We start from the raw sequence: 56,188 nt of genomic DNA on the forward strand, positions 1-56,188 counted from the left end.
TGCGGTTTCCGCCGGCGAGCAGCTCGGCGCCGGCCGCGGTGAAGGTGTCCACCAGCGACTGCACACGCTCCAGCTGCAGCGGCGTGATGATCGGACCGACGTCCACGCCGTCCTCGAACCCGTCACCGACGCGCAGCGCCCGCGTGGCCGCGACGAACTTCTCCGTGAACTCGTCGGCGATCGCTCGGTGCAGGATGATCCGGTTGGCCGCGACGCACGCCTGCCCCGCGTTGCGGAATTTGCACGCGATCGCCTCGCGCACGGCCAGGTCCACGTCGGCGTCGTCGAGGACCACGAACGGCCCGTCGCCGCCGAGCTCCATCGAGGAGTTCACGATGTGCTGGGCGGCCTTCGCCAGCAGCAGGCTGCCGACGCCGGTCGACCCGGTGAAACTGATCTTGCGCAGCCGCGGGTCGGCGAGCACGACGTCGGACACCGCGGCGGAGTCGCTGGTGTGCACGAGGTTCACCACACCGGGCGGGAACCCGGCGTCGTGCAGAGTCCGGATGAACAGCGCCGCGGTCAGCGGCGTCTCCTTGGCCGACTTGACCATGACCGTGCAACCGGCCGCGAGCGCCGCGCCGCCCTTGCGCGCCACCATCAGCAGCGGGAAGTTCCACGGCGTGACGAGGAAGCTCGGACCCACCGGCTGGTGGGTGGTGACCACGCGGTACCCGCCGGGCGAGCCGGGCGCGTACGTGCCGTGCAGGTGCGCGATCTGCTCGGCGTACCAGAGGAAGAACCCGGCCGACAGGGCGAACTCCCCCGCCGCCTCGGCGCGGGGCTTGCCGCTCTCCAGCACCATCACGTCGGCGAACGCGTCCGCCCGCTCGACGAGCAGCGCGTGGGCGCGGTGGAACAGCGTGGCGCGCTCGCGCGGCGACCAGTGCCACCACGCGTCCTGCGCCGCCACGGCGTGGCCGAGCGCGGCCAGCGCGTGGTCCGGGCCTCCGTCGGCGACCTCGGCTAGCGGTTTCCCGGTGCTCGGGTTGAGCACCTCGAAGGTCTTGCCCGGGTGCGTCCACTCGCCGTTGAGGTAGAGCCCGAGCGGTACTTCGTGCCCGGCGAAGAGCCCGGCCGGGGATTCGGCCAGTGCGGTCATGGTTGTCGTCCTTTCTCGGCGCGCTCAGCGCGCGGTGTAGCCGCCGTCGACGGGGAGGTTCACGCCGGTGACCCAGGCGGCCTCGTCGGAGGCGAGGTAGAGCACGGCGTAGGCGACGTCGATCGGGCGCCCGAGCCGGCGCAGGGACTGGTTCGCGGTCATCATGCGTTCGTAGGCGGGCAGGCCGCCCTCGTACGCCTCGGCGATCCCCTCGACCAGCGGGGTGAGCACGGTGCTCGGGTGTACGGAGTTCACGCGGATGTCGTACTTGCCGTACATCGCCGCGTCCTGGCGCGTCTGCATCGTCACCGCGCCCTTGGCCACGTGGTAGGGCGTGAACTCGTCGTTGCCGACCAGGCCGTAGATCGAGGAGTAGTTGACGATGCTGCCGCCGCCGTTCGCGATCAGGTGCGGCACGGCGTGCTTGGTCGAGAAGAACACGCCCTTCACGTCCACCGCGAACAGCGCGTCCCACTCGGCCTCGGTGACCTCGTGCGTGGGCTTGTCCACCCCGATCACGCCGGCGCAGTTGACCAGGATGTCGAGCTTGCCGAACTCCGCCACGATCTCGGTGTACGCGCGCTCGATCGACTTCTCGTCGCGCACGTCCACCGCGTGGAACCGCGCGGCGGCGCCGATTTCGCGCGCCGCCGCCGCGCCCTGATTCGCGTCCACGTCGGTGAGCGCGACCCGAGCGCCCTCCGCGGCGAACAGCTCCGCGGTCGCCCGGCCCATCCCGGACGACGCGCCGGTCACGATCGCCGTCTTGCCCGCCAAGCGGGGCATGGCCGTCTCCTGTCTCACGCGTCGGCGGTCTGGGGCACGAACCCGGGGTAGCCGGCGTCGGCGATCTCGGCGCAGCGGCGGAAGTAGGCGTCCGCGCCTCCCATGTAGACGTTGAACTCCAGCGGTTTGCCCGGGATGTTCGCGCCGATGAACCACGCGTTGGCCTTGGCGCCGCTGGCCATGATCGTCGCCGAGCCGGCGCGGTTGACCTCCTCGGCCCACTCGCGCTCGGCCTCCGCCGTGGACTCCAGCCGCTCGATTCCGTGCTCACGGGCGTACTCGACGGCGTCGGCGATCCAGCCCACGCCGGCCTGGATGGCCACCGGCAGGTTCGCGTACGGCGTCTGCGGCCCCAGGATCATGAAGAAGTTGGGGAAGCCGTGGGCCGAGAGGCCGAGGTTGGTCTTGATGCCGTCGGCCCAGTGATCACGCAGCACCTCGCCGTCGCGCCCGACGATGTCGATGCGGGTGAGCGTGCCGGTCATGGCGTCGAAGCCGGTCGCGAAGATCAGCACGTCGAGCTCGTACAGCTCGCCGCCGACCACGATGCCGTCCGGCGTGATCTCGTCGATACCGCGGGTCTTCACGTCGATCAGGTGCACGTTCTTGCGGTTGTAGGCCTCGTAGTAGCCGTGGCCGCCCGGCGGGCGCTTGCCGTTGAACGGGTAGTCCTTGGGACACAGCAGTTCCGCGGTCACCGGGTCCGTCACGGTCTCGCGGATCTTGCGCCGGATGAAGTCCGACGCGTGGTCGTTGGACTCCTGGTCCACGGCCAGGTCGTTGAACGTCTCCAGCATGAAGTGGAAGCCGCCCTCGGCCCAGCCCTGCTCGAACACGCGCTCGCGTTCCTCGGCGTTCGCGTCCTTCGCACCGAGCTCCGGCTTGACGAACGGCACGGCGAAGCCGTGGTCGAACGCCTTCTCGAAGCTCTCGTCGTAGTTCTCGCGGACCTCGTTCATCCACTGCTCGTCGACCGCCCGGTTGGAGCTCGCGACGACGTAGTTCGGCGTGCGCTGGAAGACGAACAGCTCGCCGGCGGTCTCGGCGACCACCGGGACCAGCTGCACGCCCGACGCGCCGAGGCCGAGCACGCCGACGCGCTTGCCCCGCAGGTCGACCTCACGATCACGCGGCCAGCGCGAGGTGTGGTAGCTCTCGCCCGCGAACGTGCTCGCGCCCGGGATGTCGGGCAGGTTCGGCGCGGACAGCACACCCATGCCGCTGACCAGGTACTTCGCGGTGAGGACCTGGCCGTCGGCGGTCGTCACCGACCACAGGTTCGCGTCCTCGTCGTAGGCGGCCGTCTCGACCTTCGTCCCGAAGCGGATGTCCTTGTACAGGTCGAGCCGGCGCGCGACGAACTCCAGGTACGCCTTCACCTCCGGCTGCGACGGGTAGCGCTCCTGCCACGTCCACTCCTCGCGGACCTCTTTCGAGAAGGAGAACGAGTAGTAGTAGAACTCGCTGTCGGTGCGGGCGCCCGGGTAGGTGTTCCAGTACCACGTGCCGCCGACGCCCTCCGCGGAGTCGAGCACGACCGAGCGCAGGCCGAGCTGGTTGAAGTGGTGCAGCATCGCCAGCCCCGAGAAGCCGGCGCCGATCACGATGGCGTCGAAGCTGGTGTCCTGAGTGGACGGCATGGTGATCCCTTCGGTGATGGTGGGAAAAGTCTCAGCGGCCCGCGCGGTAGAAGTCGGCGATGGTCCGGATCTCCTGGTCCGCGCGCGGATGGCGGCCCGCCAGGAACGGGTAGACGTGCTGCATCCCCTCGCCGACGACGAAGGTGACGTCGACGCCGTGCTTGGTGGCGAGCGCGTGGAACCGCACGCTGTCCTCGTAGAGCGACTCGGTGTCCGCGGCGCTGATGTAGAGCCGAGGGAAACCGGTGAGGTCGGCGTAGAGCGGGTTCACGAGCGGGTCGCGCGGGTCGGCGCCGCCGCTGAGGTAGCGGTCGATGTTGGCCTGCAGACCTTCGCGCGCGATGAGGAAATCGGTGTCGTTGTTGGTCTCGATCGTGGTGCCGCTGTTCTCCATGTCGAGCCACGGCGACAGCGTGATGACCTGGGCGGGCAGCTCGCGGCCTTCGTCGCGCAGCTTCAGCACGGTGGCGACGGCGAGGTTCGCGCCGGCGCTGTCGCCGACCGGCGTGATGTCGCGGACGCGGTGACCGCGCGCGAGCAGCGCGTCGAACGCCTTGACGCCGTCTTCCAGCGCCGCGGGGTACGGGTGCTCGGGCGCGAGGCGGAAGTCGGCGACGAAAGCCGTGGTGCCACAGGCTTTCGCGAGGTGGCCGGCGAGCTTGCGGTGGCTCGCGGAGGACCCGAGGGCGAAGCCGCCGCCGTGGAAGAACAGCAGCACCTGGTCGGCGTCGGCGCCCTCGGGCGTGACGAAGATGCCGGGCACGCCACCGAGTTCGGTGTGGGCGTAGGACACGCCTTCGGGTTCGGCGGTCGCGCGCTGCCAGTCGTCGAAGACGATCCGCAGCAGCTCCACCGACATGTCCGGGTGGCGGTTCATCTCGACCGCCCACCCGGCGTAGATCTGGCCGAGCAGGTCCGTCGGCTCGGGCAACGTCATGGGCTCTCCTGGAGGGGAATCCCGCTTCGACAGCGAGGTCACAGGGGTGTCCGGTGCCCGTCCGGGCGCCGGTCCACCCAGCATCACCACGCGAGAGCCGCCCGCCACGCGCTGTCGCAAAATGACACATCCGCGTCTCACACTGAGCGACCACGACGTCCCCGCGACGGGCGAAGCTGAGCCGGACAGCCTCCCCTCTTCCGTGCTTCGAGCGAGGAACCATGAACCGTCTGCAGGGCAAGGTCGCCCTCGTCACCGGCGCCGGCCGCGGCATCGGCCGCACCATCGCCGACACCTTCGCCCGCGAAGGCGCCACCGTGATCGCCACCGGCCGCTCCGAGGCGAACGGGTTCGCCGACGGCGTCGAGTACCACCGCCTCGACGTCGCCAGCGACACCGACTGGGCCCGCGTCGTCGGCGAGGTCGCCGACCGCCACGGCCGCGTCGACGTACTGGCCAACAACGCCGGGGTGATCGCGTACGAGTCCCTGCACGAGCTCTCGCTCGAGTCGTGGCAGCAGGTCGTGGCGATCAACCAGACCGGCGTGTGGCTCGGCATGCGCGAGGTCGTCCCGCTGATGCAGCGCAACGGCGGTGGCTCGATCATCAACGTCTCGTCGATCTGGGGCACCGTCGCCGTCGCGGGCGCCCACGCCTACCACGCGACCAAGGGCGCGGTGCGGAACATGTCGAAGAGCGCGGCGATCACCTACGCGCGCGAGAACATCCGCGTGAACTCCCTGCACCCCGGCTTCATCCGCACGCCGCTCACCGAGGCGCAGGACCCGGAGATCAACGAGTTCGTGATCGGCCAGACCCCGATGGGCCGCGCCGGTGACCCCCAGGAGGTCGCCAACGGCGCGTTGTTCCTGGCCAGCGACGAGTCGAGCTTCGTGACCGGTTCCGAGCTGGTCGTGGACGGCGGTTATCTGGCTCAGTGAGGCGGCGGCGCGGCCTGGAGACTTCCCGCCGGCAGCCGGTCGGCACCCCAGCTGCGCTCGAGGTACCCCACGATCCGCTCGACGTCCTCGGCCGGCACCTTCTCCGGCTCACCGTGTTCGAGCGGGTCCACGTGGAAGAGGTAGAGCCGCGAGGCGAACTGGTCGAACGGCAGTGACGCCTCGCCGAAGCGTTCGCCGTTGCCGGCGGTGGAGACGACCACGCCGTCGCCCCAGTCCTGACCGCTGTCGTTGTTGGGGTTGAAGAAGTACACGCGCATCACGTCGTGCGGGTCGGGCGCGACGCGCAGGATCGTGATCGCGTGCCAGCCGACGTAGCGGGCCGCGCTGTCGGTGACGGCGACGCCGGCCGGCTGCGGGTGGATCAGCGGCTGGTCGCCGTTGTAGGCCGGGTGGTAGCTGGCGTGGAAGGCGCGCAGGAACTCGTCGAGGTCGATGAGGTTCCCGGTGGCGACGTCGACGTTGATGCGGAAGCCGCGGAACGCCCACCAGCCGTGGAACTCGGGGTTGACCCAGCGGTGCGGATCGCCGGGCCGGTCGACGCAGCGCCGGCCCATCTCGGCGTAGATGCGGTCGAGGTGGGGCACCACAAGCAGCGACACCGGGTCCAGATCCACGGGCAGTTTGCGCGCGATGCCGCCCTCGCTCTCGCGCGAGGAAATCGGCTGGCCCTCGAAGTGCATGGTGACCTCGTCGTCGCGGGCGGCCCACACGACCATCTGCAGGAGGTAGTCCGGGTCGTTGCCCGCCCACATCGACAGCGCGCGGGCCGACTGGCAGGTCGGGTTGTCGCCCTGGCCGACGCCGAGCGGCAGACCGAGCATCGACAGCACGCCGGCGGTCAGGCGCGCCTTCGCGTCGGGCGCGGGGCCGAACACGGCCGTGAGCCGTTCACGCGCTGCCGGGCCGAGGGTGAGCGCCAGCTGGCGCCACAACGCGGGTACCACCGGGGGCTCGTGCAGGATGCCGCGGTCGAGCAGCAGCGCGAGGCCGTAGACGCACTGCGCGGTCTCCGGGTGCACGGCCTCCTCGATGAGCTGGTGCACGAGATCGCGGTAGCGCAGCAGGCAGTTGCGGCCGGTGTCGGACAGCCCGAGCGCCTCCGCGACGAGGTAGTCGCCCTCGTGGCGCACGAACCGCAGCAGCTCGGCGTGGTACGGCGAAACCAGCCCGGTGTCGTGCATCGCCCGGGCGAAGCCGGACGCCTCGTACTGCAGGCCACCAGCGTCCATCGCCTCGAGCCGCGAGCGGAAGATCTCGAAGCCCGGGTCCTCCCTGCACGCCTCGGTGGTGCCGAACAGGCTCGTGATGAGCCGGTCGAGCCCCTGCCCGGAGTTCGGGCCCAGGTCGACCTCGGGGTCGCCGCGGTACACGGAGATCCGAGTGATCAGCGACTGCACCTGCTCGACCTGGATCGGGCGCTGGCGCAGGATCCGCCAGATCTCCCCGACCAGCTTGTCGAGCACGCTGGCGTAGCCGATCCCGTCGGCCACGTGGCGGAACAGCGCGCGGATGAGCTGCGCGGTGCGGCCCTCGTGCGCCCGCTCGGCCTCGGTGGGCGGGGTGAACAGCAGCTCCAGGTTCATCGCGAGCACCTGGGAGAGGAACCCGCAAGCGTCCTCGGCGGACAGCGTCGGGTGGGTGTACTCCCCCAGCGCGACGGCGAGCATGCGCAGCTCGCTCGCCGCCTCGATCACGACGGTGTCCGCTTCCCCGCTGTGCAGCCCGGGGCCGACCAGCGCCGGCAGGAGGATCTCCGGCGAGGCCCAGTCGGTGCCCTGGTAGAGACCGGCTTCGTCCAGCGCCTGCGCGCGGGCCTGCACGGCGGCGGCCCCGCCGGGCTGCAGCAGCACGCGCCGCAGGGCCTCCAGCACGCGCCGCAGCTTCGTGTGCTTGCCGAAGTCGCGCGTCTCGGCCATGGCCTGGACGGCGTCGTCGAGCGAAGCCACCCGTTTGGCGAGGGCGGTGCTACCCGGCGCGTCGGCGTTCGGATTCACTGGTGTTACCCCGGTCGGCTCTCCCGCCTGATTCTCAGACGTAGAAGTCGAGCTCTTCCTGCTTCTTCAGCGTTTCGCGCATCCGGTAGGCGTCGTCACCGAAGAAGTACAGCAGTCCCCAGTGGGTGCCGAACGCGGTCCGCTTGGTCACCGTCTCCTCCTGCGGCGCCGACAGGTCGTGGGACTCGTAGTAGTCGTCGTCTTCGGTCTCTTCCGGGATCCTCAGTTCGCTGACGACCCGCCGCCGAGGGTAGACCCCGAAGCAGCCGGCGACACCGGCCGCGTCGACGACCTCGCGCGGGAAGAACGCGTCGATCTCCTCCTCGGTCGTCTTCGGGTCGAACGCGAGCGCCAATGCCTGGTAGGCGTTGAAGCCGTAGGCGCGTTCGAGCAGCTCGAAAACCTTGAAGCCAGGCGGGCGGTAGGCCACCTCGCCGAAGTACATCTCGCCGTCGCTGGTCACGAAGTACTCGGGGTGCACGAACCCGAACTCGATGTCGAAGGTCTTCACGAGCTTCTCGATCTGCGCGGTGATCTGCGGCCGGTAGCGCTCCAGCTCCGGCGTCGCGGGCACGAACACCGAGTACCCGAGCGTGACGTACTCGGAGATGTTGAGGAACTTGATCTTCCCGCCGTGGATCCACGCCTCGACGGCGAACTCCCAGCCGTCGAGGTGGGATTCCATGAGGACGGGGAACTCCTCCTCCGGAATCATGTCGATCTCGTCGGGCGTGCGGATCACGCGGTGGCCCAGGCAGCCGGCCTTGTCGAACGCCTTGAGGTGGATGGGGTCGTTGGGGTCGCCGTCGAGCTTGAGCAGCGTCTGGTTGACGCGCTTGAGGAACCGCACCACGTCGTCACGCGCGTGGGCCTCCTCGAAGATGCCGACACGGATGCCGCCCAGCTGCGCGCGGCGCTTCATCAAAGCCTTGTCCCGCAACAACATCGCCTGGCCGAACAGGCGCGGGTTGTCCATCAGCACGGAGTTGATCGCGCCGGCCCACTCCACCGTCTCCTCGAACAGCGGGATGGCGACGTCGACCCCTTCCTGCTTCAGGGTCTCGGCGATCTCCATCGACCGGTCGTTGAGTCTCTCGAAGTTCCACGGCAGGTAAGGGATGTCGTGTTCCGCGCAGTACTGCTCCGCCCAGTCGGGCGCGACCACGACGTAGCGGCGGTCGAAGCGGTCGAGCGCCTCGACCGCGTTGAGACTCCAGCCGAGCACGGCCAGATATCCTTTGTCGGGATTCTTCGTGACCGGTGCGGGCTGGGCCATGGACCGCTCCTCTGTTCGGCGCGTGCGGGGGGTCGGACGGGGTCTGTACCTCCACGGTCCCAGATGTCCGCACCCCGCGCCGATCGAGCGGGCCGCGTGTCCACTGTGGATACTCTCGATCCGGCCGCCCGCGAGCCTCCGGGTGAGATCCAGGTCACGTCCGGTCCACTCGCCGCGCCACCCGTTCGGGTGCCTGCCATCCTGTGCGCTCAAGAACGCGCGGTTCGCGCCGGAGTTCGACGCCGCACCGCGGCCGGGAGGACAGTCATGGGAATCATCAGCTGGATCGTGCTGGGCTTGATCGCGGGGCTGATCGCGAAGGCACTCATGCCGGGCAAGGACCCCGGCGGCTGCATCATCACGATCCTGCTCGGCATCGGCGGCGCGTTCGTGGGCGGCTGGGTCGGCAAGACGCTGTTCCACGTGCAGCTGGGCACGTTCTTCGACCTGCGCACGTGGGGCCTGGCCATCCTCGGTGCGCTGATCATCCTCGTCGCCTACCGGATGATCTTCCACCGCAGCCGGGACTGACCCAGTGGGCGGGGCGGCTCTTCGCGAGCCGCCCCGCCGGTGGTTCACTTCACGCGTTCCAGCAGCGCGAACAGGTTCTCCCAGTGCCGCTTCTCGCCGGCCTCGTCATACGCCGCCGTGTCGGTCATGGTGTACCCGTGGGTCGCGCCCTCGTAGACCTCCGAGCGGTAGGTGACCCCGGCCTCGTCGAGCGCGGCCTCCAGCGTCTTGATCTGCTCGGCCGACATCGAGTGGTCCTGGTCGGCGTGCCCGAAGTACACCTCGCCGGTGATCGAGCCGACGCCCAGGTGCGCGCTGTCGGGCCCGTCCGTGACCACCCCGCCCGCGTGGAACGCCGCGATCGCCTTGACGCGCTCGGGGAACGCCTCGATCACGCGCAGGGCGTTGGTGCCGCCCATGCAGTAGCCCGTGATCACGACCGGTCCGTTCGCGACACCTTCCTGCGCCGCGAAGAAGTCGAGGTACATCTGGGCGTCACGCTGGATCGTGTTGTCCGTACCCAGGGCCTGGATCAGCGGCATGATCTTGCCGAAGATCTCGCCCCGCTTGTCCGGATCGCCCAGCTCCGACACGTCGATCTGCGGCGCCGGGCCCCCGCGGTAGAGCAGGTTCGGGACGAGCACGGCGTAGCCGGCCTCCGCGATGCGCTCCGCCATCTCCTCGATCCGCGGCCGCAGCCCGAACGCGTCGATGAACAGCAGCACCCCGGGGTGCGGCCCGCCATCGGGAACGACCAGGTACGAGTCGGCGACCCCGTCGGCGGCCGGGACGTCCACCTTCTCCTTGCGCATGTCACTCCTGTCGATCAGCTTGCTGGCTCTCGATCGTCAACCTAGTACCCCGTGCAGGACCGCTGTGACGACGGCGTCCGCGTAGGTGTGGTCGAGCGGGCGGCGGCCGGTGAGCAAGCGGTAGTGCAGCGGCGCGAAGACCAAGTCCAGCAGCAGGTCCACGTCGGCGTCCGGACCGACGACCTCGCGGACCGCGGCGCGGACGGGGGCGCGGCGGGGCTCGAACCAGTGCTCGTCGAGGCGGGCGGCGAGGTCGGGGTCTTGCTGCGCGGCGCCGAGCAGGCCGGTGAAGACGCGGCCCAGCACCGTGTCCACGTAGAGGTCGGCGAAGTGGCGGGCGTGGGCGCGCAACAGGCCTTCGGCGGTGGTGGCGCGCGTGGTGACCGGATTGGCGCGGGCGTGGTCGAGGAAGGCTTCGAGCACCACGGCGGCTTTGCTGGGCCACCAGCGGTACACGGTGCGCTTGCCGACGCCGGCGCGCGCGGCGATGGCGTCGACGCTCACCGCGGCCCAGCCGCCGGCGGCGGTGAGGTCCCAGGCGGCGTCGAGGATCGCGCGGTGGGTCTGGGGGTTGCGGCGGGTGGCGTCAGGCACCGCGCACCGCCCACGCGGCGGCCAGGCGGCGGTTGACCTCGGTGATCGGGCCGACGAGGTCGTCGTAGGGCTCGTCCCACGGATCCTTCAGGCCCCAGCCACGCTGCGGGTTTTCGACGTAGGCGCACCAGTGCCAGCCCAGGCACCAGTCCAGCGCGGCGAACGCCTCGGCGGTGCGGACGTACCCGGCGGCGCGGTCGGCCTGGTCGCGCATGCTGCCGGTGCGGTGCGGGCTCAGCCGCGTGGGGCACCAGTTGCCGGTGTCGGCGACGAGCACCGGCAGGCCGGTCCTCGTGTGCCAGCGTTCGAGCGTCTCCAGCGCCGTGTCCAGCGCGCCCGGGCCCGGGAACGTCTGCACCGACAGCACGTCGACGTGCTTCGCGGCGGCATCGAGGACTTCGTCCGGTGCGCCCGCTTTCGTGCCGAAGCGGTCACCGAGGATCAGGTGGTTCGGGTCGTGGCGGCGGATCGCCGCGGTGGCCGTGGCGTAGTAGGCCTCGGCCGTCTCGGCGAGCGGGCCGGGCCAGCCGGCGCCCGTCGGGTGGCGCGCCCAGGCCGGCCCGTCGACGAGGAAGTACCCGAGCAGCAACGGATCCTCCGGGCGGCACAGCGTGCGGGCCAGGTGGTCGCAGTACTCGGCGAACGCGGGCGAGCGCGGGTCGCGGTAGGCCGGGTGCCCGTTCCACGACTCGATCTCCGCGACCCGCAACGCCTGCACATACGGCAACCCGGCCTCGGCGACGTCCGCCCCCGGCAGGTCCTCCGCGTGCCCCAGGTCCACGACGGTGCCCGTGACGCCGAGCCCGGTGCCGCTGATGTACTCCGCGGTCGAGCCGACCGCGGTGAACCCCCAGGCGCGCAGATCCACGCCCAGGCCGTCGCGAAGCCACTTCTCGCGCGAGCCGCCGTAGCGCGTGCGCCAGATGTCCTGATTGTGCGGGTATCGGAGGTTCGTGTCATGCGCGTGCGCGACCCCGATCGACGGGAACGGCTCGCCGTCCGGCCCCGTGAACGTCCATCGGCCGTGGCGGATGACTGTGAAGAACGCCATGGGTTGAGGATACGAACCGGTTCGTCTCCCCTGCTGTCCGGGGTCACCCGCCTGCGTGAGCGGAGGGGCGCGCCGGGACCGCCGGTGTCACCATCACCGCCATGAGGTGGGAAGGCGTGGCCTGGGCCGCGGGCGTACTGGTGGGCATCGGGCTCGCGGCGGGGGCCGGGGTGTGGGTGCACTCCGCCGAGCGCACGGCCGGGGACACGTGGCACTCCATCGGCACGGAGGAACCCGACCGGATCGACGTGAACGCCACCGTGCAGAAGGTCGACGCCGTCGCGCGGGAGGTGACGTTGCGGGTGCTCGTGGTGCCGCGCGGGCGGCTCGGCGAGGACGACGGGGTCGCGCCGGCGAGTGACCTCACGTTGCTGAACTCCTCGAGCCTGCGCGGTGACCAGACGTTCCCCGCCCACGAGCGGATCGCGAGCGCCGATCTGCCGATCGCGCTGACGGGCGGCGCGATCACCGACTACCCGTTCGACGGCTACGAGAGCCACATCCAGTTCGCCGCCGTGCAGGACGGCAAGCCGGTGCCGGTGCTGCTCACCGTGGACAAGGTCGACAGCCTGTTCGGCCTCGCGGTGACCGGCTCCGACAGCTCGGGCGGCCTCGACATCCGCCTCACCCGCGCGACGAGCGTGCTCGTGTTCGCGCTGTTCATGATGTTCGCGATGTGGGCGATCGCCGTCGCGGTGGCGCTCGGTGCGCGCCACCTCGTGGCGCGGCGCGGCGGGCTGGTGTGGCCGGCGTTCGGGTTCATGGCCGCGTCGCTGTTCGCGCTGGCCTCCTTCCGCAACGCCGCTCCGGGGTCGCCGCCGATCGGCACGCTGCTGGACTACACGGCGTTCCTGTGGGCCGAGCTGATCGTGGCGCTGAGCGTGTTCGCGTCGGTGGTCGCCGGCGCCGTCGTGGAGCGGGCGAATCGCGCCGGATAGCGAAGAGCTGTCTGTTTCGCGCTCGCCCGTGAGTCGCCCCTGCGACACCCGACGACGAGGGAGCGCACCGTGATCACTCCGAACCTGGCCTGGCAACTCGACCACCAGACGCGCCGCGACCACCGCGACGCCGACGAACGTCTCGGCCGCCTGGCGGCATTTCTCACTCGGCGGCGCCGGCGGACGAGTGTCCGTGCGACGATCCGGGGCGAGCACCGACCCCAGGGAGCGCGCACATGGCCCGGCACCACCTCGACCCGACCCGTGAAACCACGATCGACGTCTTCAACCGGGACACCGAGCCCGTCCTGACCGTCGACCCCGGGGACACGGTCGTGGTGGGTTCGCTGGACTGCCACGGGTTCCTGGAACGCCAGCGCACACCCGGCGAGCAGCGGCCACGGATGATCGACCCGAGCCGGGGCCACTGCCTCACCGGCCCGATCGCCGTGCGTGGCGCGGAGCCGGGCACGGTGCTCGCCGTGCACCTGGACGACCTGCGGCCCGGCGACTGGGGCTGGACCGTCTCGGCGTCGAAGGACAACTGGCTCACGCGCAAGCTCGGCGTCGCCGGCGGCCCGCCCGGACGGCTGCTGTGGGAGCTCGACGCCGGCGAGCGCACCGGCACCAACGACCGCGGCCAGACCGTGGCGCTGGCGCCGTTCCTCGGGGTGATCGGCCTGCCGCCGGCCGAGCCGGGCGACCACTCCACGGTGCCGCCGCGCCCGGAAGGCGGCGGCAACATCGACTGCCGCGGGCTCGTGGCGGGCTCGACGCTGTACCTGCCCGTGACGGTCCCCGGCGCGCGGCTGCTCGCCGGCGACGGGCACGCGGCCCAGGGCGACGGCGAGGTCGGCGGCACGGCCATCGAATGCCCGATGACCACCGAGCTCACGCTGGACCTCACCACCGACCGGCCCGTGCCCGGCATCCATGCCGAGACGCCCGCCGGGCGCATCACGTTCGGCTTCCACACCGATCTCAACGAGGCCACCGCCGAGGCGCTCGGCGCGATGCTCACGTGGCTGCAGAAGCTCTACGACCTCGACCGCCCCACCGCGCTGGCGCTCGCGAGCCCGGTGGTCGACCTGCGCGTCACCCAGGTCGCCAACCAAACCTGGGGTGTGCACGCCGTACTCCCCGCCGACGCGATCCGCTGATCGATCCGGCGAAGTGTGCCTACGCGGCCACTCGGGTCTGCCCGGGGCGCGCACTGGTCTGGTCCATCCGTGACCCAGGTGCGATCACGCCTTAATTCGAGTCGAGAAATAACGGACTTCCGTAGGGTCCGGACCTCTTGACGCCATCCTCTTTGTCCGGTCAGGATCGCCAAGGCCCGCTTTGGGCCCGTCCCCGCCGCCCTCTGCAGAACGGACTGTCGATGGCCAGAAGATCCCCCGGGTGGTCCCGGGCCCGAAGGACCACGTTCGCCGCGCTCGCGAGCCTCACCCTCCTCGGCGGCGTCGCGAACGCGGCGCCCGCCCCCGCCGCACCGGCCACGCCCGCCGCGGCGCAGCCCGAGATCGGGCAGCCCGCGCTGGACAAGAACGGCTGCGCGCGCATCGAGAAGACCCTGCCGACCCTTTCGGACTGGCCGAAGGTCGACAGCAGGATGCAGAAGAACCCGCAAGACGAGGCGCGCATCGCGAAGATCCTCTCCGGCATGACGCTGGAGGAGAAGGTCGGGCAGATGACGCAGCCCGAGATCAACGCGATCACCCCCGACGAGGTCAAGCAGTACGCGATCGGCTCGGTGCTCAACGGCGGCGGCTCGTGGCCCGGCGGCAACAAGCACGCCACACAGCAGGACTGGCTCAACCTCGCCGACGCCTACTGGAGCGCGTCGAAGACCAGCCGCACGAAGATCCCCGTGATCTGGGGCATCGACGCCGTGCACGGCAACAACAACGTCTACGGCGCCACCGTCTTCCCGCAGAACATCGCGCTCGGCGCCGCCCACGACCCGTGCCTGGTCCGCGACGTCGAGAACGCCACCGCGCGCCAGATCCGCGCCACCGGCCAGGACTGGGCCTTCGCCCCCACGCTCGCCGTGGTGCAGGACGACCGCTGGGGCCGCACGTACGAGGGCTTCTCCGAGGACCCGCGCATCGCCCGCGCCTACGGCTACGAGGCCATCAACGGCCTGCAGGACGGCGCCACCAAGCGCATCACCTACAACGGCGTGATCGCCACCGCCAAGCACTTCATCGGCGACGGCGGCACGATCAAGGGTCAGGACCAGGGCGTGAACCCCTCGTCCGACGCCGACATGATCAACATCCACGGCCAGGGCTACTACGGCGCGCTCGCCGCGGGCACCCAGACCGTGATGGTGTCGTTCAACAGCTGGACCAACGCCGAGGACGGGATCAACGAGGGCAAGCTGCACGGCAGTGACAAGGCGCTGAACCAGATCCTCAAGGGCAAGATGGGCTTCGACGGTCTCGTCGTGTCGGACTGGAACGGCATCGGCCAGGTCCCCGGCTGCACCAACGCGAGCTGCCCGCAGGCGATCAACGCCGGCGTCGACCTGATCATGGTGCCCGCCGACTGGAAGGCGTTCATCACCAACACGATCGCGCAGGTCAACGACGGCCAGATCCCGATGGCGCGGATCGACGACGCCGTGACCCGCATCCTGCGCGTGAAGCTGCGCGCCGGGATCCTCGACGAGCAGAAGCCGTCGGACCGCTCCTACGCCAACTCCGACGAGGCGCTCACGGACAACTGGCTCGCCCGCGACGCCGTGCGTGAGTCGCAGACGCTGCTGAAGAACAACGGCAACGTGCTGCCGCTCAAGCCGAAGTCGAAGGTGCTGGTGGTCGGCAAGAGCGCCGACAGCATCCAGAACCAGACCGGCGGCTGGACGCTGTCGTGGCAGGGCACCGGCAACACCAACGCCGACTTCCCCAACGCCACCTCGATCCTCGGCGGGCTCAAGGAAGACCTCGGCGACGCCAACGTCACCTTCAGCGAGAAGGGCGACGTCGACCCGACCGGCTACGACGCCGTGATCGCCGTGATCGGCGAGACGCCTTATGCCGAGGGCGTGGGCGACCTGCAGCGCAAGTCGCTGGAGGCCGCGAAGCTCTACCCCGAGGACCTCGCCGTACTGGACAAGGTCAGCGGCAAGGGTGTCCCGGTCGTCACCGCCTACGTCGGCGGCCGTCCGCTGTACCTGAACAAGGAGATCAACCGCTCCGACGCGTTCGTGGCGGCCTGGCTGCCCGGCACCGAGGGCGGCGGCGTAGCGGACATGATGGTCAAGGGCAAGGACGGCACGGGGTACCAGGGCAAGCTGTCCTACTCGTGGCCGAAGAGCGCGTGCCAGACGCCGCTCAACCCGTGGAGCCCGGACTACGACCCGCTGTTCGCGCTGGGCTACGGCCTCAAGACCGGTCAGCGCGCCACCGTGGCGAAGCTCGACGAGACCGAGGGCCCGACGACCTGCGGGTCGACCGGCGGCGGGGGCACCGCGACCGAGGACCTGTCGATCTTCGACCGCACGGACATCGCGCCGTACAAGAGCTACATCGGCTCGGCCTCGAACTGGGGCGGCACCGAGATCGGCCCCGACGGCACCGCGGAGCACCCGGAGATCACCGTGACTCCGGCCGACGTCAACGTGCAGGCCGACGGCCTCAAGACGACGTGGACCGGCACCGGCGCGGCACAGCTGTACCTGCAGAGCCCCGCGACCAGCGACCTGCGCGGGTACCCCAACGCGGACGGGGCGCTCGAGTTCGACGTGATCGTGAACTCGCCACCGGTGAACCGCACCGTGGTGAGCATGCACTGCGTCTACCCGTGCTTCTCGGAGGTCAACGCCACCAAGCTGTTCACGGACCTGCCGGCCGGGAGCAAGTCGACGGTGAAGATCCCGCTCTCGTGCTTCGCGAACGGGCTCGACTTCGAGAACGTCAACACGCCGTTCCTGGTCTACACCGACGGCGCGTTCTCGGCGTCGTTCGCGAACGTGAGGTGGTCGCCAGGCGGAGCGAAAGATCCGGACGCTGTGAAGTGTTCGGATCTGACGTGAGGTGAGTGCCGGGGCGCTCGCGGGATTTCTCCCGCGAGCGCCCCGCACTGTGGGATGAGCACTGTGGGATGAGCGCTGTCATGCGGCCAGTTCGAGAATCCGTTCTTCGGCCTGGGCCAGGGATTTCTCCGCCAGGTCCTCCAGCCCGGCCAGCGCGGGGATGTCGCCGACGCGCGTCAGCTCAGCGTGCACGAACGCGAGATTTTCGGGGCTGACGCCCAGGTTCGTGAGGTACGCCCGCAGGTACGGTTCCTGGAAGTCGTACCCCTCGCGCGGAGTGCCCGGGCCGTACGCGCCGCCGCGCGCCGTGATCACCACGAACCTGGTGTCGCCCAAGGCGTTCGCGAACACGCCGGGGAACGTCACGCGGTCGATCCACGCCTTCAGCGCGGCGGGCACGGAGAAGTTGTACATCGGCACGCCCAGCAGCACGGTGCCGGCTTCGCGCAGCTCTGTGACCAGCGGCAGAGTCAGCGCCCATTCGCGGCGTTCGGCGTCGTCGGCGGCCAGCGCGGCGATGTCGTCCGGCGGCACGATCCCCCGGCGTTCGACGCGGCGGCCGAGCCGGGCGTAAGGCTCGCGGATCGGCGGCACGGGGTCGGCGGCCAGGTCGCGGTGGCGCACCTGGCCGCACCAGTGCCGCACGAACAGCGAGGTCAGCCGCCGTGTCACGGACTCCGCGCCGTCGGCGCTCGAGTCGACGCGCAGCAGGGGCGCTAGCATGTCGGTCATCCGGTTCCTCTCCTCAGGTCCAGCGGGTCGGGCTCACTCACCCACCCCGACGCACCACGAAGAGGAAAGGTGACCGATGCCCGAAACCCTGGCGGCCCGGTTCGAAGCGGAACGGCCCCGGCTGCGCGCGCTCGCGCGGCGGATGCTCGGCTCGGCGGCCGAAGCCGAGGACGCCGTGCAGGAATCCTGGCTGCGGCTGGCGTCGGCGTCCGGCGTCGACAACTTGGCGCCCTGGCTGACCACCGTCGTTTCGCGGATCTGCCTCGACCTGCTGCGCGCGCGGCGGGAGACGCCGTTCTCGCAGGTGCCGGACCACGGGGTCGCGGGTCCGGAGGAGGATCTGGAACTCGCCGACGAGGTCGGCCGGGCGCTGCTCGTGGTGCTGGCGACGCTCGCACCCGCCGAGCGCGTGGCGTTCGTGCTGCACGACTTGTTCTCGGTGCCCTTCGACGCCGTCGGCCCCATCCTGAACCGCTCGCCCGCGACGGCGAAGAAACTCGCGAGCCGGGCGCGGCTGCGGGTACGCGGCACTCCCGCGGCCGGGTCCGCGGTCGGTGAGCACCGGAAGGTCGTGGAGGCGTTCCTGGCCGCGGCCCGCGGCGGTGATCTCGCCGTGCTGCTCGAACTGCTCGCACCCGACGTCGTCCGGCACGCCGACCCGGCCGCGTTGCCGCCCGGCGCCGCCGCGGTCCTCCGCGGCGCTGACGCCGTCGCGCGCGGCACCACCGCGTTCGCCGACCGCGCGCGCCTCGCGGAGCCCGCTCTGGTGGACGGCACCGTCGGGCTGGTGCTGGCGCCCTACGGCCGGCTGACGGGCGTGCTCAAGGTGTCGGTGACGGCGGGGCGGGTCGCCGCGTACGAGGTGATCGCGGACCCGGAGCGGCTCGCGAAGGTGGCGGTCGCCGTCCTCCCGTGAGCGCACCGCATTCGCGCGGTAATCGCACGATGGTGTGACACTTTGAGTCAAAGTGCAACATCAGCGAAGGTGATCATCTACGTTTCAGCCGGATGGTCCACTTCGTTCAGGGGCGTGGACCGCGACACCGGAGGGGACCATGTCCATCACCAGGAAGATCGCCGTGCTCGGCGCGCTGTCCGCAGTGGCGGCAACTTTGTTCACGGGCACCGCGTCGGCCAAGACGGAAAAGAACTGCACCGCGTCGTTCTGCAACACCACGGACGGAAGCGGCCTGTACGTGAACCAGGTCATCGCGTTGCGGCAACAGCCGATCAAGGCGAAGTACGGGTACTTCCAGGTCTTCGGGCGCGGCTGGAGCCGCGGGCCGACATCCTCGGGCACCACCGCGGCGCAGGTCATCCACATCGGACAGCAGGTGGTGAAGAACGAGCTCGTGTGCCTGCGCTTCCTGGCGCGGGAGAACGGAAAGTGGAAGGAAATCGGCCCGCCGGCGTGCACCACGGCGCCGTTCTGATCGCTGCGCGCTTTGCCGGTCATCGCTCTGTGCTGATCACTGCCTCGTCGGCCGCCGTGTAGGTCGTTATACAGCTCGGTGGTCTTAGGGGAATGGCCACGAGTTCGTGACGCATACGCGGTGGTCGGCCGGCACGGCGCCCTGGTCGCCGCCGGGGACGTTGTTGAGGCGGGCGACGTAATCGTCGGCGACGCCGAAGGTCTGTTGCATCATCACGGGCGCCGGCCGGCCGGTGCCGCCGCAGCCGACGTGGGAGTGGCCCAGCGCGTGGCCGACCTCGTGGTTGATCGCGTACTGCCGGTAGGCGGTCATGTTCGCCCCGAAGGCCTTCGCGCCGCGTACCCAGCGCGAGAGGTTGATCAGCACGCGGTGCATGCTGCGGCGGAAGCAGGAAGCCTCGTAGGTGATGGAAAACCCGCAGGCGTCGGCGCGGTGCGTGGAGTCGGGGGTGGAGAGGCTGACGCGGAAGTCCGGGTGCGGGTCGCTCGCGTCCACCCGCTGCAGCGCGACCTTGCCGTCCGCGGTCCAGCTCTTCGGGTCGGACAGGATGCCCTGCACGGCGGCCGCGAAGCTGTCGTCGCCGGCGTAGCTCGCCGGGTCGATGCCGTCCTCGACCTCGACGGTGTAGCGGTAGAGGCGGCCGGTGCCGATCTTCGGGCCGGAGCCGGGGATCACGTGCCACTTGCCCCGGCCGGTCTGCGTGTACGGGCCGCCGCCGGGCAGGTCGGCGGTGGGGGCGTTCGGATCGGCCGGCTTCGCCGGGTTCTCGGGAACGCCCGGCTCGAGGGAGTCCACGGAGGACTCGGACCGGGACTCGGCGTGAGCTTGTCCGGAAGTCGGGGCCTGCTGCTGCGCCGCCGTCGACGGGGCCGAGGTCGTCGCCGTGTTGACCAGCACGAGCACGGTGAGCACGACCATGACCGGCAGCGCGTAGACGCGCCAGCCGTAGGTGCGCAGGAAGCCCTTCTTCCTTCTCGCGGATCTCCGCTCCGGCAACGGTTTCCACGAGGCGCGCAACGGTTCCCGCGTCCGCGTTTCGTCCTGCGCCACGCACTTCCCCAGCTCTCCGGTGACAGTTCCTCCCTGTCCAACGGGTGGGACGGCCGAAAGGTTGAGACCAAACCGCCCGGGTCACGGGCGGTGACCCCGACTTTCGTCGGTTCCGGACGACGGCGTTCACCATCGACCGCCACGGCGAGAGCGCCTCGAACTACGGCGACGCCAAGTACTGGGACGACAACGCCCGCAAGCACGGCTACCGCGTCGACAACACGCCCACCCCGGGCTCCATCGCCCAGACCGACGCGGGCCGCTACGGCCACGTCGCCGTCGTCGACAGCGTCCACGGCTCCACCGTCACGGTCGAGGACTACAACTGGGCCGGCGACGGCCACTACCTCGTCCACGACCTGAACAAGGGCGACTTCCGCTACATCCACTTCTACAACTGAGCGTTCCCCGAACCCTCGGCCGGACGGCGCTTTCCCGCCGTCCGGCCGGGTCCGCGTCGGACCCCCTGTGAAATCCGGGCCGGCGCTTTCGCCGTCGCCGAAGCGCACCATGAGGCGATGAGCGATCGCGACGAGTTCCTGGCGTGGGTCGAGACCACGGTGCACGACGCGGAGTTCGCGCTGCACAACGGAGACCCGGCGCCCCGGCGTGCGATCTGGTCGCGGGCCGAGCCCGTGAGCGTGCTGGGCGCGTGGCGCAACGCCCACGGCCGGCGCGAGGTCGACGGCCTCTTCACGGCGCTGGGCGAGACCTTCTCCGCCTGCACTGCCTACCGCTTCGAACTGCTGGCCTGCGACGTCGTCGGCGACATGGCCTACACCACGGGATTCGAGCACACCACGGTGTCCGTGAACGGTGAGCCACGCACGTACACCCTGCGGGCGACGCAGGTCTACCGCCGCGAAGATGGAGCGTGGCGCGTGGCCCACCGGCACGGGGACACAGTCACCTGACCGGACGACCCGGACGCGGGTTCAGCGCACCCGCGGGCGATGACCCCGTTCCTGGTGCGGCACCTCCTGCCCGCCGGTGGGCGCGGCCGGCTTCGGCAGCTGCGCCACCTCGTACTGGGCCAGGTTGTACTGCCCCTGGGTATCGGGCAGGACCGGCGCGTGCTTGCTCGCGTCGTGGAAGCGGAAGACCGAGGTCAGGTCGCCGACGGTGCGGCGGCGCCAGTCACTGATGTTCGGCTCGGCGACGCCGGTCACCTTCTCCAGCAGGCGCAGCTGCGAGGTGTGGTCGAACAGCTCCGAGCTCACCCAGCCGCCGGCGGTCCACGGCGAGACGACGATGCACGGCACGCGGTAGCCCAGCCCCGTCGGCAGGCCGCCGCCCTTGACACCGCTGGGCGAGGTGCCGGAGACGAACTCGCCGGGGGTGCCGGGCTCCGGGGTCGGCGGCAGGACGTGGTCGAACAGGCCGTCGTTCTCGTCGTAGGACAGGATGAACACCGTCTTGGCCCAGACCTCCGGGTTGGCGGCGATCGCGTCGATCTTGCCGGCGACGAACTGGGCGCCGGCGGCCGGCAGGTGCGCGGGGTGCTCGTCGGCGGCGCTCGGCGGCAGCAGCCAGCTCACGGTGGGCAGCTGGTCGTGCAGCGCGTCGTACTCGAACTGGCCCAGCGGCGACGGCGCGATCGCGTTGTCGTAGAGCGGGTCGCCCGGCTTGGCGTCGGCGTAGGCCTTGATCGCGTTGAACGGCGGGAGCCCGGTCGCGCCGCCCGGCGAGTGGTAGACCTTCCAGCTGACGCCCGCTTCCGTAAGCCGCTCGGGGTAGGTCTTGAAGGTGAAGTGCCCGTTGGGGACGTTGCCGGTCTCCAGCGACGGGCCGCCGTACTGGCCGTCGGCGTCGATAGTGCCCGAGAGCCACATGTAGCGGTTCGGCCAGGTCGGGCCGAGCACCGAGCAGTGGTAGGCGTCGCAGATGGCGAACGCGTCGGCCAGCGCGTACTGGAACGGGATGTCCTCGCGCGTGAAGTAGCCCATCGTGTACGGGCCCTTGGTGACGCCGTCGGCCGCGAGGTGCGCCGGCAGCCAGTTGTCCATCTTGCCGTTGTTCCACGCCTGGTGCTGCACGCTCCACGCGTGGCTCGTCGACGGGATCGCCTGCGCCGCGGTGATCTTCGTGTTCAGGCGGTACGGCAGCAGGTAGCCGTCCGGGTGCGACGGGTCGGGCTGGTGGAACACCGAACTGCCACCCGGCAGCCGCAGCGCGTGCGGGTCGTCGAACCCGCGCACCCCGGACAGCGTGCCGAAGTAGTGGTCGAAGCTGCGGTTCTCCTGCATCAGCAACACGACGTGCTCGATGTCGCCCAGGTGCCCGCCGGACGGGGGCGGGGACGCGAGCGCGCCGCGGACGTTCGGCGGGAGTACGGCGGCCGCCGCGGCCAGCCCACCGGCCGCGGCGGCGCCGAACAGCCTGCGGCGGGTCAGCCCGGTTCTCTCGGGGGTGTTGTCCGGGGTCTCGGTCATCGGAAATCCTTCCGGCTTCGGGGCACGGTGGGAGCTCCGACAAGCTTTCGGCCGCGGTTGAGCCCTGAGTGATCCGACCGGTGGCCTCCGGTTGAACTTCCGCTGAACGCCCGCCGAGAAGGGTGATCAGCCCCCTTCGGGCACCGAGGACAACCGTCCACAGAGGATTTTCGGCCCGGGCCGACCCGGGTCGGCCGCCGTCAGTCCGTGCGGGCGCCCGGTGCCTCCTCCGCCGTCACCTCCAGCGGCGCGTCCGGCGCCGGATCGCGGTTGACGATCGTGATGGCGACCGCGCCGATGGCCGCGACGACGGCGAAGAGGTAGAAGCCCCACGGGTAGGCCAGCCCGGCCGTGAGCAGGAAGCCGGTGACGAGCGGGCCGGAGATCGCGCCGAAGCGCCCGATGCCGCTGGCCGCGCCCAGCGCCGTGCCGCGGGCGGCCGCCGGATAGACGCGGGCGACGTAGACGTACACGAGCACCTGCGCGCTGAAGGTGAAGATCCCCGCGAGCAGCACGCCGACGTACACGCTGAAGCCGGGCAGCTTGATGCTCAGCAGCGCGAGGAACACGGCCGCCGCGGCGAACCAGACGATGGTGGAACGGCGGTAGCCCAGGCGGTCGGCGACACGGCCGCCGATCAGCAGGCCGATCACGGCGCCGACGTTGAGCACCAGCAACAGGGCGAGCGCCGCGCCGAGCTCGTAGCCGGCCTCGCGCATGATCTGCGGCAGCCAGGTGTTGAGGCCGTACACGAGCAACAGCCCCATGAACGACGTGACCCAGAACGCGATGGTCGCGCGCCCGTAGCCGTGGCGGAAGAGGATGCCGATCGGGTTGCGCTCGCGCGGCGGCCGGGCCGCGCGGGTACCCCGCGCCTTGAGGAACTCGGCCGACTCCGGCAGGAACTTCACCATCAGCGGCACGAGGACCACCGCCGGAGCGGCGCCGATCACGAACATCCACTCCCAGCCATACCGCTCCACCACGAGGATCCCGAGCAACGCGGTGAGCACCGCGCCCACGTGGTAACCGGTCATGAGCACCGTGGTGGAGCTGCCGCCGCGGCCCACGCGGGCGTACTCGGTGATCAGCGCGAGCGCGGTCGGCAGCACGCCGCCGAGGCCGAGCCCGGCGAGGAAGCGCAGCAGCCCGAACAGCCAGGGGCCGTCGACCACCGCGCACAGCAACGTGAACACCGAGAAGCTCGTGACCGTGAGCAGCATCGTGCCGCGGCGGCCGAACAGGTCGCTCACGGGGCCGATGGTGAGCGCGCCCACGGCCACGCCGAGGAGGCCGACCACGGAGATCAGCGAGGCCGAGTTGGGGTCCAGGCCCCAGCTCGGGACCTTGAGCAGCGCGGGCAGCACCACACCCAGCACCACGAGGTCGAACCCTTCGAGCGCCACCGCCGTCCAGCAGAGCGGGGCGACCCAGCGCGCGTACTTGGCCCGGGGGTCGATCGGGGAGGAGACCGTCATGTCATCACCTGCGTCGTCGGAGGGGACTGGGGAACCGGTGCGTCAGAAGGGATAGCGCGGGAGGTCACCGCGCACGGTGACCCATTGGGTCTCGGTGAACGCCTCCAGGCCCGCGCACCACCGTGGCGCGAGCCCGTGCCCGACTCGCCGACCCCGCCGAACGGCGCGAGCGCCTCGTCGTTCACGGTCTGGTCGTTGATGTGCGCGAGCCCGGACGGGATCCGCTCGGCGAGCGCGAGCCCCTTCGAGACGTCCCGGGTCAGGATGCCGAGTGACAGCCCGTATCCGGTACCGCCGGCCAGGCGGACCGCCTCGTCCACTGTGGAGAACGGCACGACCGGGGCCACCGGCCCGAAGATCTCCTGGGCGTACGCCGGCGCGGTGAGCGGGACATCGGTGAGCACCGTCGGGCTGTAGAAGAGGCCCTCGAACGTGCCGCCGGCAGCCAGCTTCGCGCCCGCGTCGACGCTGCTCGTCACGATCTCGTGGATGCGGTCGCGCTGCCCGGCGTCGATGACCGGGCCGACGGCGACGTCGGCCCGGGCCGGGTCGCCCACGGGCAGGCGGGCGGCGTGCTCGGCGAGCGCGGCCGCGTAGTCGGCGACGATCTTCTCCGCCACGAGGTGGCGGCTGGTGGCCATGCAGATCTGCCCGGAGTGGTTGAACGAGCCGAACGAGCCGACGGACACGGCCTGCTCGACATCGACGTCGTCGAGCACGACCAGTGCCGAGTTCCCGCCCAGTTCCAAGTGGACGCGCTTGAGCCGCTCCCCCGCCGCCGCGGCGATCTGCCGGCCCGCGCGCGTGGAGCCGGTGAACGCGATCACGCGCACCAGCGGATCCTCCACGAGAGCCCCGCCGACGTCGACCCCACCCGGCAGGAGGTGGAACAGACCTTCGGGCAGGCCCGCCTCCTCGAAGACCCGGGCCAGCACCACGCCGCCGCACACGGCCGTGCGCGGATCGGGCTTCATGAGCACGGCGTTGCCCAGCACCAGCGCGGGCGCGATCGCGCGGATCGAGAGGATGATCGGCGCGTTGAACGGCGAGATCACGGCGACGACCCCGGCCGGGACTCGCCGAGCCATCGACAGCCGCGGCTGGTTGGAGCGCAGCAGCTCGCCGTACGGGTGGGCCGCCAGTGCCGCGGCCTCGTGGCACTCCTCGGCCGCGACCGCGCCCGTCTGGAACCGCGCGAACGGCCGCGTGGCCCCGGACTCGCGCACGAGCCACTCATCGATCTCGTCGGCGTGATCTTCGAACAGCCGCGCCGCGCGGCGCAGCACCCGGGCGCGCTGGTCGTAGGGAAGCGCGGCCCACTCCTGCTGCGCGCGATGCGCGGTCTCGGCCGCCTGGGGCACGTCGGCGGCCGACGCGGCGCCGACGCGCGCGAGCACCTGGCCCGTCGCCGGTTCCACGGAGTCGTACTCGCCGCCGGACCCGGGCACCCAGCCGCCGGAGAGGATCCTTCCCTGCCAACGGACCCCGCCGAGCAGCGGGCCGGGCGGGGCGCTCACCGCGCCACCACCACGTCGAGCACGAGCGGCCGGGTTGCCCGCGCCAGCGCGGGCAGTACTTCGTCCAAAACGGACTCCAGTTCCTCGTGGGTGTCGATCCGCCGGGCGGGACACCCGAGCGAGCGCGCGAGACCGCTCACGCTGATCTCGTCGAACGCGGGCCACGGCGCGGCACCGGGGGCGGCCGAGCGTTCACCGTGCCGGGCGGCCAGCTCGTCCATGATCGCGTACCGGCCGTTGGCGAGCACCACCACGAGCACGCCCACGCCGTAGTGGGCGGCGCTCCACAGCGCCTGGATCGCGTACAGCGACGAGCCGTCGCCGACGACCGCGAGCACCGGGCGGTCCGGGCGCGCCATCCGCACGCCGATCGCCGCGGGCACCGCGAAACCGAGGCCGCCCATGGCGGCGCTGAGAAAGCCGAGCGGCGCGCGGGCGGGCACGAGCGCGTGCAGCAGCGGGCGGCTCGACGGGGTCTCCTCCACGAGCACCGCGTCGCGCGGAATCCGCCGGGCCAGGGCGGCGAACACGTGCTCCGGGGCCAACCCCTCGACGGGTGGCTCGGGCAGGTCGATCGTGCGTCCCGGCGGTTCGGTCGACGCCGGACGCGCCGGCAAGCGTAGCGCGAGCGGACCGCACACGGCGGCGGGCCGCGCGAGCACGGCGAGGTCGGCCGGGCTGCGGTGGGCCTCGTCCGGATCGTCGGTGACCACGGCGATCCGCGTGCCCGGGCCGATCAGCCGGCCGGGCTCGCGCGGGTACTGGCGGAACACCGGCGCGCCCACGGCGAGCACGGCGTCGTGGCCGGCGAGCACCTTGCGCAGATCCGCGCGGCCCGCGGGCAGGTGTCCGGCGAACTGCGGGTGGTCCTGCGGGAACCCGGCGCGAGCGCCGAACGCTTCCTGCCACACCGGACATCGCAGCCGCTCGGCAAGCGCTTCCAGCGCATGCCACGTCTCCGCGTCGTCCGCGCCGGCCCCGACCACGAGCACCGGTTTTTCCGCCTCCGCCAAGAACTTCTCGAGCTCGGCGACGACCTCCGGCTCCGCCGCGGTGGTCCGGACCAGCCGCGCCGGCGCGGGCAGCGGTTCGTCGTCGGCGGCCGGCGCGAGCCAGTCGTCCATCGGCACGATCACCAGCGCGGGGCCGCGGTGGTCGCGGGCCTCGTGCCACGCGCGGGCCAGCGCGCCCGGCACGTCCTGCGGCCGCGGCGGTTCATCGACCCACACGGGCGCGGGCGCGGCGACGTCGTCGAGCCGGTGGCCCGCGAGGAACGGCTCCAGCGCGAGGTGGCGGCGGTCCTGCTGCCCGACGAGCACGACCAGCGGCGCCCGGTTGACGCGCGCGGTCGCCAGTGCACCCACGGCGTTGCCCAGGCCTGCCGTGGTGTGCAGGATCGCGACCGCCGGCCGGTCCGCGGCGAGCGCCCAGCCCGCGGCCATCCCGACCACCGAGCCCTCGTGCAGCGCCAGCACGAACTCGAAGTCACCCGGCAGGTCGGTGAGCAGCGTGATCTCGGTCGAGCCGGGGTTGGCGAACAACGTCGTCGCGCCGTAGCTGCGGAGGACGTCGAACGCGGCGTCTCGGACGGTGGCGGGCAAGGAACCTCCCTGGCGTGTGTGGCTCAGGAGTGTCCGGTACGTCCGTCTGCCGCGCCCAGCCCCACTCTCACTGGACGGAAATTCAGGCCGTCTGGATCGCGCGCGAGACGTTGAGCGCGGCCATCCGGACGACCGGGATCAGCGGCGAGAGGTTCGGCGTGCTGCTGGGCACGACCACGGAGATGGCGGCGATGACCTCGTCGGCGAGCCCGCGCACCGGCGCGGCGACCGACGACGCGCCGTCGGTCATCTCGTCACGCGAGATGCTGAAACCGGAGCGGCGGATCTCGGCGAGCACGCCACGCAGCTGCGCGGGATCGGTGATGGTGCCGCTGGCGCGGCGATCCAGGCCGGCCGACACCACCTCGTCGACGCACTCGGCGGGCGCGTGCGCGAGAAGCACCTTGCCGGGCCCGGTCGCGTGCAGCGGCAACCGCTTCCCGACGCGGGACGTGACCACCACGTCCGGGTGCGCCTCGAGTTTTTCGAGGTAGAGCGCACGGCCTTCGTCGAGCACCACGAGGTGCACGACCTCGTGGGTCACCTGCAGCAGATCCTGCAGGAACGGCAGCGCGACGTCCCGCAGCTCCCGCCCGCTCGGCGCCTGTGAGCCGAGCTGCCACAGCCGCAGGCCGATGCGGTAGCGGCCGCGGCCGGTGCGTTCGAGCGCGCCCCAGCCGACGAGCTCCGCGAGCAGCCGGTACACCGTGGCGGGCGCGAACCCGGTGGCCCGCGTGATCTCGCCGTGCGTCTGCTCGGGACGGCCGTCGAGGAACGAATCCAGGATCGCGAACGCACGGCTGAGCACCGTGCGCCCGGGTTCGGCAGCGTTGCCGGCGATCGCGCGCCTCCCTGACCTCGGGGATACCGAGCCGCCCATCATCCGCCCGTCACGCGGCGGAGGCAAGCGGGGGCGACCCGGTTCCCCCGTCAGGAGGCCAGGTTCCACGCCTTCCCGACCTGCGCCGCCGCGCAGACGCCGACGGCGAGGAGGTATGCGCCGGCGTGCCCGCACTGGTCGGGACCCGTGCCGGGAGCGACCGGCTGGCCGTGGCCCATGCCCGTGATCGAGTAGGTCTCGACCGCGGCGCGGCCCGAGCCGTCGCGATAGACCGCGTGCGGGAAACCGCCGACAGTGTCCGTTGTGGACGGTGCGGCAGGCACGTCCGCGACGTTCGTCCACTGATCGGTGAGCTCACGCAGGTTCACCGGCGCGACCGTGAAGTCCGCCGTGCCCTGCCACAGGCTCACCGTGGGCCGCGGGCCGGAAAACGGTGCCGCCGCACGGACTTTCGCACCCCACTGCGCGGGCGTGAGGTCCTTGCCCGGGTACATGCACGAGTACGCGTCGAACGCCGAAGACGCGCAGCCGTACGGCAGACCGGCCACCACCGCGCCGCCGGCGAACAACTCCGGATACGCGGCGAGCATCACCGAAGTCATCGCCCCGCCCGCTGACAGACCGGTGACGTACACCCGCGACGCGTTGGCGCCCGTGTCCGCGACCGCGCGCCGCACCATCTGCGCGATCGACTCGGCCTCCCCCGACCCGCGGGTGGTGTCGGAGGCCTGGAACCAGTCGAAGCAGCTCGTGATGTTGTTCGCGGACTGCTGCTGCGGCAGCACGAGGGAGAAGTGCCAGCGGTCGGCCAGCTCGACCCAGCCGGCGCCCTGGCCGTAGCCCGTCGCGTTCTGCGTGCAGCCGTGCAACGCCACCACCACGGGCCGTCCGGTGGGCAGCCCGTCGGGCACGTACTCGTACATTTTCAGCGCGCCGGGGTTCGCCCCGAACCCCGTGACCTCCTTGATCGCCGCCGCCGACGCGAACCCGGGCAGGAGCACCAGCAGAGCCGACACCAGCAGCCCGGTGAGGACCTTCCGCACATCGACCACCTCCTTGTGACCTCGGTGAGCATCGTCACGCTCAGCGTAGGAACGCCGACTCCGCGTTCCCACGGTGCGGACCACCACAACTCGCGCCCGGTTTGTGTGGTCCCGCCGGATACCGCCCGCAGTGGTCCGGACCTATGGTTCCGGCATGCGTACGCGGCGGCTCCCCCTCGTCCTCGCCGGCCTGCTCGCCGGCACCGTCCTCGCGGCCCCGGCGGCGACCGCGGCCCGGTGCGCGCCGGTCCTCGTTCCCGGTGCGGCACACCAGGAACAGGCGTGCCTCGCCGACCTGACCACCACCGGCACGCTCGCCACCGGCCACACCGTCCAGGCGGACTGGGCGGGCCTGACCTCGGCGGCGCTGCCCGCGCCGAGCGGCGTGTCCGGTGTTCAGGTCGACGGCTACTTCCCCGACACGTCGACGACCAACACCAACCACGGCTGGAACCACGACGCGCAGTTCGTGCTGCGCCTGCCCGATCACTGGAACGGCGGGCTCGTGGTCTCCGGCTCTCCCGGCACGCGCCGTCAGTACGCCAACGACCGCGCAATCGGCGATCAGGTGCTCGCCGCCGGCTACGCGTTCGCCGCCACGGACAAGGGGAACACCGGCGTGGACTTCTACGCCGACGGACGGCGTCCGGGCGACGCGCTCGCCGAGTGGAACGACCGCGTCACCCAGCTGACCGTCGCCGCGAAGCTCGCCGCGGCCCGGCACTACGGCCGCGCGCCGGCGCGGACCATCGCGGCCGGGCTGTCCAACGGCGGTTACCTCGTGCGCTGGCAGCTGGAAAACCGGCCGTGGCTCTACGACGGCGGTGTCGACTGGGAGGGCACGCTCTGGACGGCCGACGGGCCGAACCTGCTGACGTTCCTGCCGCCCGCCCTCCGGAACTACCCCGCCTACGCCGTCGGCGATGCCCAGGCGCACCAAGCGATCCTCGACGCGGGCTTCGCGCCGGGCTCGGAGTTCCTCTGGCCCTACCACGACCAGGTCTACTGGGACCTCACGCAACGCACCTACCGCGCCGAGGTCGATCCCGGCTTCGACGGCGCGCTTGTGGCGGGGATCCCGTTCTGCACCAGCGGAACCCCGGCGTGCGACGCCGACTACGACTATGCATCGCGACCGGCCGCGGTGCACCGCGCGGTGGAGCGCGTGGCGCTGACCGGGCGCATCGGCCGCCCGCTGCTGACCCTGCACGGCACGCTCGACAGCCTCCTGCCGATCAGCCGCGACTCCGACGTCTACGACCGGATGGTCGAGCGCGCCGGGCGGGGCGCGCTGCACCGCTACTACCGCATCCAGGACGGCAACCACGTCGACGGGCTGGTCGACACGTTCCCGGACCGGCTCCGGCCGATCGCCCCGTGTTTCCGCACGGCGTTCACCGCGCTCGCGGGCTGGCTGCGCGGGGTGCGGCCACCGGTCTCGGCGACGGTGGCCCGCCCCGCGGGTGCGACTCCCGCGGAGCTGGCCACCGCCTGCTCACTGTGACCGAGTCCCCAGAACCTCAGGACTCCTTGCGGCGCAGGCCGTACCCGGCCTTCATCAGGAGCAGCAGCACCGTGCCGAGGATCAGCGGCTGCTGCAGGATCAGCTGCACCACCTGCGGCAGCACCTTCATCGTCGCGGGCGGTACGAACAGCCCGCCGATCGCGGTGATGAACGGGAAGCCCGCGAGCATGAGGTTGTCGCGGGACCAGTGCACCCCCGAGAGCGCGTCGATGGCGCTCGCGAACAGCACTCCGAACAGGACGGTGCCGGCCGCGGCGAGCACGGGCAGGGGCACGGCCTGCAGCAGGTGGTCGAACGGGCCGAGACCGCCCAGCACGAGCAGGATGACACCGGTCGCCAGTGTCACGTAGCGGGAGCCGACCTTCGTCACGCGCAGCAGGCCGATGTTGTCCGGGTAGGCCAGCGTGGACATGCCGCCGAAGACCGCGCCGACGGTGCTGCCCACGACCTCGCCGAACACGCCCTGCGAGACGCGGTAGCCGGACAGCTCCTGGCGGCCCCAGCCGGCGACGATGTCGTAGGTCGCGATGCTCTCCGCGATGGCCGGCAGCAGCGTGATGAAGAAGATCACCACGAGATCGCCCTGCACGGCGAAGCCGAACGGGAAGATCCGCGGCACCGTGAATCCGACGTTGTGCACCACGCCGGCGAAGTGCGTCGGCTCGAAGATCGCGTACACGACCGTGCCGACGATCACCGCGACCAGCACGGCGCCGCGGCGCAGCACGGTTCCCTTGGGCAGCAACGTGAGCAGGATGACGACCAGCGCCGTGACCAAGCCCGACACGAGGTTCATGCCGGGGAACCCGGGTGAACCGGGGGTGCCCAGCACGTTGGGCAACGCGGTGCTGGTGAGCTGGGTGGCGAGGATCAGCACGAGCACGCCGCAGATGATGGGGTCGCGCACGAACTTCGACAGGTACGTGATCAGCCCGTACTTCTTGAGCGGGATCGCGAGTACGCACCAGATCAGCCCGGCCACGACCATCGAGCCGAACGCGGCACCCAACCCGCCCTTGCCATGGCCCACGGCCAGCAGCGCGGCCAGCGAACCGGCGTACGGGCCCTGCACGATCGGCAGCCGCAGCAGGAACACCGACTGCAGGATCACCACGAGCCCGGACGTCATGAACGTGACGCCGTAGAGGTAGGCGGTGTCGGTGGCCGACAGCTTGAACGCGGTGCCGATCAGGGCGGGGAAGATCAGCAGCCCGGCCATGCCGAGGATGTTCTGGACCCCGAGCCCGATCGAGCTCGAGACCTTGACCTTGTCGTCGATCCCGACGTCGAAGATCGGCACGGATTCGGTTTCGGGAGTGGCAGGAGCCGTGGCGGCGGCGGTGACGGCCATGGGGGAAGCTCCAAGCGATGACGGACGGCTGCGGCGGCCATCGAGCGGGGGGACGGGGAGCGGAGCGTTAATCGGTCGGGCGGTGGACGGGTCAGGCTTCGGCGGACTTGCGCAGGCGCGCGGCCCACCTTTCGAGGTAACCGGCGAGCACGATGCGGATCAGCACCGACGCCTTCATCGGCGGTGCTTCGTCGAACTGCGGAGCGGGACGGGGCGGGGTCGCGGTAGCCGTTGCAGTAGCGGTCGCGGCGGGCGTGGGAGCGGCCGAACCGTTGACCGCGGCGGCAGGGGCGGGAGCGGGAGCCACTGCCGGCGCTTCTTCCCCGGCTTCGATCCGCTGCCGCACCCGCGAAGCCAGCTCGCCGACCATCCGCCCGGACACGTCGGACATGATGCCCCGGCCGAACTGCGCGAGCTTGCCGGAGATGGTCAGGTCGGTCTCGAGGGAGACGTGCGCACCCCCTTCGGCCGGTGTCACGCGCATGGTCGCCTTGGCTTTCGCCGTGCCGGCGCCGCGGGTGTCCTTGCCGTCGGCCACGAGCACGGCCACGCGGGCTGCGCCGTCCTTCTCCACGATCTTCGCGACGCCCTGGTAGGCCGCGGTGACCGGGCCGACCTTGATCTTCACCTTGCCGCGGTAGGAGTCGTCGCCCAGGTCCTCCACGAGCTCGGCGCCCGGGAAACAGGCGGCGACGTTGTGCGCGTCCTGCAGGAAGGTGAAGACCTCGTCCGGGTCGGCGGCGACGTCGAAGGAGTTTTCGATGAGCATCCGGTGCCTTTCAGTCCTGGTCCGCGGCGGCAGCCACGATGGCGTCGACGATGCGCGCCGGGGTGATGGGCGCGCGAGTGACGCGGGCCCGCAGCGGACGCAGCGCGTCCTCCACGGCGTTGGCGATCGTGGCCGGCGCCGGGATCGTGCCGCCCTCCCCCGCGCCCTTCACCCCGAGCGGGTTGAGCGGGCTGGGGGTCTGGATGTGGAACAGCTCGACCGGCGGCACCTCGGTGGCCGACACGAGCGCGTAGTCGAGGTAGCTCGTCGCCTGGGGCTGGCCTTCGACGTCGTAGACCGGCTCCTCGTACATCGCGTTGCCGATGCCGTGGGCGAAGCCGCCGAGCACCTGGCCGTCGACGAGCAGCGGGTTGATCACGTTGCCGCAGTCGTGGCCGATCACGTACTTGAGGATCTCGATCTCGCCGGTCTCCGGGTCGACCTCCACGAGCGCGGCGTGCGCACCGCTGGCGTACGCGGCCCGCTCCGGCGAGAAGTAGCTCGACGTCTCGATGCCGGCCTTGATGCCGCGCGGCATCGTGATGCCGTGCTTACCGATGTTCGCCGTCTGCGCGAGCTGTTGCAGAGAAACGGATTTCTCCAGGTCCCCGCCGAGGCAGGCCTTGTCGCCGACGAAGTCCACTTCGGACGCGTCGCAGCCGAGCAGCACCGACGCGGTGTCGAGCAGCCGCTCGCGCATCTGCTTCGCCGCGTCCATCACGGCCGGCCCGCAGGTGGCCGTGATGCGGGAGGCGAACGTGCCCTGCCCGAACGGGATCCGGGCCGTGTCGCCGGTCTTCACTTCGATGTAGTCCATGTCGAGCCCGATGCCGTCGGCGGCGATCTGCGCGTAGACGGTCTCGTAGCCCTGGCCCTGCCCGGCCGCCGCGAGCGTGACGAGGATGCGGCCCTTGTTGGTCAGCCGGATCTTCGCGCCCTCGTACGGGCCGAGACCACAACCCTCGATGTACACCGACAGGCCGATACCGAGGTAGCGGCCCTCCTGGCGGAGCTTGGCCTGCAGCACTCGCGCCTCGTCGTAGCCGATGCGCTCGAGAGTGCCTTCCAGCAGCGTCGGGAAGTCGCCGCTGTCGTAGGTGAGCGGGCTGCCGTCGCGGAACATGATGCCGACCTTGTACGGGAACTCGTCGGCCTGGATCAGGTTGCGGCGCCGCACTTCCGCCGGGTCGAGCCCGAGGTGCTCGGCGATCCGGTCGATCATCCGTTCCATCACGAACACCGCCTGCGGGCGGCCCGCGCCGCGCACCGACGACGTCGGCACCATGTTCGTGTAGCACGCGCGCAGCTCGATCGCGATGTTCGGCACGTGGTACGGGCCGGGCACGGTCGAGGTGGTGATCGACGGGACCTGCAGGCCCGCGCAATACGCGCCCTGGTCGTGCTCGATCACGTCCTTCACCGCCAGCAGCAAGCCGTCGTTGTCGAAGCCGACGTCGACGCGGTGGGTCTGCGAGCGCTCCATCATCGAGGTGACCATGTTCTCCTGGCGGTCCTCGACCCACTTCACCGCGCGGCCCAGCTTCATCGCGACCCACGGGATCACGACCTCTTCGCCGTAGAACTGGGCCTTCGGGCCGAACCCGCCGCCGACATCGGCCGGCGCGATCACGCGGATGTCGTCCTCGGCCATCTCGTAGATGACCGAAAGCTGCTGGCGCGCGTAGTGCGGGGCCTGCGTGGTGTCCCAGATGGTGACCTGCCCGGTCGCCGCCTCGAACCGCGCCGCGACGCCGCGGGTCTCCATCGAGTGGCCGCCGCCGCGCATCACGAAGAACTCGTCGGACAGCACGTTCGGCGCCTCGGCCAGCGCCTTCGCCGCGTCGCCCGCGCTCTGGCTGAGCAGCACGGCGACGTTGGTCTCGTCGCCGGAGTGGGCCAGCGGGCCGTTCTCCTGCAACGCGACGGCGGTGGACGCGACCGCGGGCAGCACCTCGAAGTCGACCTCGATGAGCTCCATCGCGTCTTCGGCGATGTACCGCGACTCGGCGATCACCACGGCGAGCGGCTCGCCGACGTAGTGCAGTTCGGCCGGCGGCATCGGCAGGCGCGGGTAGTCGCGCAGCTGCGGGTGCTGCACCTTCGGTGCCAGCGGCTTCTGGATCTCCATCAGATCGGCGCCGGAGAACACGGCGATCACGCCGGGCAGCGCCAGCGCCTCGGTGGCGTCGAAGGAGAGGATCTTCGCGTGGGCGTGGGGCGAGCGCAGGAACGCGGCCGCGAGCGCGTCGGGCAGGTCGAGGTCGTCGAGGTAACCGCCGTGGCCGGTCAGCAGGCGCTCGTCCTCGCGGCGCTCCATGCGCCGGCCGATCATCGTGCCTTCGGGGACCAGGGTGTCGCTCATGCCTGGGCGTCCTTTCCGGCAGAGGCTTCCAGTACGGACTTCACGAGGCCGGTGTAGCCGGTGCAGCGGCAGATGTTGCCGGACAGCACCTCGCGGGCCTGCTGCTCGGTCGTCACGCTCTCCTCGCGCAGCGCCGCGGTCACGCTCATCAGGAAACCGGGCGTGCAGAAACCGCACTGCAGCGCGTGGTGGCGCTTGAACGCGCACTGCAGCGGCGAAAGCTCGCCGTCTTCGGCCAGGCCCTCGACAGTTTCGACCTGGGCACCGTCGGCCTGCACGGCGAGCATGAGGCACGAGCGCGTGGCGGCGCCGTCGACGATCACCGTGCACGCGCCGCACACGCCGTGCTCGCAGCCGAGGTGCGTGCCGGTGAGGCGCAGCTTCTCGCGCAGGAAGTCGGCGAGCGTCATCCGCGGGTCGACGACGGCCTCGTACTCGCGGCCGTTGACCGTGCACCCCACGGTGTGTGTCTCGTCCTGGGTGCGGGTGGGGAACTCCGTCGCGTGGTCACGCACGGGTGGCCTCCAGTTTTCCTCGGATGTCGGCGAGCGCGCGCTTGACCAGCACGCCGGTGAGCCGGCTGCGGTACTCGGCGCTCGCGTGGATGTCGCCGGTCGGCTCGACCTGCGCGCGGGCGGCGGCTTCGGCCTCGGGCAACAGGTCGTCGCCGAGCGACGCGCCGGTGACCAGCGCCTCGACGTCGGTGAGCCGGTGCGGAGTGGGCGCGACGCCCGCCGCGGCGATGCGGCACGTGGTGACCACGCCTGCGGCGTCGACCTCGCACACCGCGGCCACGCCGGCGAGCGCGAAGTCCCCGCGTCGCGTCGCGAACTCGCTGAACGCCGAGAACTGGTTCGCCGGCGGACGCGGCACGCTGACCTGCAGCAGCAGCTCATCGGGTTCGAGCGAGGTGGTGAGGTGGAAGAGGAAGAACTCCTCCGCCGGCACTTCGCGCACCCCGCGCGACGAAGCGATCGTGAACGTCGCGTCGAGCACCGAGAGCACGCTCGGCAGCTCGGCCGCCGGGTCGGCGTGGGCCAGGCTGCCGCAGATCGTGCCGCGGTTGCGGATCTGCGGGTGCGCCACCTGCTGCAACGCCTCGGTGAGCACCGGCAGCACGGCGGCGGCCTCGGCGGAGCGTTCGACGCAGCGCTGCCGCACGAGCAGCGGGATCGTGATGCGCGTGTCGCCGAACGTCGGCTCGGCGTACTCGGCGCCGACGCGGTTCACGTCGACCAGGTGCTCGAAGCGCGCCAGGCGGAAGTTGAGCATGGGCATCAGGCTCTGGCCGCCGGCCAGGACTTTGGCGTCGTCGCCGTAGACCTGCAGCGTCGCGAGCGCCTCGTCGAGGCTGCGCGGCGAGTGGTAGGTGAACCTGCCGGGTTTCATGCGGTCTCCGTGCCGGTCGTGCCGGTCTTGAGGTGCGCCCGCACGCGCTCGGCGAGTGCGGGCCGTTCGATCAGGGACATGTGCCGCAGGCCGGTCTGGATCTCGAGTTCGGCGCCGGGGATGCCCTCGGCCAGGGCGGCCGCCATCTCCGGCGGCGTCGCGTAGTCGTGCTCCCCGACGAGCACGAGCGTGCTCGCGGTGACCGACGGAAGCAGCGAGCGGGAGTCCATCTCGCCCATCGCGATCGACGCCGCGGCGTGCGCCTCGCTGTTGGTGCGCAGGAAGATCTTCACGATCCGGTCGGCCTCGTTCGGGTTCGCCTCGCGGAACTCCGGGGAGAACCAGCGGTCCAGCTGGAACGCGACCTGCTTCGAGCGCGGCACGGACACGGCCTTCTCCGCGCGCTCGGCCCAGACCTGAGGCGCGCCGTCGCCGTAGTACGCCGTGGTGTCGGCGAGCACGAGCGAACGCACGCGGCCCGGGAAGCGGCCGGCGAAGTTCACGCCGACGCTGCCGCCCATCGACAGGCCCAGCAGCGACACGCTCTCGAGCCCGAGCGAGTCGAACGCGGTGCCGAGGTCGTCGGCCAGGTCGGCGATCGAGAACGGCTTGCCGTCCCAGGACGACTCGCCGTGGCCGCGCAGGTCGAACGCGAACACCTGGAACTCGTCGGCCAGCGCTTCGGCCAGCGGCGTCCACAGCTCGCCGGAGGTGGCGAGCGGGTGGAGCAGCACCACGGGCTCGCCCGCGCCCCAGCGGCGGACCGCCAGCGGGCCCGCGGTCGAGGTGGACGGGATCATGCGGGCCTCCGGAAGATGTTCTCGGCGTTGGTGCGCAGGATCGCCTCGGTGTCGCTTTCGGACAGTCCGGCGTCCAGCACGGTGTGCACGGGGCGCGGGTCGCCCAGCGCGAACGGGTAGTCGCTGCCCAGTACCACGTGGTCGGAGCCGACGAGTCCGGTGAGGAAGCGGATGGCGGGCGCGGACAGCGCGACGGTGTCGTAGACGAAGTCGCGCAGGTAGTCCGACGGCTTCTCCCGCTCCAGCTCCCCCGCGAACGCCTCCTTGGTGCGGTAGCCGCCGTCGAGCCGGCTCGCCTGGTACGGCAGGAACCCGCCGCCGTGCACGAGGATCACCTTGAGGCCGGGGTGGCGGTCGAGCAGGCCGTGGAGGATCAGCTCGGTCACAGCGACGGTGTTGTCGATCAGCCGGCCGTGGACGTTGCCCATGGTGCCGAGCGTGGCGAGCTCACCCGAGGGCCCGTACGTGGGCGGGTGCAGCACCACCGGGATCTCCTCGCGCGCGGCGACCGTCCACAGTGGTTCGAAGTTCTCCTCGTGCGGCGCCGAACCGGTGAGCGGGTCGGTGCTCAGCATGACGCCGGTGAACTCCGGGCGCTTCCACGCCTCCAGCAGGTCGGCGGCGGCCTGCTCGCCGTCGTCGGTGGCCACGGACGCCAGCGCGGTCGTGCCGCCGCCGAGCTCGGCCACGGACTCCGCCATCGCGTCGTTGACCGTGCGGGCCCAGTCGCGCGCGGCGGGCGGTTCCAGGAACGCCGACTGGATGTCCATCCACGGCGAGATGACCTGGGTCGCCACGCCCGTCTGCGCACGCCAGCCCGCCCGCGGGCCGGTCTCGTTCATCCGCGCGCCGATCGGGCGGGTCTCGCCCATGCCGGGCACGTCGACGACCCAGCCCTTCTCCGTGCGCCGGGCGCTGAAGCCGCACGCGGGCGCCTTCTCGAGCGCCGCGAGCAGCGACGGCGGGACGATGTGCGCGTGCGTGTCGAGAACCGGGTAGGGGACGATCTCGTCGCTGTCCGTCCGACTCACCTCTCAGTGCCGAAGACCACGTGTGGGAAAACTCGCTGGTCCTCGACGCTAGGTGGCCAGGACAGGGGCAACCAGCGCGCTTTGCTGTCGGCCCCGGTAAGCAGTTCTTACAGCGGCCCCCTCGCGCGAGCGGGGCCCGGCGTGATGCGATGACCCGAACCCGGCACCACAACCGGGTGACAGTGAAAGGCAGGTGCCCGTTGACGGGGACAGGACTTCCGCGGCGCAACGTAGTCGTGGCCATCACCGGGGCGAGCGGTGCGTGTTACGGCGTGCGCATTCTGCAACTGCTCCGCGAGCGTCTGGACTTCTCGACGCACCTCATCCTGTCGAAGGCCGGGATCGTGACGCTGCGCCACGAGTGCGGCTTGTCCGCCGAGGACGTGCGCGAGCTGGCCGACGTCACCCACCGGCCCGGCGAGATCGGCGCGACCATCGCTTCGGGCTCGTTCCCCGTGGAGGCCATGGTGGTGGCCCCGTGCTCGATCAAGACGCTCTCGGCCATCGCCACCGGTTACACCGACGACCTCGTCGCCCGCGCCGCCGACGTGTGTCTCAAGGAGGGCCGGCCGCTGCTGCTCATGGTGCGCGAGACGCCGCTGCACCTCGGGCACCTCAAGTCGATGACCGCCGCGGCCGAAGCGGGCGCCATCATCGCGCCCCCGGTTCCGGCCTTCTATTCTCGACCCGAGACGATCGACGAACTGGTGGACTTCACCGCCCGCCGCGCGCTCTCCCGGGTGGGCCTGTGGGAGCTCGCTCCCCCGGCGTGGGACGGTGACGTGACCAGACGCAAAGACGCTCTCACCCACGGTGGCTGACGGCGGGACCGCGCGAGCGGTCGGGAAAGGAGTCGGGTGCTCGAAGCTCGGCGACTGCAGATCTTCTCGGCGGTGGCCGAACGCGGCTCGTTCACCGCGGCGGCCGAAGCCCTGTTCATGACCCATTCCGCCGTGTCGCAGCAGATGGCGCTGCTGGAGCGGCAGCTGGGCGTGCCGCTCATGATCCGCGGCCCCCGCGGCATCGAGCTCACCGACTCCGGGCGCATCCTCGCCGAGCGCAGCACAGGCCTGCTCGGCACGATCGCGAACATCGAGCAGGAGATGGCCGACCTCAAGGCACAGCAGTCGTACGTGCGCCTCGGCGCGTTCCCCACCGCCGGCGCGGACCTCATCCCGCGCGTGGTGCGGACGTACCAGGAGCGCTACCCCGACACGAAGATCGTGCTGCGCTCGGCCCACGCCTTCGACATGCCCGCGAACCTGCGCGACGGCTCGATCCACCTGGGCCTGGCCTGGGACTACGACTTCGACCCGCGCTCGGTGCCCGCCGACATCGAGTGGATCCATCTGGCCGACGACCCGCTGTGCGTGCTCGTGCCGGTCGACCACCCCGTGGCCGGTGAGTCCGAAGTGGAGCTGCGTGAGCTCGCGGGCGAGAGCTGGGTGGTGCGCAGCCACCGCCCGCCGTACGACGAGGCGTTCACGACGCTGTGCCGACTCGCCGGGTTCGAACCGGACATCGGCTTCGCCACGGAGGACTACCTGTCGGCGCAGGGCCTGGTGGCGGCGGGCGTCGGCATCAGCGCGGCGCCGCGGCTCGCGCTGGTGGCGCTGCGGCCCGACGTCGTCGCCGTGGACATCGCCGGTCCCGCGCCGCGCCGGCGCATCGCGGCCGTCCGGCTGCTCAACGCGAGCCACCCCCCGGCCGCCCAGCAGATGCTCGACGTCCTGCGCGCGGCCACGACCCCCGAGGAGAACCCGTGACCGTGCCGGACGAAACCGGCGAACGGCCCGGCACCGACGTCCTGCGCCGCATCCTGCGCGACGGGCGCACCGAGATCTCGCTCGTGGACCGCATCGTCGAGGACCTCGCGGTGCAGATCATCGACGGCCGCCTGCCGCCGGGTGCCGACGTGAACTCCGTCGAGCTCGCCCGCCGCTACACCAGCAGCCGCACGCCCGTGCGCGAAGCGCTGCTGACGCTGCAGCGCGAAGGACTCGTGGACATCCCGGCCCGCCGGCGCCCGCGGGTGGCCCCGGTGACGCTGAGCCAGGCGCGCGAGATGTACGAGATCCGCGCGAGCCTGCACGGCCTGGTCAGCGAGCTGATCGTGCGCAACGCGCCCGACAGCGCGCTCGACGTGCTGGACAAGTGGCAGGCCCACCTGCGCGCGGACGCCGAACGCGGCGACGTGGACTCCTACTTCTGGCACAACGTCACCTTCCGCCAGGCCGAGGCGGAGGTCGCGGGCAACCACCAGCTCACCCGCCTGCTCGGCTCGCTGGGCCTGCGCACGCTCCAGCTGCGCCACGTGAGCCTGTCGCTGCCCGGCCGCCTCACGCGCTCCGTGGACGACCACGAGCGGCTCCTGGAGGCCTACCGCGACCGCGACGCCCCGCTCGCCGTGGCGCTGACGAAGTCCATCATCTCGGCCGGGCTGCAGGCGATAGAGGAGTCCGGCTGGTCGGGCCTGTCGGTCGAAAGCTCCCCCGGTCCGACCGACGCCTGACGTCCCGGCCGGACGCGGGTGACCGGCGCCTGTGCGCGGGTCGGGGCCTCGCGCGCACAGACGGCGGTTACGCGCGCCCGGCCGGGAAGCCGGGCACTACGACTGCCTCATACCTGACCGGACCGCTCGATCGCCCGGTAACCCCGCAGCACCAGCGACCGGCTCACCGCCGCGGCGAGCGGCGCGTCGCGGTCGGCGTAGGCGTTGACGAGGCGCTCGTGGTCGGCGACCGAGTGCAGCAGCCGGCCCGGCAGCGACAGGCTCAGGTGCCGGAAGCGGTGCATCTGCAGGCCCAGCGAGGACAGTCGCCGCTGCAGCTCGCCGTTCTGCGAGAGGCTCGCCTCGGCGTTGCGGAACCCGACGTTGTGCCAGAAGTACCCGTGGACGTCGCCGCGTTCGGCGTCGTCGGCCAGCACCTTCTGCCAGGCGCGCAGGCCGTCGATCTCCTCGTCCGTGGCGCGGGCGACCACCAGCTCGCTGACCAGCCCGTAGAGGCTGCCCCGGATCTCGTAGATCTCCCGCACCTGCCGCATGTCCACCGGCGAGACGTACGGCCGCCGCCGCGGCGGCACGATCACCAGCGACTCCCGTTCCAGCAGGAGCAGCGCCTCCCGCACCGGGGTGCGGGAGGTGCTGAACCGCCGGGCCAGCTCGGCCGAGTTGACCTCGTGGCCGGGCCGGAGCCTGCCCTCCACGATGCTCGTGGCGAGCTCGCGGAAGATCGTGAACGCGAGCGACGAGTCGCCGTCGGACCCGCGCAACGCGCTGAACAACAGCTCCTTCCGCAGGTCTTCGACGCCCGCGTCGGTCACTAGCCGAGCACCTCGGGCCAGCGCCTGGTCACCGAAGCCACCAGGTCGTCGGTCGACTCGGCCACCGCCGGGAAGTCCGCGAGCCGCTCGAACGGCCGGCACGCGTCGATCACCGCGCGGCTGTTGAACGGGATCTCGCCCGGCAGGGTGAGCGGGTCGACGCGGCTGCCCCACGTCCGCTTCATGACCTCGATGTCGAGCTCGGGGTTGGTGCGCCCGCACATCGCCCACACGACCTCGCCGAGGTCACGCGGGTTCACATCGTGGTCCACCACCACCGTGAAGCGGTTCATGTACGCGGCGTTCGGCAGCTGCGCAGTGAGGTACGCGGCCTGGCGCGCGTGCCCCGGGTACTTCTGCTCGATCGCCACGATCAGCAGCGACCGGCCACCGCCGGCCTCGTGCGCCCACACCGTGCGCACGCCGGGCAGCCCGGTCTTGCGCAGCGAGTCGGTGATGATCGCGGACTTCATCACCGTGCGCATGTACGAGTAGTCGTGCGGCGGCTTGCCGGGAGGCGCCCCGAGCAGGATCGGGTCGTCGCGGTAGTAGACCTTCTCGATGTCGATCGCGAGGATCGGGTCCTGCGAACCGGAGTAGTACCCGGTCCACTCGCCGAACGGGCCCTCCGGCCGCGTGTCGGCCGGGCGCACCCAGCCCTCGATCGCGATCTCCGCGTCGTGCGGCAGCGGCAGGCCCGTGGCCAGGCCCGCGATCGTGCGCACCGGCGAGCCGGTCATCGCGCCGACATAGTCGTACTCCGACACGTCGCCGGGCACCTCGACGCCGGCCGCCACCAGGTACGCCGGGTGGTGGCCGAGCGAGGCGGCGATGGGCGCGCGGCCCTCGGCCTCGAACCAGCGACGCAGGTGCTGCGCGCCGTGCTTGCCCGCCTCGATGTTCACGGTCGCCGAGCGACCCTCGTCCTGCACCTGCATGCGGTAGGCGCCGAGGTTGATCCGGCCGGTGTCGTAGTCGCGCGTGACCACGGCGCAGCCCGTGCCGATGTAGCGCCCGCCGTCGCCCTCGTGCCAGCGCGGCACGGGGAACTTCAGCAGGTCGACCTCGTCGTCCACATGGGACAGCAGCGGGCCGTCGGTCACCGTGACGGCGCGGAACTCGGCCGCGTTGGCCGCCCACTCGCCCGGCTTCACCGCGAGGGTCTCCATGAGATCCTCGTCGGTGTTTTCCCACCCGAGGCCCAGCACGGAGCCGAGCAGCCGCGGGTTGCTGACCGAACCGGACAGCACCCGCGAGCCCGCGGAGTAGTCCTTGATGGAGTCGAACAGCATCGCCTTCGGCGAGCTGCGCCGGTAGTTGACCTGCGAGAGCGCGCCGATCTCCAGCTCCCAGTGGGCGCCTTCGATCGGCTGGACCTCGCCTTCGCGCTCGGCTTCGGCGAGCCAGCGCCGCAGGTCGGGACCGGTGTCGTTCATGCTGCTCCTCGTCGCGTGTCGGCCTGGAAGTACTCGGTGGCCGCGTCGGCGGTGATCACGTCGGCGTACTTCTGGTTGAGATCGAACAGGCTCAGCCAGTGCGACGACTCGAACCGGTCGAAGCACAGGTCGCCGACCACGCCCACGCGGTAGCCGCGGCTGCACGCGTCGACCACGGTCGAGCGCACACAGCCACTGGTGGCCTCGCCGACCACGAGCAGCGTGTCGTAGCCCCCCGCCCGGAGGATGGTGTCGAGCGGGGTCTCGAAGAAGCAGCTCGGGCCGATCTTCCGAAGCACGATGTCACCCTCGGCCGGGGCCACCTCCGCGACGATGGCGTTGCCGTCCACCGCGCGCGGCTTCGGCGCGAGCGCCGGAGCCGGTTTGCGGTTCCAGCGCCCGTATTCCGGTGGCGTGGCGTGGAAGTACGCCACGCGCACGCCGGCGTCACGCGCTGCCTGCAGGAACGGCGCGGTGCGGTCGACGACCTCCCAGCCGGCGTCCCCGCACGAGCTGGGCCAGTCGGCGACCGACTCCACGATGCCGGCCCGCGGCAGGCCGAGCGCGGCGTAGTACAGGTCGACGGCCACCACGAGCGGGCGCGAGCCCAGGCCGAACGGCGCCTGCTTGGCCCACGACGTGGCCGCGAGCACGGCCCGGTCGCGATCCGTCAGGTAGGGCGCCCAGCCGTCCTCGAACACGGCGGCGGCCGTCTTCGGCACGGTCATGCCGCCGCCAGCGTGCTGTCGATGTACTTCGTGACGTCCGCGGGCGGGGTCGACTTCGCGTTGTGCGCCGCTTCGTCGAACGCCTGCTTGATCACCTTGGGGTCGACCTCGGGGGTCTGCGACCACACGGTGAGGAAGAAGTCGTACGCGTAGTTGGCCAGGTCGTCGCTCTGCACGCCGCTGTACTTCTTGATTGCCTTCACGGTCTCGGCCTTGTGCGAGCGCAGGTACTGCAGGGACTCGGCTTCCGCGGCGTAGAACCGCTTCACCGCTTCACGGTTGTTCTGCAGGAACTTGTTCTGCACGGTGTAGGCGCCGAGCGGGAACTGCAGATCGGCCAGCGAAGCCAGGCGGTGCGCGCCTTTCTCCCGGCTCTGCGTGCCGTTCGGCGGTTGGGTCAGCAGCGCGGACACGGCACCGCTGCCGAGCGCCGCGACCTCGGCGGGCACGCTCTTCACGAACACCGCCTGCACGTCTTCGCGCTTCATGCCGTTGGCCTCGAGCAGGTCGGTCAGCCCGAAGTCGCTCTGCGAACCGGGCGAGGAGATCGCGACCTTCTTGCCCTTGAGGTCCTTGATCGTCTTGATGTCGGGACTGGCCCACATCTCGAGGTTGTAGTGCGGTTCCGACATCGCGACGTACTTGAGGTCGGAGCCCTTCATGATCGCGGCGGCGGAGTCCGCTGCCACGCCGACCCCGATGTTCACGCTGTTGCTCGAAAGCGCGGCGACGAGCTGCGAGCTGTCGTTGAGCCGGTTGAGCGTGACCTTCAGGCCGTGCTTGGCGAAGATGCCTTCGTCCTGGGCCACGTACAGGTCGGAGTAGCCCGCGCCGAGCGCGGTGTAACCGATGGTGATCGGCAGGGCGCCGTTGGCATCGGCCTTGACGGGGGCTGTGCCGCCACCCTTGCCGGCACAGCCGGAGAGGACGAGCGCCAGCGCCGCGGCGGCCGCGACCGCCGAGAGGATTTTCTTGTTCACTGCGAACCTGCCCAGTGGGTGAAGCGGCGTTCGATCATCCGCACGGCGCCGTTGAGCAGCAGCGCGACGACGGCGAGGATGATGATGCCGGCCATGGCGTTGTCCATGTTGAAGTTCGAGGTCTGGGTCTGGACGAAGTACCCGAGGCCCTGGCTCGCGAGGAACAGCTCCGCGACGATCGCACCGACCAACGCGCGGCCGACGGCGAGGCGCACACCCGCGAGGATGTACGGCAGCGTCGCGGGCAGCGCGATGGCGTAGAAGAACCGCAGCCGCGGCGTGCAGAACACCGTGGCCACGCGGGTGTAGTCGCTGTCGAGGTTCCGCACGCCGGCGGTGATGTTGATGATGAGCGGCAGGATCGCGGCCCAGATGATCACGAGGATGCGCGAGACGTCGCCGATGCCGAACCAGAAGATGATGATCGGCAGGAACATCACGTACGGCACGGAGTAGAGGATGTTGACCATCGGCTCGGTCATGTCGTGCAGGATCTTGCTGCGGCCCAGCACGAGCCCGACCGGGATGCCGACGACGAACGTGATCAGCAGGCCCCACAACAGCTCGAGACCGGTCGCGCCGAGCGCGGGCCAGATGTCGCCCGAGCCGAACAGGTCGATCTCGGAGGAGACGATGCGCGTCGGGCTGCTGCTGAAGGAGACGTCGACGACGCCGGTGGCGCTGCAGACCTGCCACAGCACCAGGACGATGAGAAGCCCGGCCGCGCCGAGCAGTCCGCTACGCCTGCGCTGAACCCAGGCGGACAGACCCCTGGACTCCACTGCCGCGGGTTGCCCGGGCGGGCTCGGCGGCCTGGTCAGTGTTGACGCCGTTGTCATGGTTCCTCGCTGAGTCTTCCGCAGCCGCGGATTCCTGGGTGGGGGTGGGGTTCACGCTCTCGTCGGCCGGCTTGTGGTGCAGCGCCTCGAGAATCCGGTCGCCGTAGGCGAGGAACTCGGAGCTGCGCCGCCAGGCCGCGTCGCGGGGGCGGGGCGCGTCGATCTTGACCTCGAGGGCGACCCGGGCCGGGGATGGGGAGAACACGAGCACGCGGTCGGCCAGCAGCACCGCCTCGTTCACGTCGTGGGTCACGAACATCGCGGTCTTCTTGGCGCTGACGGTGTCCGCCTGCCAGATCCGCAGGAGCTCGTCCTGCAGGTTCTCGCGCGTCTGCGCGTCGAGCGCACCGAAGGGCTCGTCGAGCAACAGCAGGGTGGGGTCGGTGGCCAGGGCCCGTGCGAGGTTCACGCGCTGCTTCATGCCACCCGAAAGCTCGTGCGGGTACTTGCGGGCGACGTGCGAGAGGCCCACGATCTCCAGCAGTTCCTCGGCCCGGGCACGCACCTGCTGCGTGAGCCGGCCTTGCACCTGCGGTCCGAAGAGGACGTTGTCCAGCACCGTGCGCCACGGGTAGAGCGACGCGTGCTGGAACACCAGCGATCGTTCGGGGCCCGGTCCCTTGACGGCCTTGCCGCCCACCTCGAGCGCACCGCCGGCGACCGGGACCAGCCCGGCGACGGCTTCGAGGAACGTGGTCTTGCCGCACCCGCTGGGTCCGACGATGACCACGAACTCCTCGTCCATGATCTGGAGGTTGAGGTCGAGGACCGCCGTGGAGAACGCGTTGCCGCGCCGGGCCTTGTGGCCCAGCAGCAGATCACGCGCGTCCAGACATACATTCGACGACGTCATCGGCCGACCGCCACCCCAACCGGTCGGACTTCTGGGTTGCTCACTACTGCTCCTCCTTGCTGATGGCTGCACTGCTATTCGCAAGGTGTCGACACTTCGGGAGAGTCTCTGCCCCAGCCCAGGCTGTGTCAAGGGTCGCAGTGAGACGATTGCCATGATCGACCGCGAAAAAGATCTTCCACGACAGGGAAAATTCCAGGTCACGCAAGCGAAGCGACGCGTCGATTCCTCTCGGTACGGATCGTCCCGTTATCGAGGTGTCATCGCGCGGGAGTCCTCAACTGTCGACACTAGCCACTTCGTTCGACCGTCAGCGGGCCGCCCGCAGCAGCGCGGTGGCCGTGGCGAAGGCGCCTTCAAGGTCGTGGGCGAGGCCGCTGAGCACGTCATCGAGCCCGCGCAGCCCGGCGCGCTCGATGAGGGTCTTCTCGTTCGTGACCCACTCGCCCCGGCCGGCGAGCACGGCGTGCGCGGCCTGCAGCGCCGCGACGCCCACCGACGCCGCCGTCTCCGTGGCGTGCCCGCGTTCGACGTGCGCGCTCTTCGCGTTGCCGAGCGTCTGCTCCGCCGAGGCGCGCCAGAACTTCGGCGCGGTCTCCCGCAGCGCCGGCGGGTACTCCGGACGCGGCAGGCTCCCCCGCAGCACCTCGTTGATGGCCAGTTCGGCCACCACGAGGTAGCTCCGGATGCCGGCGAGGTGGAACGCGAGCGGCTCCCAGTGGAACCGCCCGGCGCGCGCTTCGGCCAGCTCGTGTTCGACGGAGTCGAGGTCGCGGTAGTGGACGTCGACGCGCCGGCCGTCGATCGTGAGCCACGCGCCGCCGATGAACACGCCGCCGCCCCACTCGCCGAGCCCGGACACCTCGCCGGGGTAGCCGAGCGCGCGCAGGTCGCCGGGGTCGAACGCGCCGCGGTAGTAGACCGCCACGTCCCAGTCGCTGTCCGGGCCGGCGCTGCCCTGGGCGCGCGACCCGCCCAGCGCGACCGCCTCGACCCCGGGCAGCGCGCCCAGCACGTCGGCCACCTGGTCGGCAAAGATTTTCCCGTTGTTGTCCGGCATCGTCCGAACATGCCATGAACCCGGCGAATGATCGCTACGATTTCGCCACTTTCCGCACTCGACCTGGGGGTCCCCACACATGCACCGCTTCCGCGCGCCCGTCGCGCTCGCCGCGGCTGCCACCGCGTTCGCGCTGGTCACGGCACCCGCCACCGCGGCGGGCACACCGTTCACCTCGACGATCTTCAAGGCCACCCACAACAGCTACTCCGGCGACGTGGACGGCGCGAAGGGCTCGATCACCTACCAGCTCGACCACGGTGTCCGCTTCGTCGAGTTCGACATCCACGACAACGGCTACGCCACCACCCACGACTACGGCATCGGGCACGGCAGCCCGGGCGACCTGGTCGACCACGCCGGCAACCCCTCGTCGAACAACCTGCGCGACTGGCTCGCCGTGGTGAACACCTGGTCGGCCGCCCACTCCACGGCCGCGCCGATCGTGGTGATGCTCGACCTCAAGGACGACCTCACCGACAACACGTCCTTCGCCGCCGGCAACCTGGCCGCGGTGAACCAGAAGCTGCAGACCGCCTTCGGCCCGCGGCTGCTGCTCGCCAAGGACTACCCGGCCGGCGCGACCACGGACTCGTTGCGCGGCAAGGTGCTCACGCTGCTCTCCGGCGACAGCGGCACGCGCGCCGAGTACCGCCGCGACGTCGGCTACAACCCGGCGGTGGCGATCAACGGCCGCGGCCAAGTCGTGGAGGTGCACGACTCCGGCGCGGGCGCGCTGTGGTACTGGACCGGGACGTACGGCGCCGACGGCCGCGTGACCTGGAACCGCCACGGCCACTACGACAGCGGCCAGACCCCGGCGATCGCGCTCGACGACTCGGGCCGGCTCGTGGAGGTCCACCAGTCGCAGACCGCGACCACGCTCTGGTCCCACACGGCGAAGCTCGGCGCCGACGGCGAGCTGACCTGGTCGGCGAGCCAGAAGTACGACAACGGCGTGTCCCCCACCGTCGCCTTCACCGGCACCGGCGTGCGCGAGATCCACCGCAGCCAGTCGTCCGGCCAGAACTGGCAGTGGCAGGGCGCGCTCGACGCGTCTGGCGCCGTGACCTGGAGCGGCAACGCGATGACCTCGGACGCGCTGTTCCCGAAGGCCACCGGCACGTCCGGCATCCGCCGCGTGACCGTGTCGACCGGCGCCGACGGCCCGACTCCCGCCCAGACCCTGCGCTACGCCACCGACAGCGTCTCCGGTGAGCGCGTGCGCTACTCGCAGGTCGCGTTCGACGAGTACCAGCAGGGCGACCCGGCGCAGCTGCAGCAGGACGCGCTGTTCTACGGCGGCCCCGCCACGGAGTCGGCGTTCATCACCTCGGCCCGGCAGAGCGGGCACCTGGTCCGCGGCTGGGACTTCGACTCGGCCGGCCTGGCCACGAACCCGCCCGCGAACTTCGCGGCGACCAACCATCCGTGGGACGCGTGGTACCAAACCCTCACCTCGGGCGCGGCCCAGTAGTCACCCCGCGCGCGAGACGAGCCGGGCTCCCGCACCCCGACGGTGGGAGCCCGGCCCTTTCCCCGAAGGTGCCCACGCCGGTCACCGTCCTTGGCCGCCGCCCGCGGCCATGACCGGCGCCGCACCACGTTCCCGGTTTCACCCGGTGGTCCGCACCAGGCGGAAGTCAGTGCGGTAGCGCTACCACCGGACGCGCACCTTCGCGGTCCGCAGTCCGGCGAAGCGTTGTCCGTTCAGGCGCAAGCCCTTCCGGCGCGCCTACGCCCGCAGCGGGTCTCGGCGGGACCCGGGCGCAGTGCTGCTCGAACCGCTCCATCAACACAGCGGCGACCATCAGGACCACGGGTGTACCCAACGCGAACCACATGCCTTTTGAGGTACCCAGCCGCACCCCCGTCGAACCCGCTTCTGCTCCGTCCGGGGGATTTGTCTTGCCCTGCCGGGAGAAATCGCTTTCACGCTGCCGCTCGTCGCCGCGGGTCATGATCGAAAGGTGGGCGCGGCGGGCAGCGAACTTCGGCATCTGGTTCTTCGGCGCACTGGGCGGGATCCTGTGGGGCTACGACACCGGGGTCATCTCCGGCGGGTTGCTCTACATCGGCCGCGACATCTCGTTGAGCCCCATCGTGCAGGGCATGGTCGTCTCCGGGCTGCTGGCCGGGTCGATGGCGGGCGCCGGGCTCGCGGGGCGCCTGGCCGACTCGCTGGGCCGGCGCCGGATGATCCTCGGCTCCGGGGTCGTGTTCATCGTCGGCACGGTCGGCGCCGCCTTGGCGGGCGCGGCGCCGATGCTCGTGGCCTTCCGGTTCGTGATGGGCATCGGCGTGGGCATCGCTTCGGTCGTGGTGCCGATGTACCTGTCGGAGCTGGCGCCGAAAGAGGTCCGCGGCAAGCTCACCTCGCTGATGCAACTGCTGGTCACCGTCGGGATCCTGGTCGCCTACATCGCCGACTACGCGCTGTCGGGCTGGGGCGCGTGGCGGTGGATGATCGGGCTCGCGTGGTGCCTGCCGTGCTGCTCGTCGCCGGGATCTACACGCAGCCCGAGAGCCCGCGCTGGCTCGCGGCCAACAAGCACGACGAACGCACGGCCCGCACCGTCCTGACCCGGCTGCGCGGCAGCGAGGACGCGGCCGACGCCGAACTGGCCGACATCCGCGCCGGCGCCCGCGACGAGGCCGAACGCGCGGAGCCGTTGCGGCTGCGGATGCTCACGGGCGGCCGGCTGCGGAAAGTGTTCACGGTCGGGATGCTGCTCGTGTTCTTCCAGAACTTCGTGGGCATCAACACGATCATCTACTACGCGCCCACGCTGCTGACCGACGTCGGGTTCGGCTCGTCCGGCGCGATCCTGGCCAACGTGGGTGTCGGCGCCGTGAACATGCTCATGACGCTGCCCGCGATGCGGCTGATCGACCGCGCGGGCCGGCGGCCGCTGCTGCTCGTAGGCGCGCTCGGCATGTGCGCGGCGATGGTGCTGCTGGCCGTGGTCAACCTCGGCGGGATGGCCAAGGGGCCGCTGCTGCTCGGCCTGACGCTGGCCGGGATCGCCGTGTACGTCGCGTCGTTCTCGGTGTCGTGGGGCCCGGTGCAGTGGGTCGCGCTGCCGGAGCTGTTCCCGCTGCGGATCCGCGCGGCGGCCGTGAGCGTGTGCGTGGTCTTCAACTGGCTGTTCAACCTTGCGGTGGCGCTCGTGTTCCCGCCGCTGCTGGACGCCTTCGGGGCCGGGCTCAACTTCGGGTTCTTCGCCGTGATGACAGCGCTCGCGTTCGCCTTCGTGTGGCGGCTGATGCCGGAGACCGAGGGGCGCAGTCTCGAGGACCTCGAACGCGAGCTCGTGGGTGCGTAAGCTGATCGGGTGCGGACACGACCGACCCTGACCTGGACCGGCACGGGTGAAGCGCTCCCGCGCACCGGTAGCGTCGCCGAGGTGGCCGAGGTCGTCTCCCACGGCCGCGTGGTGGTGCTGAGCGGGGCGGGGATCTCCACCGAGTCCGGTATTCCCGACTACCGCGGCGAGTCCGGCAGCCTGCGCCGGCACACCCCGATGACCTACGACGAGTTCGCGAGCAGCGCCGAGGGCCGCCGCCGCTACTGGGCGCGCAGCCACCTGGGCTGGCGCACCATCGCGCGCGCCGAGCCCAACTCCGGGCACCACGCCGTCGCGACCTTGCGCGAAGCCGGCCTGTTGTCCGGCGTGATCACGCAGAACGTCGACGGCCTGCACCGCGCGGCGGGCACGCGCGGCGTGGTGGAGCTGCACGGCAACCTCGACCGCGTGATCTGCCTCGGCTGCCGCCGCACCACGCCGCGCGAAGAGCTGGACGACCGCCTGCGCGCGGCCAACCCGGACTTCGGCGGCACCGCCACGCGGATCAACCCCGACGGCGACGTCGAGCTCGCCGAGGAAGCCGTGCGCACGTTCACGCTCGTCGACTGCACCACGTGCGCGGGCGTGCTGAAGCCCGACGTGGTGTTCTTCGGCGAGAACGTGCCGCGCCCACGCGTCGAACGCTGTTACCGCCTGGTCGACGAATCCTCGGCGGTGCTCGTCCTCGGCTCGTCGCTCACGGTCATGTCCGGTCTGCGCTTTGTCCGCCTCGCCGCGAAAACCGGCAAACCCGTCCTCATCGTCAACCGGGGCCAGACCCGCGGCGACGCCTACGCGCGGGTCCGCGTCGACCTGCCGCTGGGCGAGGCGCTGGCCGACCTGGTCGACCTCGTCGGCGGGCCCGCGCGCCTCGCCTGACGCGGGCCCGCCGCAGCCCGTGCGCGCCGGCCCACGCGGACATCGACGCGGCCGGCGCGGCGGGCTGGTGCACCTTCGCCGGTCTCTCAGCGGAACGCGGCGACAGAGTCCGCCACCCACTCGGCGAACGCACGGGCCGGGCGGCCCAGCACCCGCGGCACGTCGGGGCTCACCCGGCGTTCGGCGGGCAGCGGGGAACCCAGCACGCCCAGCGTCGCCTCGACGATCGGCGGCGGCATGAACGCCAGCATCCGCGCGCGAGCCTCGTCCGGCGTCTGCTCGGCGAACCGGACGCGCTCGCCGAGCGCGGTGCCGATCACCGCCGCCCGCTCACGCGGGGTCAGCGCCTCCGGACCGGTCACCTCGTACTCGGCGCCGTCGTGCGAGTCGTCCAGCAGCGCCGCGGCGGCGACCGCCGCGATGTCCGCCGGGTCGACGAACGGGAGCGCCACGTCGCCGAAGGGAGCCTCGAAAAGGCGCGAAGCACGCACCGAAGGAGCCCACCCCAGCGTGTTCGTGGTGCACCCGCTCGGCCGCAGGATCGTCGCCGCCGGCACCGACGAGCGCACAGCCCGTTCGTACGCCGTGAAAAACGCGTAAGCCTGCGGCCGCGTGGCCGCGCCCTGCGAGGACAGCAGCACGAGCCGCCGCACTCCCCCGGCCTTCGCGACGTCGGCCAGCTCCGCCGGAGCCGGGCCGCCCGGGAACAGGAACAGCGCGTCCGCCCCGGCCACCACGTCGCGCAGCGATTCCGGCGCGGCCAGGTCGGCAACCTGGTGCACGACTCCCTCGGGCAGCCCGGCCGGCGCCGTCCGCGACACCGCCGTCACCGGCGCACCCGCCGCCGCCAGCGCCGCCACCAGCGGCCGGCCGATGTTCCCCGTCGCTCCTGTCACCACGATCATCTTCGAACCCCAATCCCTACGATCCACAGTGGTCACGAAGGTGCCCTGCGCGTCCCCCGGCCGGAAGGACGCACCTTTAAGTAAGCTCACGACATGGAGGAATGGACGCAGTTCGCGGGCCGGTCGGCCCGTGACGGGTATGAGGTGTTTCACACCGACTGCCCCGCGCGGACGGTGCTCGACCACGTCACCAGCCGTTGGGGCGTGTGGGTGCTGATCGCCTTGCGCGAACGGGAACTGCGGTTCTTCGAGCTCCGCCGCAGCATCGAAGGCGTCAGCGAGAAGATGCTCGCTCAGACGCTGCGCACCCTCGTGCGCGACGGCCTCGTGTGGCGCCGGGTCGAGCCCACCACGCCGCCGCAGGTCACCTACGGCCTCACGCCGCTCGGCCGCGGCACCGGCGACCAGCTCTCGACGCTGTTCTCCTGGCTGCGCGACCACGCCGTCGACATCCTCGCCACGCAGTCCGGGTACGACGAGTCCGGCGGCCGGCAGAGCGCGTAGGCATGACGGAGGAAGAACCAGGGGGCACGGCTGTCCCGAGGACCGGTCACGCCCGGCGCACGTTCCTGTTCGGCGCCGGCGCGGCCATCGCGGCTTCCGGCGCGCTCTCGGCCGCGCTGCACCAGCCGACGCCGGTCGAGGCGACGAGCGGGTTCGGCGCCGACTGGCTGTTCGGCCCGTTCGTGCCGGGCTGTACCGAAGTCGACTTCGACGACCGGTCCATGACGCTCGTTTCGGTGCCCCACTGCGTCACACCGTTGTCGTGGGAGGGCTGGCACCCGAACGACTGGCAGCACCTGTGGGTGTACCGCCAGCACTTCTTCGTACCGCCGCAGCTGCGCAAGAACCGCGCGTTCCTGCGGTTCGACGGGGTCCTCAGCGCCACCACCGTGTTCCTCAACGGCCGCCGCGTCGCCTCGCAGAGCGGCGGCTACCTGCCGCTCACGTGCGAGATCACCGGGCTGCTCACCGGCTCCGACAACGTGCTGGCCGTGGCCGTCGACGGCCGCTGGCAGCAGGACACTCCCCCGGACCTGCCCGAGTACCCGAACCCGACGGCCATCGACTTCTACCAGCCGGCGGGGATCTACCGCACTGTCAACCTGTACGGCACCCCGCAGGCCTACCTGTCCGATGTGTACGCCCAGCAGATCGCCGTGCTCACGCCCAACCGCGCGGTGGTGGTGCACTGCACGGTCGACGCGGCAAAGGCGGTGAAGGGTCCCGTGCGGCTCACGGCGACGCTGAGCCAGGCCGGCACGGAGATCGCCACCGCGGTCACCGACATCACGGGGCTGCGCAAGGGCGAGACGAACACGGCCGTCACACTCGAAGGCCTCGACGCGGTGAAGCTGTGGGACGTCGACGAGCCGGCGATGTGCGACGTCCTGGTCACCCTCTCGGTGGCCGGGCGCAAGGTCCACACCTACCCCGTGCGCACCGGGCTGCGCGACGCCCAGTTCACTGTGGACGGTTTCCGCCTCAACGGCCGCCCGCTCAAGCTCTTCGGGCTCAACCGCCACCAGTGGTACCCGTTCGTCGGCGGCGCGATGCCCGAGCGCGTGCAGCGGCGCGACGCCGAGATCCTCAAGAACGAGCTCAACGTCAACATGGTCCGCTGCTCGCACTACCCGCAGTCGCCCGCGTTCCTCGACGCCTGTGACGAGCTCGGCATCCTCGTGTGGGAGGAGCTGCCGGGCTGGGACCACGTCGGCGATACCGCGTGGCAGGAGCTCGCGGTGCGCGATGTGCACGACATGATCGTGCGCGACCGCAACCACCCGTCGATCATCGTGTGGGGCACGCGCGTGAACGAGACGCTCGGCCAGTACACGCTCTACGGCAAGACCGACCAGCTCGCCGCCGAGCTCGATCCGATGCGGCCGTGCACCGGCGCGGTTGCCGGGCAGAGGGGCTACGTCTCGCCGCTGTACCCGGTGAAGGAGAACGGCGGGGTGTTCTCGTTCAACGACTACAGCCGCCCGCCCTCGCGCAACGCGCCACCGCCGTTGCGCCCGCCGCGCCGGGGCGTGCCGTACCTGGTGAGCGAAGCCGTGGGCACGCTCGTGGGCGCGCCGTATTTCCGCCGCACCGACGCCGCCGACGTGCAGCGGGAGCAGAGCATGCTGCACGCGTGGGTGCACGAACACGCCGCGGCCGACCCACGCTACTGCGGGCTGATCGCGTGGTGCGGCTTCGACTACCCGTCCGGCTGGTACCACTCGCTGCGCGGGGTGAAGTACCCCGGCGTGGTCGACTTCTTCCGGATTCCCAAGCTGGGCGCGGGTTTCTACCGCGCGCAACGGGCCCCGTCACGCGGCGCCGTGATCGAGCCCGCGTTCTACTGGGACTTCGGGCCCGGCTCGCCGCGGGGCGGACCCGGCCGCAACGCGCTGATCTGGTCGAACTGCGACCAGCTCGTGGTCACGGTCGCGGGCCGGCGGCCGGTCACCGTGCACCCCGACCGGGCGCGGTTCGGTCACCTGGAGCACCCGCCGTTCCTGGTGAACCTCACCGTGACCGGGAAAGGTCACCCGGACCTGACGATCGAGGGCCGGGTGAAGGGGCAGACGGTGCTGCGCCGCAGGTTCAGTGCCGACCCGGCGTTCGACACGCTGGCCGTGGCCGCGGACGACGGCGCCATCACCGCCGACGGCCAGGACACCACGCGCGTCACCCTTCGGTCGGTGGACCGCTACGGTGCACCGCGCCCGCACGCCCGAGGGGTGCTCAGCGTCTCGGTCGACGGGCCGGGAGTCCTGATCGGCGACCCGTTCCTGGACTTCGGCGCCCTCGGCGGCGCAGCGGCGGTGTGGATCCGCTCGATGCGCAACACGCCCGGGACGATCACCGTGACCGCGTCGCATCCGTTTCTGGACACGGGATCGGCCACGATCTCCGCGGTCTGAGCCACTCGCCGGACACGGGTACCATCGGTGAGGACGCCGGAGTGACACGAGAACGCCGGGAGGCGGCATGGCGCGGACGCTGACCCACACTGATCCGGCCGAGGTGACTTTGCAACAGGCGCTCGACGCCCTGACCGATCCGGTGCGCCGCACGATCCTGCGCGAGCTCTCGGACGGGCCTGACTTCTCGCGCGCGTGCGGCACCTTCGACCTGCCGGTGTCGAAAGCGACGGCGAGCCACCACTTCGCGGTGCTGCGGTCCACGGGGCTGCTCGAACAGCTCGACCGCGGACCGCGGCGCTACAACCGGCTGCGGCGCTCCGAGTTCGACGCGCGCTTTCCGGGCCTGCTCGACCTCGTGCTCACCGAGCCCTGAGCCCGCCGGTCTGGACGTCCGTCCACTTCGGACTCGTCAGTCGCGGGTCAGGCCGTCGAGCCACTTCAGCAGCAGCTGCGTCTCCTCCGTGCCGAGCGTGGTGTCCTCGGTGCGCAGGAGTGCCGCGAGCTGCAGGGCCGCGGTCGGCAGCGGCGCTGCCGAACTTTCAGTCTCCTCGGTGCCGTTCTCGGGTGTGAGCAGACTGTCGTGCACGGCGTCGCGCACGCGCCGGGACAGCTCGGGATCGGTGTACACGTCCGGCTGGGTGACCATGTTGAGCGCCACCCCGATGTTCGCCGACATCACGCGCTGCGCGGCGGCGTCCGGGTCCACACGCAGCCGGCCGATCGCGGCGCAGCGCACGAGCACCTCCCGCAGCAGGCGCAGCGCTTCCTGCGCGGCACTGGGGATTTCGGTGAACGCCGGGGAGTACATCAGCCGGTAGACAGCCGGGTGCTCCTGGGCGAAGGCGATGTGGGTGTCCCAGCCGTTCTTGAGGTCGGCGATCGGGTCGGCCGACGGCTCGGCCGCGCGCTTGGTGGCCAGGTAGCGAT

At 71.1% G+C, this 56,188-nt stretch carries 50 protein-coding genes and 2 pseudogenes (2 of these 52 cut by a window edge); 19 read left to right on the top strand and 33 right to left on the bottom strand.

The window, feature by feature from the left end; translation table 11 throughout:
* The 4 genes in view from AB0M56_RS04495 to AB0M56_RS04510 are tightly spaced (at most 31 nt apart) and all read right to left on the bottom strand, a layout consistent with a single transcriptional unit that may run on beyond the window.
* Positions 1 to 1,102, bottom strand: the 5' portion of a protein-coding gene (locus AB0M56_RS04495) for an NAD-dependent succinate-semialdehyde dehydrogenase (protein WP_364171028.1). Its footprint begins 389 nt before the window's first position; only the first 1,102 of its 1,491 coding nucleotides appear in the window; its start codon is at positions 1,100 to 1,102; its stop codon lies off the left edge, out of view.
* Positions 1,103 to 1,126: 24 nt separating this feature from the next.
* Positions 1,127 to 1,888 carry an SDR family oxidoreductase gene (locus AB0M56_RS04500; protein ID WP_364171030.1) on the bottom strand — a complete coding sequence of 254 codons (762 nt, stop codon included), beginning with the start codon at positions 1,886 to 1,888 and terminating at the stop codon, positions 1,127 to 1,129.
* A gap of 14 nt (positions 1,889 to 1,902) precedes the next feature.
* Positions 1,903 to 3,528 (bottom strand): NAD(P)/FAD-dependent oxidoreductase, encoded by a 1,626-nt coding sequence (locus AB0M56_RS04505; RefSeq protein WP_364171032.1) that lies wholly within the window; start codon positions 3,526 to 3,528, stop codon positions 1,903 to 1,905.
* 31 nt (positions 3,529 to 3,559) lie between these two features.
* Positions 3,560 to 4,465 (bottom strand): alpha/beta hydrolase, encoded by a 906-nt coding sequence (locus AB0M56_RS04510; protein ID WP_364171034.1) that lies wholly within the window; start codon positions 4,463 to 4,465, stop codon positions 3,560 to 3,562.
* Positions 4,466 to 4,686: 221 nt separating this feature from the next.
* Here AB0M56_RS04510 and AB0M56_RS04515 point away from each other — a divergent pair, with 221 nt between their 5' ends.
* Positions 4,687 to 5,406 (top strand): glucose 1-dehydrogenase, encoded by a 720-nt coding sequence (locus tag AB0M56_RS04515; protein WP_364171036.1) that lies wholly within the window; start codon positions 4,687 to 4,689, stop codon positions 5,404 to 5,406.
* Here AB0M56_RS04515 and AB0M56_RS04520 read toward each other — a convergent pair.
* Both AB0M56_RS04520 and AB0M56_RS04525 read right to left on the bottom strand, forming a co-directional pair.
* The gene (locus AB0M56_RS04520) at positions 5,400 to 7,421 is read right to left on the bottom strand and encodes a hypothetical protein (protein WP_364171038.1); all 2,022 of its coding nucleotides are present in this window, start codon (positions 7,419 to 7,421) and stop codon (positions 5,400 to 5,402) included. The genes AB0M56_RS04515 and AB0M56_RS04520 overlap by 7 nt on opposite strands.
* Before the next feature lie 34 nt (positions 7,422 to 7,455).
* Entirely contained in the window at positions 7,456 to 8,697 is a 1,242-nt protein-coding gene (locus AB0M56_RS04525) for a carboxylate--amine ligase (protein ID WP_364171040.1), read from the bottom strand.
* A 267-nt stretch (positions 8,698 to 8,964) separates the two neighbouring features.
* On the opposite strand from AB0M56_RS04525, the gene AB0M56_RS04530 reads away from it, so the two are divergent.
* Complete coding sequence (locus AB0M56_RS04530; protein ID WP_364058448.1) at positions 8,965 to 9,228, top strand: GlsB/YeaQ/YmgE family stress response membrane protein; 264 nt, start codon at positions 8,965 to 8,967, stop codon at positions 9,226 to 9,228.
* Positions 9,229 to 9,272: 44 nt separating this feature from the next.
* Here the strand turns inward: AB0M56_RS04530 and AB0M56_RS04535 are convergent, their stop codons facing one another.
* Genes AB0M56_RS04535 through AB0M56_RS04545 form a run of 3 tightly spaced genes read right to left on the bottom strand, consistent with a single transcriptional unit; the run spans position 9,273 to position 11,664 of the window.
* Positions 9,273 to 10,019 carry a dienelactone hydrolase family protein gene (locus tag AB0M56_RS04535; RefSeq protein WP_364171041.1) on the bottom strand — a complete coding sequence of 249 codons (747 nt, stop codon included), beginning with the start codon at positions 10,017 to 10,019 and terminating at the stop codon, positions 9,273 to 9,275.
* A 36-nt stretch (positions 10,020 to 10,055) separates the two neighbouring features.
* Entirely contained in the window at positions 10,056 to 10,613 is a 558-nt protein-coding gene (locus AB0M56_RS04540) for a TetR/AcrR family transcriptional regulator (RefSeq protein ID WP_364171043.1), read from the bottom strand.
* Entirely contained in the window at positions 10,606 to 11,664 is a 1,059-nt protein-coding gene (locus AB0M56_RS04545; protein WP_364171045.1) for an agarase, read from the bottom strand. Before AB0M56_RS04545 ends, AB0M56_RS04540 begins: the two co-directional genes overlap by 8 nt.
* A gap of 101 nt (positions 11,665 to 11,765) precedes the next feature.
* Between AB0M56_RS04545 and AB0M56_RS04550 the strand changes: the two genes are divergently transcribed.
* The 3 genes from AB0M56_RS04550 (at position 11,766) to AB0M56_RS04560 (ending at position 16,641) form a co-directional block, all read left to right on the top strand.
* Positions 11,766 to 12,602, top strand: coding sequence for a DUF4436 family protein (locus AB0M56_RS04550; protein WP_364171047.1), 837 nt, complete (start codon positions 11,766 to 11,768; stop codon positions 12,600 to 12,602).
* Positions 12,603 to 12,838: 236 nt separating this feature from the next.
* Positions 12,839 to 13,762: an acetamidase/formamidase family protein gene (locus AB0M56_RS04555; RefSeq protein ID WP_364171048.1), complete on the top strand. Its 924-nt coding sequence runs from the start codon at positions 12,839 to 12,841 to the stop codon at positions 13,760 to 13,762.
* Between the two features lie 221 nt (positions 13,763 to 13,983).
* Positions 13,984 to 16,641 carry an exo 1,3/1,4-beta-D-glucan glucohydrolase gene (locus AB0M56_RS04560; RefSeq protein WP_364171050.1) on the top strand — a complete coding sequence of 886 codons (2,658 nt, stop codon included), beginning with the start codon at positions 13,984 to 13,986 and terminating at the stop codon, positions 16,639 to 16,641.
* Positions 16,642 to 16,719: 78 nt separating this feature from the next.
* On the opposite strand, the gene AB0M56_RS04565 is transcribed toward AB0M56_RS04560, so the two are convergent.
* Positions 16,720 to 17,373 (bottom strand): NAD(P)H-dependent oxidoreductase, encoded by a 654-nt coding sequence (locus AB0M56_RS04565; protein ID WP_364171052.1) that lies wholly within the window; start codon positions 17,371 to 17,373, stop codon positions 16,720 to 16,722.
* Positions 17,374 to 17,449: 76 nt separating this feature from the next.
* On the opposite strand from AB0M56_RS04565, the gene AB0M56_RS04570 reads away from it, so the two are divergent.
* Positions 17,450 to 18,289 carry a sigma-70 family RNA polymerase sigma factor gene (locus tag AB0M56_RS04570; protein WP_364171054.1) on the top strand — a complete coding sequence of 280 codons (840 nt, stop codon included), beginning with the start codon at positions 17,450 to 17,452 and terminating at the stop codon, positions 18,287 to 18,289.
* A gap of 139 nt (positions 18,290 to 18,428) precedes the next feature.
* A complete protein-coding gene (locus AB0M56_RS04575) occupies positions 18,429 to 18,806 on the top strand; it encodes a hypothetical protein (protein WP_364171055.1) in 378 nt (125 codons plus the stop codon).
* 84 nt (positions 18,807 to 18,890) lie between these two features.
* On the opposite strand, the gene AB0M56_RS04580 is transcribed toward AB0M56_RS04575, so the two are convergent.
* Positions 18,891 to 19,856 (bottom strand): DUF3152 domain-containing protein, encoded by a 966-nt coding sequence (locus AB0M56_RS04580; RefSeq protein WP_364171056.1) that lies wholly within the window; start codon positions 19,854 to 19,856, stop codon positions 18,891 to 18,893.
* Between the two features lie 131 nt (positions 19,857 to 19,987).
* Here AB0M56_RS04580 and AB0M56_RS04585 point away from each other — a divergent pair, with 131 nt between their 5' ends.
* A complete protein-coding gene (locus AB0M56_RS04585) occupies positions 19,988 to 20,257 on the top strand; it encodes a CHAP domain-containing protein (RefSeq protein WP_364171372.1) in 270 nt (89 codons plus the stop codon).
* A gap of 117 nt (positions 20,258 to 20,374) precedes the next feature.
* Positions 20,375 to 20,770, top strand: a complete 396-nt coding sequence (locus tag AB0M56_RS04590; RefSeq protein ID WP_364171057.1) for a nuclear transport factor 2 family protein — start codon at positions 20,375 to 20,377, stop codon at positions 20,768 to 20,770.
* A gap of 21 nt (positions 20,771 to 20,791) precedes the next feature.
* Here the strand turns inward: AB0M56_RS04590 and AB0M56_RS04595 are convergent, their stop codons facing one another.
* The 6 genes and pseudogenes from AB0M56_RS04595 to AB0M56_RS04620 form a co-directional block, all read right to left on the bottom strand.
* Positions 20,792 to 22,288 (bottom strand): alkaline phosphatase family protein, encoded by a 1,497-nt coding sequence (locus AB0M56_RS04595; RefSeq protein ID WP_364171058.1) that lies wholly within the window; start codon positions 22,286 to 22,288, stop codon positions 20,792 to 20,794.
* A gap of 200 nt (positions 22,289 to 22,488) precedes the next feature.
* Positions 22,489 to 23,766 (bottom strand): aromatic acid/H+ symport family MFS transporter, encoded by a 1,278-nt coding sequence (locus tag AB0M56_RS04600; protein WP_364171059.1) that lies wholly within the window; start codon positions 23,764 to 23,766, stop codon positions 22,489 to 22,491.
* Positions 23,767 to 23,808: 42 nt separating this feature from the next.
* Positions 23,809 to 25,262: pseudogene (locus AB0M56_RS04605) on the bottom strand (aldehyde dehydrogenase family protein).
* Between the two features lie 17 nt (positions 25,263 to 25,279).
* A complete protein-coding gene (locus tag AB0M56_RS04610; RefSeq protein ID WP_364171061.1) occupies positions 25,280 to 26,884 on the bottom strand; it encodes a thiamine pyrophosphate-dependent enzyme in 1,605 nt (534 codons plus the stop codon).
* Positions 26,885 to 26,966: 82 nt separating this feature from the next.
* A complete protein-coding gene (locus tag AB0M56_RS04615; RefSeq protein WP_364171062.1) occupies positions 26,967 to 27,692 on the bottom strand; it encodes an IclR family transcriptional regulator in 726 nt (241 codons plus the stop codon).
* 122 nt (positions 27,693 to 27,814) lie between these two features.
* Positions 27,815 to 28,768: a PHB depolymerase family esterase gene (locus AB0M56_RS04620; protein ID WP_364171374.1), complete on the bottom strand. Its 954-nt coding sequence runs from the start codon at positions 28,766 to 28,768 to the stop codon at positions 27,815 to 27,817.
* 154 nt (positions 28,769 to 28,922) lie between these two features.
* On the opposite strand from AB0M56_RS04620, the gene AB0M56_RS04625 reads away from it, so the two are divergent.
* Positions 28,923 to 30,272: a tannase/feruloyl esterase family alpha/beta hydrolase gene (locus AB0M56_RS04625; protein WP_364171064.1), complete on the top strand. Its 1,350-nt coding sequence runs from the start codon at positions 28,923 to 28,925 to the stop codon at positions 30,270 to 30,272.
* A 16-nt stretch (positions 30,273 to 30,288) separates the two neighbouring features.
* Here AB0M56_RS04625 and AB0M56_RS04630 read toward each other — a convergent pair whose 3' ends face one another.
* The 7 genes from AB0M56_RS04630 to AB0M56_RS04660 form a co-directional block, all read right to left on the bottom strand.
* Positions 30,289 to 31,644, bottom strand: coding sequence for a solute carrier family 23 protein (locus AB0M56_RS04630; RefSeq protein WP_364171066.1), 1,356 nt, complete (start codon positions 31,642 to 31,644; stop codon positions 30,289 to 30,291).
* A 91-nt stretch (positions 31,645 to 31,735) separates the two neighbouring features.
* The gene (locus tag AB0M56_RS04635; protein ID WP_364171068.1) at positions 31,736 to 32,413 is read right to left on the bottom strand and encodes an SRPBCC family protein; all 678 of its coding nucleotides are present in this window, start codon (positions 32,411 to 32,413) and stop codon (positions 31,736 to 31,738) included.
* Positions 32,414 to 32,423: 10 nt separating this feature from the next.
* Positions 32,424 to 34,775, bottom strand: coding sequence for a xanthine dehydrogenase family protein molybdopterin-binding subunit (locus AB0M56_RS04640; protein WP_364171069.1), 2,352 nt, complete (start codon positions 34,773 to 34,775; stop codon positions 32,424 to 32,426).
* Positions 34,772 to 35,236, bottom strand: a complete 465-nt coding sequence (locus AB0M56_RS04645; RefSeq protein ID WP_364171376.1) for a (2Fe-2S)-binding protein — start codon at positions 35,234 to 35,236, stop codon at positions 34,772 to 34,774. The genes AB0M56_RS04640 and AB0M56_RS04645 overlap by 4 nt, the downstream gene beginning before the upstream one ends.
* Before the next feature lie 46 nt (positions 35,237 to 35,282).
* On the bottom strand, positions 35,283 to 36,164 hold the full coding sequence (locus tag AB0M56_RS04650; RefSeq protein ID WP_364171071.1) for a xanthine dehydrogenase family protein subunit M: 882 nt from the start codon (positions 36,162 to 36,164) through the stop codon (positions 35,283 to 35,285).
* Entirely contained in the window at positions 36,161 to 36,964 is an 804-nt protein-coding gene (locus tag AB0M56_RS04655) for an alpha/beta fold hydrolase (protein ID WP_364171073.1), read from the bottom strand. The genes AB0M56_RS04650 and AB0M56_RS04655 overlap by 4 nt, the downstream gene beginning before the upstream one ends.
* On the bottom strand, positions 36,961 to 37,995 hold the full coding sequence (locus AB0M56_RS04660; RefSeq protein WP_364171075.1) for an amidohydrolase family protein: 1,035 nt from the start codon (positions 37,993 to 37,995) through the stop codon (positions 36,961 to 36,963). Before AB0M56_RS04660 ends, AB0M56_RS04655 begins: the two co-directional genes overlap by 4 nt.
* A 236-nt stretch (positions 37,996 to 38,231) precedes the next feature.
* Here AB0M56_RS04660 and AB0M56_RS04665 point away from each other — a divergent pair, with 236 nt between their 5' ends.
* Genes AB0M56_RS04665 through AB0M56_RS04675 form a run of 3 tightly spaced genes read left to right on the top strand, consistent with a single transcriptional unit; the run spans position 38,232 to position 40,507 of the window.
* The gene (locus AB0M56_RS04665; protein ID WP_364171077.1) at positions 38,232 to 38,816 is read left to right on the top strand and encodes a UbiX family flavin prenyltransferase; all 585 of its coding nucleotides are present in this window, start codon (positions 38,232 to 38,234) and stop codon (positions 38,814 to 38,816) included.
* A gap of 36 nt (positions 38,817 to 38,852) precedes the next feature.
* Positions 38,853 to 39,761: a LysR family transcriptional regulator gene (locus AB0M56_RS04670; RefSeq protein ID WP_364171079.1), complete on the top strand. Its 909-nt coding sequence runs from the start codon at positions 38,853 to 38,855 to the stop codon at positions 39,759 to 39,761.
* The gene (locus AB0M56_RS04675) at positions 39,758 to 40,507 is read left to right on the top strand and encodes a GntR family transcriptional regulator (RefSeq protein WP_364171081.1); all 750 of its coding nucleotides are present in this window, start codon (positions 39,758 to 39,760) and stop codon (positions 40,505 to 40,507) included. The genes AB0M56_RS04670 and AB0M56_RS04675 overlap by 4 nt, the downstream gene beginning before the upstream one ends.
* A 107-nt stretch (positions 40,508 to 40,614) precedes the next feature.
* On the opposite strand, the gene AB0M56_RS04680 is transcribed toward AB0M56_RS04675, so the two are convergent.
* From AB0M56_RS04680 to AB0M56_RS04710, 7 genes are all read right to left on the bottom strand, one after another.
* Positions 40,615 to 41,319 (bottom strand): GntR family transcriptional regulator, encoded by a 705-nt coding sequence (locus AB0M56_RS04680; RefSeq protein ID WP_220241180.1) that lies wholly within the window; start codon positions 41,317 to 41,319, stop codon positions 40,615 to 40,617.
* Positions 41,319 to 42,755: a UbiD family decarboxylase gene (locus AB0M56_RS04685; RefSeq protein WP_364171083.1), complete on the bottom strand. Its 1,437-nt coding sequence runs from the start codon at positions 42,753 to 42,755 to the stop codon at positions 41,319 to 41,321. Before AB0M56_RS04685 ends, AB0M56_RS04680 begins: the two co-directional genes overlap by 1 nt.
* The gene (locus tag AB0M56_RS04690) at positions 42,752 to 43,483 is read right to left on the bottom strand and encodes an isochorismatase family protein (RefSeq protein WP_220241183.1); all 732 of its coding nucleotides are present in this window, start codon (positions 43,481 to 43,483) and stop codon (positions 42,752 to 42,754) included. The genes AB0M56_RS04685 and AB0M56_RS04690 overlap by 4 nt, the downstream gene beginning before the upstream one ends.
* Complete coding sequence (locus tag AB0M56_RS04695; RefSeq protein WP_364171085.1) at positions 43,480 to 44,463, bottom strand: ABC transporter substrate-binding protein; 984 nt, start codon at positions 44,461 to 44,463, stop codon at positions 43,480 to 43,482. The genes AB0M56_RS04690 and AB0M56_RS04695 overlap by 4 nt, the downstream gene beginning before the upstream one ends.
* Positions 44,460 to 45,245 carry an ABC transporter permease gene (locus tag AB0M56_RS04700; RefSeq protein WP_364171087.1) on the bottom strand — a complete coding sequence of 262 codons (786 nt, stop codon included), beginning with the start codon at positions 45,243 to 45,245 and terminating at the stop codon, positions 44,460 to 44,462. The genes AB0M56_RS04695 and AB0M56_RS04700 overlap by 4 nt, the downstream gene beginning before the upstream one ends.
* Positions 45,202 to 46,155: an ABC transporter ATP-binding protein gene (locus AB0M56_RS04705; protein ID WP_364171089.1), complete on the bottom strand. Its 954-nt coding sequence runs from the start codon at positions 46,153 to 46,155 to the stop codon at positions 45,202 to 45,204. The genes AB0M56_RS04700 and AB0M56_RS04705 overlap by 44 nt, the downstream gene beginning before the upstream one ends.
* A gap of 310 nt (positions 46,156 to 46,465) precedes the next feature.
* Entirely contained in the window at positions 46,466 to 47,215 is a 750-nt protein-coding gene (locus AB0M56_RS04710; RefSeq protein ID WP_364171091.1) for a nucleotidyltransferase domain-containing protein, read from the bottom strand.
* Positions 47,216 to 47,294: 79 nt separating this feature from the next.
* On the opposite strand from AB0M56_RS04710, the gene AB0M56_RS04715 reads away from it, so the two are divergent.
* From AB0M56_RS04715 to AB0M56_RS04725, 3 genes and pseudogenes are all read left to right on the top strand, one after another.
* Positions 47,295 to 48,692, top strand: coding sequence for a hypothetical protein (locus AB0M56_RS04715; protein ID WP_364171093.1), 1,398 nt, complete (start codon positions 47,295 to 47,297; stop codon positions 48,690 to 48,692).
* Positions 48,693 to 49,174: 482 nt separating this feature from the next.
* Positions 49,175 to 50,541: pseudogene (locus tag AB0M56_RS04720) on the top strand (sugar porter family MFS transporter).
* Positions 50,542 to 50,550: 9 nt separating this feature from the next.
* On the top strand, positions 50,551 to 51,441 hold the full coding sequence (locus AB0M56_RS04725; protein WP_364171095.1) for an NAD-dependent protein deacetylase: 891 nt from the start codon (positions 50,551 to 50,553) through the stop codon (positions 51,439 to 51,441).
* Positions 51,442 to 51,527: 86 nt separating this feature from the next.
* Here AB0M56_RS04725 and AB0M56_RS04730 read toward each other — a convergent pair whose 3' ends face one another.
* Positions 51,528 to 52,346: an NAD(P)H-binding protein gene (locus AB0M56_RS04730; RefSeq protein WP_364171097.1), complete on the bottom strand. Its 819-nt coding sequence runs from the start codon at positions 52,344 to 52,346 to the stop codon at positions 51,528 to 51,530.
* Between the two features lie 93 nt (positions 52,347 to 52,439).
* Here AB0M56_RS04730 and AB0M56_RS04735 point away from each other — a divergent pair, with 93 nt between their 5' ends.
* The 3 genes from AB0M56_RS04735 (at position 52,440) to AB0M56_RS04745 (ending at position 55,634) form a co-directional block, all read left to right on the top strand.
* Positions 52,440 to 52,850, top strand: a complete 411-nt coding sequence (locus tag AB0M56_RS04735; protein WP_364171098.1) for a helix-turn-helix domain-containing protein — start codon at positions 52,440 to 52,442, stop codon at positions 52,848 to 52,850.
* 2 nt (positions 52,851 to 52,852) lie between these two features.
* Positions 52,853 to 55,258 carry a glycoside hydrolase family 2 TIM barrel-domain containing protein gene (locus tag AB0M56_RS04740; RefSeq protein ID WP_364171100.1) on the top strand — a complete coding sequence of 802 codons (2,406 nt, stop codon included), beginning with the start codon at positions 52,853 to 52,855 and terminating at the stop codon, positions 55,256 to 55,258.
* A gap of 67 nt (positions 55,259 to 55,325) precedes the next feature.
* Positions 55,326 to 55,634, top strand: a complete 309-nt coding sequence (locus AB0M56_RS04745; RefSeq protein ID WP_220241202.1) for a helix-turn-helix domain-containing protein — start codon at positions 55,326 to 55,328, stop codon at positions 55,632 to 55,634.
* 36 nt (positions 55,635 to 55,670) lie between these two features.
* On the opposite strand, the gene AB0M56_RS04750 is transcribed toward AB0M56_RS04745, so the two are convergent.
* Positions 55,671 to 56,188, bottom strand: partial view of a TetR/AcrR family transcriptional regulator gene (locus tag AB0M56_RS04750; protein ID WP_354875420.1) — the 3' portion only. The gene runs 175 nt beyond the window's last position; 518 of the gene's 693 nt are visible here — the last part of the coding sequence; the start codon falls outside the window, past its right edge; its stop codon occupies positions 55,671 to 55,673.

Origin of the sequence: Amycolatopsis sp. NPDC051372 (assembly GCF_040682095.1) — a bacterium.
In the GTDB taxonomy this organism is placed as follows: domain Bacteria; phylum Actinomycetota; class Actinomycetes; order Mycobacteriales; family Pseudonocardiaceae; genus Amycolatopsis.

Bases quoted from the DNA above. Each gene is read 5' to 3' on its own strand.
- AB0M56_RS04500 (WP_364171030.1), bottom strand. From the start codon at position 1,888: ATGCCCCGCTTGGCGGGCAAGACGGCGATCGTGACCGGCGCGTCGTCC.
- AB0M56_RS04505 (WP_364171032.1), bottom strand. From the start codon at position 3,528: ATGCCGTCCACTCAGGACACCAGCTTCGACGCCATCGTGATCGGCGCC.
- AB0M56_RS04510 (WP_364171034.1), bottom strand. From the start codon at position 4,465: ATGACGTTGCCCGAGCCGACGGACCTGCTCGGCCAGATCTACGCCGGG.
- AB0M56_RS04515 (WP_364171036.1), top strand. From the start codon at position 4,687: ATGAACCGTCTGCAGGGCAAGGTCGCCCTCGTCACCGGCGCCGGCCGC.
- AB0M56_RS04525 (WP_364171040.1), bottom strand. From the start codon at position 8,697: ATGGCCCAGCCCGCACCGGTCACGAAGAATCCCGACAAAGGATATCTG.
- AB0M56_RS04530 (WP_364058448.1), top strand. From the start codon at position 8,965: ATGGGAATCATCAGCTGGATCGTGCTGGGCTTGATCGCGGGGCTGATC.
- AB0M56_RS04535 (WP_364171041.1), bottom strand. From the start codon at position 10,019: ATGCGCAAGGAGAAGGTGGACGTCCCGGCCGCCGACGGGGTCGCCGAC.
- AB0M56_RS04545 (WP_364171045.1), bottom strand. From the start codon at position 11,664: ATGGCGTTCTTCACAGTCATCCGCCACGGCCGATGGACGTTCACGGGG.
- AB0M56_RS04550 (WP_364171047.1), top strand. From the start codon at position 11,766: ATGAGGTGGGAAGGCGTGGCCTGGGCCGCGGGCGTACTGGTGGGCATC.
- AB0M56_RS04555 (WP_364171048.1), top strand. From the start codon at position 12,839: ATGGCCCGGCACCACCTCGACCCGACCCGTGAAACCACGATCGACGTC.
- AB0M56_RS04560 (WP_364171050.1), top strand. From the start codon at position 13,984: ATGGCCAGAAGATCCCCCGGGTGGTCCCGGGCCCGAAGGACCACGTTC.
- AB0M56_RS04565 (WP_364171052.1), bottom strand. From the start codon at position 17,373: ATGACCGACATGCTAGCGCCCCTGCTGCGCGTCGACTCGAGCGCCGAC.
- AB0M56_RS04570 (WP_364171054.1), top strand. From the start codon at position 17,450: ATGCCCGAAACCCTGGCGGCCCGGTTCGAAGCGGAACGGCCCCGGCTG.
- AB0M56_RS04575 (WP_364171055.1), top strand. From the start codon at position 18,429: ATGTCCATCACCAGGAAGATCGCCGTGCTCGGCGCGCTGTCCGCAGTG.
- AB0M56_RS04590 (WP_364171057.1), top strand. From the start codon at position 20,375: ATGAGCGATCGCGACGAGTTCCTGGCGTGGGTCGAGACCACGGTGCAC.
- AB0M56_RS04595 (WP_364171058.1), bottom strand. From the start codon at position 22,288: ATGACCGAGACCCCGGACAACACCCCCGAGAGAACCGGGCTGACCCGC.
- AB0M56_RS04600 (WP_364171059.1), bottom strand. From the start codon at position 23,766: ATGACGGTCTCCTCCCCGATCGACCCCCGGGCCAAGTACGCGCGCTGG.
- AB0M56_RS04625 (WP_364171064.1), top strand. From the start codon at position 28,923: ATGCGTACGCGGCGGCTCCCCCTCGTCCTCGCCGGCCTGCTCGCCGGC.
- AB0M56_RS04630 (WP_364171066.1), bottom strand. From the start codon at position 31,644: ATGGCCGTCACCGCCGCCGCCACGGCTCCTGCCACTCCCGAAACCGAA.
- AB0M56_RS04635 (WP_364171068.1), bottom strand. From the start codon at position 32,413: ATGCTCATCGAAAACTCCTTCGACGTCGCCGCCGACCCGGACGAGGTC.
- AB0M56_RS04640 (WP_364171069.1), bottom strand. From the start codon at position 34,775: ATGAGCGACACCCTGGTCCCCGAAGGCACGATGATCGGCCGGCGCATG.
- AB0M56_RS04650 (WP_364171071.1), bottom strand. From the start codon at position 36,164: ATGAAACCCGGCAGGTTCACCTACCACTCGCCGCGCAGCCTCGACGAG.
- AB0M56_RS04655 (WP_364171073.1), bottom strand. From the start codon at position 36,964: ATGATCCCGTCCACCTCGACCGCGGGCCCGCTGGCGGTCCGCCGCTGG.
- AB0M56_RS04685 (WP_364171083.1), bottom strand. From the start codon at position 42,755: ATGAACGACACCGGTCCCGACCTGCGGCGCTGGCTCGCCGAAGCCGAG.
- AB0M56_RS04690 (WP_220241183.1), bottom strand. From the start codon at position 43,483: ATGACCGTGCCGAAGACGGCCGCCGCCGTGTTCGAGGACGGCTGGGCG.
- AB0M56_RS04705 (WP_364171089.1), bottom strand. From the start codon at position 46,155: ATGACGTCGTCGAATGTATGTCTGGACGCGCGTGATCTGCTGCTGGGC.
- AB0M56_RS04710 (WP_364171091.1), bottom strand. From the start codon at position 47,215: ATGCCGGACAACAACGGGAAAATCTTTGCCGACCAGGTGGCCGACGTG.
- AB0M56_RS04715 (WP_364171093.1), top strand. From the start codon at position 47,295: ATGCACCGCTTCCGCGCGCCCGTCGCGCTCGCCGCGGCTGCCACCGCG.
- AB0M56_RS04730 (WP_364171097.1), bottom strand. From the start codon at position 52,346: ATGATCGTGGTGACAGGAGCGACGGGGAACATCGGCCGGCCGCTGGTG.
- AB0M56_RS04735 (WP_364171098.1), top strand. From the start codon at position 52,440: ATGGAGGAATGGACGCAGTTCGCGGGCCGGTCGGCCCGTGACGGGTAT.
- AB0M56_RS04740 (WP_364171100.1), top strand. From the start codon at position 52,853: ATGACGGAGGAAGAACCAGGGGGCACGGCTGTCCCGAGGACCGGTCAC.
- AB0M56_RS04745 (WP_220241202.1), top strand. From the start codon at position 55,326: ATGGCGCGGACGCTGACCCACACTGATCCGGCCGAGGTGACTTTGCAA.